The sequence below is a fragment of the Actinomadura opuntiae genome (assembly GCF_030283205.1).
GTDB lineage: Bacteria > Actinomycetota > Actinomycetes > Streptosporangiales > Streptosporangiaceae > Spirillospora.
Genome location: NZ_JASNWF010000039.1, coordinates 1 through 55,002 on the forward strand (window position 1 = coordinate 1; position 55,002 = coordinate 55,002).

Annotated in this window: 58 protein-coding genes (1 of these 58 only partly in view); 22 read left to right on the forward strand and 36 right to left on the reverse strand. The window is 75.5% G+C overall.

Features of this window, described 5'->3' with window-relative positions; genetic code table 11:
• Nucleotides 1–783, reverse strand: a 783-nt coding sequence (locus QP089_RS46365) for an MFS transporter (RefSeq protein ID WP_285920989.1), incomplete at its 3' end; no start/stop codon positions are given.
• 129 nt (nt 784–912) lie between these two features.
• On the opposite strand from QP089_RS46365, the gene QP089_RS46370 reads away from it, so the two are divergent.
• The gene (locus tag QP089_RS46370) at nt 913–1,467 is read left to right on the forward strand and encodes an isochorismatase family protein (protein WP_285920990.1); all 555 of its coding nucleotides are present in this window, start codon (nt 913–915) and stop codon (nt 1,465–1,467) included.
• 160 nt (nt 1,468–1,627) lie between these two features.
• Here QP089_RS46370 and QP089_RS46375 read toward each other — a convergent pair whose 3' ends face one another.
• Nucleotides 1,628–1,894: a hypothetical protein gene (locus QP089_RS46375; RefSeq protein WP_285920991.1), complete on the reverse strand. Its 267-nt coding sequence runs from the start codon at nt 1,892–1,894 to the stop codon at nt 1,628–1,630.
• Nucleotides 1,895–2,043: 149 nt separating this feature from the next.
• Nucleotides 2,044–2,751 carry a DUF72 domain-containing protein gene (locus QP089_RS46380; RefSeq protein ID WP_285920992.1) on the reverse strand — a complete coding sequence of 236 codons (708 nt, stop codon included), beginning with the start codon at nt 2,749–2,751 and terminating at the stop codon, nt 2,044–2,046.
• Between the two features lie 112 nt (nt 2,752–2,863).
• Here QP089_RS46380 and QP089_RS46385 point away from each other — a divergent pair, with 112 nt between their 5' ends.
• On the forward strand, nt 2,864–3,883 hold the full coding sequence (locus tag QP089_RS46385) for a tyrosine-type recombinase/integrase (RefSeq protein ID WP_285920993.1): 1,020 nt from the start codon (nt 2,864–2,866) through the stop codon (nt 3,881–3,883).
• Nucleotides 3,884–3,922: 39 nt separating this feature from the next.
• Here the strand turns inward: QP089_RS46385 and QP089_RS46390 are convergent, their stop codons facing one another.
• The 4 genes from QP089_RS46390 to QP089_RS46405 form a co-directional block, all read right to left on the reverse strand.
• Complete coding sequence (locus tag QP089_RS46390; protein ID WP_285920994.1) at nt 3,923–4,558, reverse strand: HAD family hydrolase; 636 nt, start codon at nt 4,556–4,558, stop codon at nt 3,923–3,925.
• 153 nt (nt 4,559–4,711) lie between these two features.
• The gene (locus tag QP089_RS46395; protein WP_285920995.1) at nt 4,712–5,620 is read right to left on the reverse strand and encodes an NmrA family NAD(P)-binding protein; all 909 of its coding nucleotides are present in this window, start codon (nt 5,618–5,620) and stop codon (nt 4,712–4,714) included.
• 13 nt (nt 5,621–5,633) lie between these two features.
• Entirely contained in the window at nt 5,634–6,083 is a 450-nt protein-coding gene (locus QP089_RS46400; RefSeq protein WP_285920996.1) for an MDR/zinc-dependent alcohol dehydrogenase-like family protein, read from the reverse strand.
• Nucleotides 6,084–6,359: 276 nt separating this feature from the next.
• Entirely contained in the window at nt 6,360–6,845 is a 486-nt protein-coding gene (locus QP089_RS46405; RefSeq protein ID WP_285920997.1) for a MarR family winged helix-turn-helix transcriptional regulator, read from the reverse strand.
• Between the two features lie 294 nt (nt 6,846–7,139).
• Between QP089_RS46405 and QP089_RS46410 the strand changes: the two genes are divergently transcribed.
• From QP089_RS46410 to QP089_RS46420, 3 genes are all read left to right on the forward strand, one after another.
• Nucleotides 7,140–7,979, forward strand: a complete 840-nt coding sequence (locus QP089_RS46410) for a phosphatase PAP2 family protein (RefSeq protein ID WP_285920998.1) — start codon at nt 7,140–7,142, stop codon at nt 7,977–7,979.
• 183 nt (nt 7,980–8,162) lie between these two features.
• Nucleotides 8,163–9,095 (forward strand): ATP-binding cassette domain-containing protein, encoded by a 933-nt coding sequence (locus QP089_RS46415; RefSeq protein ID WP_285920999.1) that lies wholly within the window; start codon nt 8,163–8,165, stop codon nt 9,093–9,095.
• Nucleotides 9,092–9,898: an ABC transporter permease gene (locus QP089_RS46420; RefSeq protein WP_285921000.1), complete on the forward strand. Its 807-nt coding sequence runs from the start codon at nt 9,092–9,094 to the stop codon at nt 9,896–9,898. Before QP089_RS46415 ends, QP089_RS46420 begins: the two co-directional genes overlap by 4 nt.
• Nucleotides 9,899–9,963: 65 nt before the next feature.
• Here the strand turns inward: QP089_RS46420 and QP089_RS46425 are convergent, their stop codons facing one another.
• Both QP089_RS46425 and QP089_RS46430 read right to left on the reverse strand, forming a co-directional pair.
• The gene (locus tag QP089_RS46425) at nt 9,964–10,626 is read right to left on the reverse strand and encodes a response regulator (protein ID WP_285921001.1); all 663 of its coding nucleotides are present in this window, start codon (nt 10,624–10,626) and stop codon (nt 9,964–9,966) included.
• The gene (locus QP089_RS46430; protein WP_285921002.1) at nt 10,623–12,404 is read right to left on the reverse strand and encodes a sensor histidine kinase; all 1,782 of its coding nucleotides are present in this window, start codon (nt 12,402–12,404) and stop codon (nt 10,623–10,625) included. The genes QP089_RS46425 and QP089_RS46430 overlap by 4 nt, the downstream gene beginning before the upstream one ends.
• Nucleotides 12,405–12,473: 69 nt before the next feature.
• Between QP089_RS46430 and QP089_RS46435 the strand changes: the two genes are divergently transcribed.
• The 6 genes from QP089_RS46435 to QP089_RS46460 all read left to right on the forward strand — a co-directional run bounded on the left by QP089_RS46435 (nt 12,474) and on the right by QP089_RS46460 (nt 17,699).
• On the forward strand, nt 12,474–13,898 hold the full coding sequence (locus QP089_RS46435; protein WP_285921003.1) for a sensor histidine kinase: 1,425 nt from the start codon (nt 12,474–12,476) through the stop codon (nt 13,896–13,898).
• Nucleotides 13,895–14,560, forward strand: a complete 666-nt coding sequence (locus QP089_RS46440; protein WP_285921004.1) for a response regulator — start codon at nt 13,895–13,897, stop codon at nt 14,558–14,560. The genes QP089_RS46435 and QP089_RS46440 overlap by 4 nt, the downstream gene beginning before the upstream one ends.
• Nucleotides 14,561–14,631: 71 nt before the next feature.
• Entirely contained in the window at nt 14,632–15,366 is a 735-nt protein-coding gene (locus QP089_RS46445; protein WP_285921005.1) for an RNA polymerase sigma factor, read from the forward strand.
• Entirely contained in the window at nt 15,363–16,169 is an 807-nt protein-coding gene (locus tag QP089_RS46450; RefSeq protein WP_285921006.1) for a methylated-DNA--[protein]-cysteine S-methyltransferase, read from the forward strand. Before QP089_RS46445 ends, QP089_RS46450 begins: the two co-directional genes overlap by 4 nt.
• A gap of 146 nt (nt 16,170–16,315) precedes the next feature.
• Nucleotides 16,316–17,386, forward strand: coding sequence for an NAD-dependent epimerase/dehydratase family protein (locus QP089_RS46455; RefSeq protein ID WP_285921007.1), 1,071 nt, complete (start codon nt 16,316–16,318; stop codon nt 17,384–17,386).
• A gap of 61 nt (nt 17,387–17,447) precedes the next feature.
• On the forward strand, nt 17,448–17,699 hold the full coding sequence (locus tag QP089_RS46460; protein WP_285921008.1) for a hypothetical protein: 252 nt from the start codon (nt 17,448–17,450) through the stop codon (nt 17,697–17,699).
• Nucleotides 17,700–17,725: 26 nt separating this feature from the next.
• On the opposite strand, the gene QP089_RS46465 is transcribed toward QP089_RS46460, so the two are convergent.
• Nucleotides 17,726–19,006 carry a carboxylate-amine ligase gene (locus tag QP089_RS46465; RefSeq protein ID WP_285921009.1) on the reverse strand — a complete coding sequence of 427 codons (1,281 nt, stop codon included), beginning with the start codon at nt 19,004–19,006 and terminating at the stop codon, nt 17,726–17,728.
• 197 nt (nt 19,007–19,203) lie between these two features.
• On the opposite strand from QP089_RS46465, the gene QP089_RS46470 reads away from it, so the two are divergent.
• Nucleotides 19,204–19,821, forward strand: a complete 618-nt coding sequence (locus tag QP089_RS46470; protein WP_285921010.1) for a cysteine hydrolase family protein — start codon at nt 19,204–19,206, stop codon at nt 19,819–19,821.
• A gap of 12 nt (nt 19,822–19,833) precedes the next feature.
• Nucleotides 19,834–20,820: a GlxA family transcriptional regulator gene (locus QP089_RS46475; protein ID WP_285921011.1), complete on the forward strand. Its 987-nt coding sequence runs from the start codon at nt 19,834–19,836 to the stop codon at nt 20,818–20,820.
• Between the two features lie 25 nt (nt 20,821–20,845).
• On the opposite strand, the gene QP089_RS46480 is transcribed toward QP089_RS46475, so the two are convergent.
• The 5 genes from QP089_RS46480 to QP089_RS46500 all read right to left on the reverse strand — a co-directional run bounded on the left by QP089_RS46480 (nt 20,846) and on the right by QP089_RS46500 (nt 25,185).
• Nucleotides 20,846–21,631, reverse strand: a complete 786-nt coding sequence (locus QP089_RS46480; protein WP_285921012.1) for a sulfite exporter TauE/SafE family protein — start codon at nt 21,629–21,631, stop codon at nt 20,846–20,848.
• A 91-nt stretch (nt 21,632–21,722) separates the two neighbouring features.
• Nucleotides 21,723–22,514 carry a GntR family transcriptional regulator gene (locus QP089_RS46485; protein ID WP_285921013.1) on the reverse strand — a complete coding sequence of 264 codons (792 nt, stop codon included), beginning with the start codon at nt 22,512–22,514 and terminating at the stop codon, nt 21,723–21,725.
• Nucleotides 22,515–22,693: 179 nt separating this feature from the next.
• Complete coding sequence (locus QP089_RS46490; RefSeq protein ID WP_285921014.1) at nt 22,694–23,314, reverse strand: IMPACT family protein; 621 nt, start codon at nt 23,312–23,314, stop codon at nt 22,694–22,696.
• Nucleotides 23,315–23,381: 67 nt separating this feature from the next.
• On the reverse strand, nt 23,382–24,323 hold the full coding sequence (locus tag QP089_RS46495; protein ID WP_285921015.1) for a DUF3152 domain-containing protein: 942 nt from the start codon (nt 24,321–24,323) through the stop codon (nt 23,382–23,384).
• A gap of 76 nt (nt 24,324–24,399) precedes the next feature.
• Nucleotides 24,400–25,185 carry an HAD-IIA family hydrolase gene (locus QP089_RS46500; RefSeq protein WP_285921016.1) on the reverse strand — a complete coding sequence of 262 codons (786 nt, stop codon included), beginning with the start codon at nt 25,183–25,185 and terminating at the stop codon, nt 24,400–24,402.
• Nucleotides 25,186–25,353: 168 nt separating this feature from the next.
• Between QP089_RS46500 and QP089_RS46505 the strand changes: the two genes are divergently transcribed.
• Together QP089_RS46505 and QP089_RS46510 are read left to right on the forward strand one after the other, a co-directional pair.
• A complete protein-coding gene (locus QP089_RS46505; RefSeq protein ID WP_285921018.1) occupies nt 25,354–27,075 on the forward strand; it encodes a class I adenylate-forming enzyme family protein in 1,722 nt (573 codons plus the stop codon).
• A 65-nt stretch (nt 27,076–27,140) separates the two neighbouring features.
• Nucleotides 27,141–27,566 (forward strand): RidA family protein, encoded by a 426-nt coding sequence (locus QP089_RS46510; RefSeq protein WP_285921019.1) that lies wholly within the window; start codon nt 27,141–27,143, stop codon nt 27,564–27,566.
• 93 nt (nt 27,567–27,659) lie between these two features.
• Here the strand turns inward: QP089_RS46510 and QP089_RS46515 are convergent, their stop codons facing one another.
• The 3 genes from QP089_RS46515 to QP089_RS46525 all read right to left on the reverse strand — a co-directional run bounded on the left by QP089_RS46515 (nt 27,660) and on the right by QP089_RS46525 (nt 31,466).
• Nucleotides 27,660–28,235, reverse strand: coding sequence for a TerD family protein (locus tag QP089_RS46515; protein WP_285921020.1), 576 nt, complete (start codon nt 28,233–28,235; stop codon nt 27,660–27,662).
• Nucleotides 28,236–28,418: 183 nt separating this feature from the next.
• A complete protein-coding gene (locus QP089_RS46520) occupies nt 28,419–30,224 on the reverse strand; it encodes an acyl-CoA dehydrogenase family protein (RefSeq protein ID WP_285921021.1) in 1,806 nt (601 codons plus the stop codon).
• Between the two features lie 123 nt (nt 30,225–30,347).
• Nucleotides 30,348–31,466, reverse strand: coding sequence for an ACP S-malonyltransferase (locus tag QP089_RS46525; RefSeq protein WP_285921022.1), 1,119 nt, complete (start codon nt 31,464–31,466; stop codon nt 30,348–30,350).
• A 216-nt stretch (nt 31,467–31,682) separates the two neighbouring features.
• Here QP089_RS46525 and QP089_RS46530 point away from each other — a divergent pair, with 216 nt between their 5' ends.
• On the forward strand, nt 31,683–32,705 hold the full coding sequence (locus QP089_RS46530; RefSeq protein WP_285921023.1) for a 3-oxoacyl-ACP synthase III family protein: 1,023 nt from the start codon (nt 31,683–31,685) through the stop codon (nt 32,703–32,705).
• A gap of 98 nt (nt 32,706–32,803) precedes the next feature.
• Here QP089_RS46530 and QP089_RS46535 read toward each other — a convergent pair whose 3' ends face one another.
• The gene (locus tag QP089_RS46535) at nt 32,804–33,271 is read right to left on the reverse strand and encodes a DoxX family protein (protein ID WP_285921024.1); all 468 of its coding nucleotides are present in this window, start codon (nt 33,269–33,271) and stop codon (nt 32,804–32,806) included.
• A gap of 116 nt (nt 33,272–33,387) precedes the next feature.
• A complete protein-coding gene (locus tag QP089_RS46540; RefSeq protein WP_285921025.1) occupies nt 33,388–34,281 on the reverse strand; it encodes a LysR family transcriptional regulator in 894 nt (297 codons plus the stop codon).
• A gap of 70 nt (nt 34,282–34,351) precedes the next feature.
• Here QP089_RS46540 and QP089_RS46545 point away from each other — a divergent pair, with 70 nt between their 5' ends.
• Entirely contained in the window at nt 34,352–35,113 is a 762-nt protein-coding gene (locus QP089_RS46545) for an SDR family oxidoreductase (RefSeq protein ID WP_285921026.1), read from the forward strand.
• A 27-nt stretch (nt 35,114–35,140) separates the two neighbouring features.
• On the opposite strand, the gene QP089_RS46550 is transcribed toward QP089_RS46545, so the two are convergent.
• From QP089_RS46550 to QP089_RS46585, 8 genes are all read right to left on the reverse strand, one after another.
• Nucleotides 35,141–36,517 carry a hypothetical protein gene (locus tag QP089_RS46550; RefSeq protein WP_285921027.1) on the reverse strand — a complete coding sequence of 459 codons (1,377 nt, stop codon included), beginning with the start codon at nt 36,515–36,517 and terminating at the stop codon, nt 35,141–35,143.
• The gene (locus tag QP089_RS46555) at nt 36,514–37,014 is read right to left on the reverse strand and encodes a hypothetical protein (protein WP_285921028.1); all 501 of its coding nucleotides are present in this window, start codon (nt 37,012–37,014) and stop codon (nt 36,514–36,516) included. The genes QP089_RS46550 and QP089_RS46555 overlap by 4 nt, the downstream gene beginning before the upstream one ends.
• On the reverse strand, nt 37,011–38,180 hold the full coding sequence (locus QP089_RS46560; RefSeq protein ID WP_285921029.1) for a molybdopterin-dependent oxidoreductase: 1,170 nt from the start codon (nt 38,178–38,180) through the stop codon (nt 37,011–37,013). The genes QP089_RS46555 and QP089_RS46560 overlap by 4 nt, the downstream gene beginning before the upstream one ends.
• Nucleotides 38,156–38,773: a methyltransferase domain-containing protein gene (locus QP089_RS46565; RefSeq protein ID WP_285921030.1), complete on the reverse strand. Its 618-nt coding sequence runs from the start codon at nt 38,771–38,773 to the stop codon at nt 38,156–38,158. The genes QP089_RS46560 and QP089_RS46565 overlap by 25 nt, the downstream gene beginning before the upstream one ends.
• Nucleotides 38,770–39,426 (reverse strand): TIGR04282 family arsenosugar biosynthesis glycosyltransferase, encoded by a 657-nt coding sequence (locus QP089_RS46570; RefSeq protein ID WP_285921031.1) that lies wholly within the window; start codon nt 39,424–39,426, stop codon nt 38,770–38,772. Before QP089_RS46570 ends, QP089_RS46565 begins: the two co-directional genes overlap by 4 nt.
• Nucleotides 39,423–40,091, reverse strand: coding sequence for a glycosyltransferase family 2 protein (locus QP089_RS46575; protein ID WP_285921032.1), 669 nt, complete (start codon nt 40,089–40,091; stop codon nt 39,423–39,425). The genes QP089_RS46570 and QP089_RS46575 overlap by 4 nt, the downstream gene beginning before the upstream one ends.
• Nucleotides 40,092–40,128: 37 nt before the next feature.
• Nucleotides 40,129–41,190: an NAD-dependent epimerase/dehydratase family protein gene (locus QP089_RS46580; protein ID WP_285921033.1), complete on the reverse strand. Its 1,062-nt coding sequence runs from the start codon at nt 41,188–41,190 to the stop codon at nt 40,129–40,131.
• Between the two features lie 108 nt (nt 41,191–41,298).
• Nucleotides 41,299–42,348 carry an aminotransferase class V-fold PLP-dependent enzyme gene (locus tag QP089_RS46585; RefSeq protein WP_285921034.1) on the reverse strand — a complete coding sequence of 350 codons (1,050 nt, stop codon included), beginning with the start codon at nt 42,346–42,348 and terminating at the stop codon, nt 41,299–41,301.
• Between the two features lie 83 nt (nt 42,349–42,431).
• Between QP089_RS46585 and QP089_RS46590 the strand changes: the two genes are divergently transcribed.
• Nucleotides 42,432–43,391, forward strand: a complete 960-nt coding sequence (locus tag QP089_RS46590; protein ID WP_285921035.1) for a LysR family transcriptional regulator — start codon at nt 42,432–42,434, stop codon at nt 43,389–43,391.
• Here the strand turns inward: QP089_RS46590 and QP089_RS46595 are convergent.
• Nucleotides 43,363–44,151 (reverse strand): IclR family transcriptional regulator, encoded by a 789-nt coding sequence (locus QP089_RS46595; protein ID WP_285921036.1) that lies wholly within the window; start codon nt 44,149–44,151, stop codon nt 43,363–43,365. The genes QP089_RS46590 and QP089_RS46595 overlap by 29 nt on opposite strands.
• On the reverse strand, nt 44,148–44,600 hold the full coding sequence (locus tag QP089_RS46600; RefSeq protein WP_285921037.1) for a cupin domain-containing protein: 453 nt from the start codon (nt 44,598–44,600) through the stop codon (nt 44,148–44,150). The genes QP089_RS46595 and QP089_RS46600 overlap by 4 nt, the downstream gene beginning before the upstream one ends.
• Nucleotides 44,601–44,677: 77 nt before the next feature.
• On the opposite strand from QP089_RS46600, the gene QP089_RS46605 reads away from it, so the two are divergent.
• The gene (locus tag QP089_RS46605) at nt 44,678–46,024 is read left to right on the forward strand and encodes a cytochrome P450 (RefSeq protein ID WP_285921038.1); all 1,347 of its coding nucleotides are present in this window, start codon (nt 44,678–44,680) and stop codon (nt 46,022–46,024) included.
• Nucleotides 46,025–46,039: 15 nt separating this feature from the next.
• Here QP089_RS46605 and QP089_RS46610 read toward each other — a convergent pair whose 3' ends face one another.
• Nucleotides 46,040–46,414: a VOC family protein gene (locus tag QP089_RS46610; RefSeq protein ID WP_285921039.1), complete on the reverse strand. Its 375-nt coding sequence runs from the start codon at nt 46,412–46,414 to the stop codon at nt 46,040–46,042.
• A 66-nt stretch (nt 46,415–46,480) separates the two neighbouring features.
• Nucleotides 46,481–47,458 carry a helix-turn-helix transcriptional regulator gene (locus QP089_RS46615; protein WP_285921040.1) on the reverse strand — a complete coding sequence of 326 codons (978 nt, stop codon included), beginning with the start codon at nt 47,456–47,458 and terminating at the stop codon, nt 46,481–46,483.
• A 62-nt stretch (nt 47,459–47,520) separates the two neighbouring features.
• Here QP089_RS46615 and QP089_RS46620 point away from each other — a divergent pair, with 62 nt between their 5' ends.
• Complete coding sequence (locus QP089_RS46620) at nt 47,521–49,821, forward strand: ATP-binding cassette domain-containing protein (protein ID WP_285921041.1); 2,301 nt, start codon at nt 47,521–47,523, stop codon at nt 49,819–49,821.
• Nucleotides 49,822–49,893: 72 nt separating this feature from the next.
• Here the strand turns inward: QP089_RS46620 and QP089_RS46625 are convergent, their stop codons facing one another.
• Nucleotides 49,894–50,364: a PPOX class F420-dependent oxidoreductase gene (locus QP089_RS46625; RefSeq protein WP_285921042.1), complete on the reverse strand. Its 471-nt coding sequence runs from the start codon at nt 50,362–50,364 to the stop codon at nt 49,894–49,896.
• Between the two features lie 151 nt (nt 50,365–50,515).
• Between QP089_RS46625 and QP089_RS46630 the strand changes: the two genes are divergently transcribed.
• On the forward strand, nt 50,516–51,352 hold the full coding sequence (locus QP089_RS46630) for a tyrosine-protein phosphatase (protein ID WP_285921043.1): 837 nt from the start codon (nt 50,516–50,518) through the stop codon (nt 51,350–51,352).
• Between the two features lie 48 nt (nt 51,353–51,400).
• Nucleotides 51,401–52,186: an SDR family NAD(P)-dependent oxidoreductase gene (locus QP089_RS46635; protein ID WP_285921044.1), complete on the forward strand. Its 786-nt coding sequence runs from the start codon at nt 51,401–51,403 to the stop codon at nt 52,184–52,186.
• Between the two features lie 19 nt (nt 52,187–52,205).
• Here QP089_RS46635 and QP089_RS46640 read toward each other — a convergent pair whose 3' ends face one another.
• From QP089_RS46640 to QP089_RS46650, 3 genes are all read right to left on the reverse strand, one after another.
• On the reverse strand, nt 52,206–52,679 hold the full coding sequence (locus QP089_RS46640) for a TIGR00725 family protein (RefSeq protein ID WP_285921045.1): 474 nt from the start codon (nt 52,677–52,679) through the stop codon (nt 52,206–52,208).
• Between the two features lie 13 nt (nt 52,680–52,692).
• Nucleotides 52,693–52,992, reverse strand: coding sequence for a 4a-hydroxytetrahydrobiopterin dehydratase (locus tag QP089_RS46645; RefSeq protein WP_285921046.1), 300 nt, complete (start codon nt 52,990–52,992; stop codon nt 52,693–52,695).
• An 80-nt stretch (nt 52,993–53,072) separates the two neighbouring features.
• A protein-coding gene (locus tag QP089_RS46650; RefSeq protein ID WP_285921047.1) for a glycosyltransferase family 39 protein crosses the window boundary here: on the reverse strand, nt 53,073–55,002 show its 3' portion. 161 nt of this gene lie beyond the right edge of the window; only the last 1,930 of its 2,091 coding nucleotides appear in the window; the start codon falls outside the window, past its right edge; it ends in the stop codon at nt 53,073–53,075.

A 55,002-nucleotide genomic window follows, 5' to 3' on the forward strand; every position in this document is an offset into this window, starting at 1 on the left:
CCGCCCCGCCACCCAACCGCCCACCGCGCCCCCCACCGTCACCACCAGCACCAGCACCGGAACCCACACCGCCGCCACCCCCGTCGACCGCACCAGCAACGGCACGTACTCGTCCAACGACGTCACGCCCGTCAGCACCGCGACCAGGACCAGCGCCCCCCGCACCGCCGGCACGCCCCGCACCTGAGCCACGCCCTCCCGCAGGACCCGCGCGAACGACGCCTCGCCCTCCGCCCGGCCCGCCCGCTCGTCCGGCAGGAACCACCCCGCCACCGCACACCCCGCGCACGCCACCACACTCGCCACCCCCAACGCCCGGTAACCGCCCACCGCCAGCACCGGCGACGCGACCGCGCTCGCCGCCACCACCCCCAGCAGCGCCACCGCCTCCGAACGCCCGATCAACCGCGCATACGCCTGCGTTTCACCCGACCGCTCGAGCGCCTCGTACACCAGCGCCTGCAGCGCACCCGACCGCAGCGCCGACCCCGCACCCCACAACACGAAACCCGCCGCGAACGCCGGATACGACGGGACGAACGCCCACAGCCCGAACCCAGCGCCGGCCAGCAGGGGAGCGGCCACCAGCAGCGACTGCCGCGAGACCACGTCCGCCCACAGCCCGGCGGGCAGCTCGACGACGAAGCCCGTCACCGACCAGACCACGAACAGCGACGAGATCGCCGCCGCCGACAACCCGGCCTCGGCGAACAACACCGAATAAACCGGATAAAGAAGGATGAAGTCCTCAAGGAACGCGTAGACGTACAGCCTGCGCGCCAACCCGGACCCGGGGGAGGAGCATCAACATCGCCACGTCATGCCGCGACCCTAAACTCCGCGCAACTGTCGGCGCCACCGCTTAACCTGCCCGCCAGAGCCCAGAGCCCAGAGCCGGCCCAGGGGAGACTCATGACCACGCTGCCAGACCGCCCCAACACCGCCCTCATCGTGATCGACGTGCAGAACGGCGTCATGGCTCACGCCCACCAGCGCGGCACCGTCATCACCAACATCGCCGCGCTCGTCGACAAAGCCCGCGCCGAGAACGTCCCCGTCATCTGGGTCCAGCACTCCGACGCCGAACTGCGGCAGGGGACCGACGCCTGGCGCTACGTCCCCGAACTGGCGCGCCGCGCACCGGAACCGCTCGTGCACAAGAACTACGGCGACGCCTTCGAAGGCACCGACCTGGAACACGTCCTGGCCGGCGCCGGGATCGGCCGCCTCGTCGTCACCGGCGCCGAGACCGACGCATGCATCCGCTCGACGATCCACGGCGCCTTCACGCGCGGCTACGACGTCACCCTCGTCGCCGACGCGCACACCGCACCCGACAACAGCGAATGGGGCGCCCCGCCGCCCGGCCAGGTCATCGCCCACACCAACCTCTACTGGCGCTACCACCGAGCACCCGGACGCACCGCCGCCGTCGCTTCGACCGACGAGGTCACCTTCGCCCAGTGAGCGCGACCCGGAAGCGGGGCGTTCCAGGTCTACTTAACATAATGCTCATTATCGACCATCTGTGAGACCAGCTGGAAGCGGGGCGAGCCGGGCAGTTCCGTCGGTGCGTCAGCGTGGAAGCTCGTTGGTGTCGGCGCGGCGGACGCCTGGGGCAAGGCGTTCATCGACCCGAAAGTCCGGCGGCGACCATCAATGCCTGTGCTTCGAGCGCCAAGGGCGCGAGCGCGACCTGATCTTCTAGGCGACGTACCGTGCTGGCATCGCCATCGCAGCCCAGATGCTGACAGCACATGGCCGTGACAAGTACGTCCAGGACGCACGTATGGCGCTGAAACCGCAGGTCAGAGGCAGTTTTCCTGCACGTCAGCGCGCCTGGCGCGTTCGCCGTCGGCGCGATCGGCTTCGCGAGCTCCTCCAGGGGCGCCATGCGGGAGCTGTAGGAGAAGCCTGTCCCCTGCGAGAAGTAACGGGTCGGTCGTACGGTGCCCCGTGGGTGCTCGTCGGGCTGCTTGGTCTAACCAGACAGAAGCTGAATTCTGTCTGGTTTGCGTAGTTTGTCGCTTGTGTTCCCCTGTGTCACGTTGAGGTGAGGTCGATGAAGCGCAGGGCGTTGCGGACGGCGGCTCCTCCGGGGTCGTTGTTGAAGTAGACGTAGGCGTCGTCGGCGCCGTGCAGGCGGTCGGCCCAGGCTTGCAGCGTTTCGTCGTCGTAGTGGGGCCAGGGGTCGGCGGCGCCTTCATGGAAGCGCAGGTAGAGCCAGTCGGCCGTCCGCCACAGAGGCGTCAGGGGGCGGCCGAGGCGGTCGGCCCAGCACAGCGCCGCGCTGTGGCGTTCCAGGACGCGGCGCACCTCGTCGGTCCACCAGGTGGGGTGGCGCGGCTCGACGGCGACGCGGACGCCGGCGGGGAATCGGCGCAGGCACGCGTCCAGCCGGTCGGGCTCGGCCTGCAGGGTGGGCGGGAGTTGCAGCAGGACGGGGCCGAGCTTTGCGCCGAGGCCGCCGGCGGCTTCCATGAGGCGGGCGACGGGTTCGGCGGGGTCGTTGAGGCGTTTCATGTGGGTGAGGTAGCGGCTGGCTTTGACGGCCATGACGAAGCCGGGCGGTGTGTTGTCGCGCCAGGCTTCGAAGGTGGTGCGTTTGGGGAGCCGGTAGAAGGCGTTGTTGTTCTCGACGGTGGCGAAGACCTCGCCGTAGCGTCGCAGCCAGGCGCGTTGCGGGACGCCGGTCGGGTACAGGACGTCGCGCCAGTCGGCGTACTGCCATCCGGATGTGCCGATCAGCACGGGCCACTCCCCTCCCCTGGGCACCGGGTGGGGTCGTCCTACCCGCCGCGCGGCGGTTCTGTCGGTGGCGGGTTGTAGCGTCCGGCGGGTGCGCCCTGCCGATGTTCAGCGAGTGACCGTTGCCGAGGCCGTGGACCGTTACGCGGAGATGGTCCGGGCGAAGACCTCCACGGGGGCTCTGGCGCCCGCGACGGCGGAGGTCTACGCGCGGGACGTGGTGACGTTCGCGGAGCTGGCGGGCGCCGATCGGGTGCTGGACGATCTGACGGGACAGGACGTCGATGAGGTGCTGCTGGGGTTCGCGCGCAAGCCGGACGGGCGGCGGCGCGCGGCCGGCGCGCCGGTGGGCGGAGGCGGGACGCAGAGCGCGTCGTCGCAGGCGCGGTTCCGGCGGTCGGTGTCGGCGTTCTTCAAGTACGCGGTGGTGGCGGGGTGGGTTCAGCTGGATCCGATGCGGGCGGTGACGGTGCGGCCGAAGCATCGGGGCGGGTTGCGTGCGGAGCGGCGGGCGTTGACGGCGGAGCAGGCGGAGGGGCTGCTGGGGGCGGCGCGGGGTCTGGCGGAGGAGGGTCCGGTGGTGCGGCGGCGGGTGGATCAGCGGACGGAGTTGCGGGACGGGTTGATCGTGTTGTTGCTGGCGGCGGTGGGGCCGCGGGTGTCGGAGCTGACGCGGGCGAATGCGGAGGATTTCTTCGTCAACGGCGGGACGCGGTATTGGCGGATCTTCGGTAAGGGCGGGCGGACGCGGGATGTGCCGCTCCCCCAGCCGGTGGTGGAGGTGCTGGACGCGTATCTGGCGCAGGGGCGCCGGTTGCTGGATCGCGGGGTGGAGTCGCGGGCGTTGCTGTTGTCGTGGCGGGGGCGGCGGTTGGCGCGGGGTGATGTGCAGGCGGTGATCGATCGGGTGCTGGAGGGGGTGGAGCCGGGTCGGCGGCGGAGTGTGACGCCGCATGGGTTGCGGCATACGACGGCGACGCATCTGCTGGCGGCGGCGACGGACATGGATGCGGTGCGGCGAGTGCTGGGGCATGCGGATCTGTCGACGCTGGGGCGGTATCGGGATGAGTTGCCGGGTGAGTTGGAGGCGGCGATGCGGGTGCATCCGCTGCTGGGTCCGGTGGAGCGGGGGTGAGCCGTGGGATGGGGTGCCGCTCCCCCGGCGCGGTGGTGGTCACAGGAGGGTGCGGGCGAGGGTGTAGGCGGCGGTGAGGTCGGTGCCGCGGTAGTCGAGGGTGGCGATGTCGGCGAGGTGGTGGTCGGCGTTGACGGCGATGGTGTTGGTGAGGTGGCGGAAGAGGGGTGCGTCGGACATGGAGTCGCCGTAGGCGAGGCATTGGTCGGTGGTGAGGCCGTGGCGGGTGCGGAGTTGTTCGGCGATGCGGACCTTGTCGTCGGGGGTGAGGATGCCGGTGGTGTCGAGGGGTGCGGTGGTGAACGGGAGCGGGGGGAAGCGGGAGGCGATGACGTGGTCGAAGCCGAGGTCGAGGAGGCGGTGGGCGAAGAAGTCGGGTGACATGGTGATGACGGCGGAGTGTTCGCCGCGTGCGCGGATGTCGGCGCAGACGTCGGCGATGCCGGTGAGCCAGGGGCTTGCGGTGTAGGCGGCGGCGATGTGGTCGGGGGTGAGGTGGTGCCAGAGGCGGTGGATTTCGGTGGAGAAGCCGCGGGTGTCGAGGGTGCCGGCGGCGAATCGGGCTTCGAGGGCGTGGAGTTCGGGGAGGGTGCCGAGGTGGCGGGCGAGTTCGAGGTTGGCGGTGGTGCCGTTGAGGAGGGTGCCGTCCATGTCGAAGATGTGCAGGTGTGTCACGTGATGTGAGTGTGGTGGATGGCGGTGGTGGCGGGCGAGCGGGTTTTGGCGTCGGGGTGTGTGGGGCTGCTCGCGGTGTTCGGTGTGGTGGGCCGGTACGCGGTCGTCCCCCGGTGGGTGGTGGCCGCGTACCGGCTTACCGGACGGTGTGCGTTAACGGGTGGGTGCGGTGCCGCGGACGAAGTCGGTCAGCGGCAGGGGTGTGATGTGCGGGTACCTGGTGTTGTCGAGGGTGTCGAACTTGGCTTTGCCGCTCACCATGCACCACTGGTACTGCAGGGCGACGTAGTCGAACGGGTTCTGCGTGGCCGCCGCTTGGCGGTTGATTTCTGCGCGGAGGTCGTCGGCGGTGCCGAGGTGGTGCAGTCGCAGGGTGCGGCCGGAGCCGCGTTGGACGGCGTCGTGGAACTGCCGCATGGAGATGACCTCGCCGGCGAAGCGCATGGTGCCGGTGGCGGCCGGGTCGAGGGCGACGGCGGCGGTGTAGGCGGCGGTGTCGGCGACCGAGGTGAGGTCGAGTGGCTGGTCGGGGTCTCCCCAGTGGGACAGGGTGCCCTGTTCCCAGTCGATGAGTCCCATGAAGCCGGTCATCACCTCGTAGAAGGCGCCGTTGAGGACGGAGACGACTTCGAGGCGGGTGCCGAAGTAGGCGGCGGTGGCCTGCCGGCGCCAGTCGATCATGAAGTTGTCGCCGTCGTCGAGCTTGGTCACGTCGACGGCGAAGTCGGACGGGACGAACCGGTGGGCGCCGGCCTTCTCCGCGGCGTGCACGAGGTTGACCTGGCCGTCGATGATCACGTCGGGGCCGCCCTGGACGGCCGAGATCACAGTTGTGGCGTCGCCGACGGCGTCGGCCAGTCGTTCGGCCGGGTCAGTGAGGTCGCCTTCGACGAGTTCCAGGCCGTGGGCCTGCCGGGCGGTCAGGGAAACCTTCTTCTCCTGGCTGGTGCCGGGGCGGACCAGGGCCCGCACGGGGGTGCCCTGGTCGAGGAGGGCTTGGACGATCTGGCCGCCGAGCAGTCCGGTGGCGCCGGCCACGAAGACCTTGGGGAAAGAGGACATGGTGTTGGGCTCCTTAGTGGAAATCAACGTGGATGTTCGCCTGCGGTCCCGCGGTGCGGGCCGGAGGACGTTTAGGGTTGGGTTCAGGGAATGAGCAGGGTTTTGGCGGCGTGCGCGTTGGCTGCCCGTTCCAGGGGAAACGTTGGCCGATCACCGGTGTGAGGTGTCCGGCGGCGGCCAGGTCGAGGACCCGGTCTCCAGCGGTCACGTGGGCCGCTCTGATCAGGCCTTGGGCGGTGACGCCGTACCTGTAGAGGGCGACGGCTTCGGGTAGGCCGATGCGGTCGTCGACCGGGATGAGGGTGGCGGTGGGGGCGTATCCGCCCAGGCCCGTGGTGCTGGCCAGGACGCGTGCGCCGGTCAGGGCGGTGTCGCCGGCGGGGCCGACCTCGGTGACCCGTCCGGCGATCTCCTTTGGGTCGGTGGTCCGAATTCGTGCAGCAGAACGGCACGCATGGGGCATCACTTCCTTGGTGGAGAAGCGGTGTTGGTGGGCGTGGCGGTGGAGGGCGTGCAGAGGGCCGCGCCGAGTTCGGGCGCGCGAGAACCAGGGCCGGGGGCTGCGGCGGCCTTGTGCGGGTCGGTAGAGATCCGAGGGTGCGGCGGCGTGTCGGGGATGGCGGGCGGGGCGTGGTGGCGGCACGCTGCCGCGCGCCGACGGGGGGTGGAGCGGCGCCGGGCTTCTAGGTGGCCGCGGTGCTATGTCTCGCCGCGGGCGGAGGGCAGAACCGTGCTGGGCTCATCGTCCTTTCTTGATCGCTTCGCTGAGGGCGCCGAGGCCGGCGGCCAGTTGTTCGATGTCGTCCGCTTCCCAGTCCGCGAGGAGGGCGGCGATGGCGGCGGTGCGCGCTTTCCAGAGCTTGCTGATGGCGAGTTTCCCGGCCCGTGTGACGCTGACCAGTTGTGCTCGGGCGTCGGCGGGGTCGGGCCGGCGTTCGATGAGTCCGCGTGATTCCAGGCGTTTGGCGGGGGGCGACAGGGTGGACTTGTCGACCTCCATCAGCTCGGCCAGGACCGACAGGCGTACCGGTGCGTGCAGCGACACCTGGGCCAGCAGGGTGTAGTCCCCCAGGGACAGTTCCAGCCCGGACGACGCCATGATCTTGCGGCGTGTGGCCGGGGAGAACATCCAGTTGCCCACGGTGGCCAGTGCCGCCGCCACTCCGTCGACGGCCTCGCGCTGCGGGCGGGAGGGGCCGTCCTTGCCGGCCGGTGCCCGTTCCATCCTCACACCCCCGAACAGTTGGTTGCGTCAAACCAACTATGTCGCATGAGCGAACTGGATGCAAGCGCATGCACCTTCGGCCTCGGAACACGCCGGGTCGTCCGCGCGGATGAGCGGCGGGGCTGTCTTTAGTTGGGTTCCGGGTCGCCTTGCGGAGGATGCGCGGCGTTTGCGGCGCGGGCCATCGTCGGTACATGCCAAGCTCTACGGGACGGTGAACGTGGGGTGAACTTCGGCGGCCGTTGCGGTGTCGGACGGGGTGCCGGGCGGGTCGTCTCGAGCGTGAGGGAGAGCATGCAAGCGCCAGATATCAGCGTCCAGCTGTACCGGGATGTGACCGAGTGGGCGTGGGGCACGCCGTCGTGGGTGCATTCGGTGGCGGACGTCGGCACGAACGCCGGGCTGCTGTTGTTCGCGGTGCTGTTCGTGGCGGGCTGGTGGCGGGCGCGGAGCCGGGACGCGCGGTCCATGGGGCTGGCGCTGGCGGCGCCGTTCGCGATGGTGGCGGCGTACCTGGTGAGCGAGGTGTCGAAGGACTTCCTTCGGGAGGAGCGGCCGTGCCGGGCGGTGGCGGGGGCGGTGCACATCGCGGCGTGCCCGTCGCCCGGGGACTGGTCGTTCCCGAGCAACCACGCGACGATCGCGGCGGCGTCGGCGGCGGTGCTGGTGGTGGTGTGGCGGGCGCTGGCTCCGCTGGTGCTGCCGCTGGCGGCGCTGATGGCGTTCTCGCGGGTGTTCGTCGGGGTGCATTACCCGCACGACGTGGCGGCGGGGTTCTGCGTGGGCGTGGTGGTGGCGCCGCTGGTGGCGCTGGTGGTGGTGCGGCTGGCCGAGCCGGTGGTGGACTTCCTGCGCGGTTTCCCGGCGGGCGCGGTGGTGCTGGGGGCGCGTCCGGCGGTGGCCGGTGCGCCGGCCGGTGGCCTGCGGGGCGTGGGCGCGGTGCGGGCGCAGGCGCCGGTCCCGGCGGGGGCGGCCGGTGTGACGCGGGTGGACGGCCGCCGCGTGCCGGACGCTGCGGTGACGATGCCGGACGTGATGGGCGGCGTCCGCGGTGTCGGCGGCGTCGGCGGTGGGCGCGGTGTCGGCGGTGGCGCCGGCGGCGCGGTGGGGCGGCATCACCGGCCGGGCACGTAGGCGTCAGGCGGGTGTCGGCGGGCCGTTCCGGTGTCGGAGCGGCCCGCTTCGCGTTGCGCGGGACGGGCGCCGGTTCCCTGCCGAAAGTGGGGGTCGGGGGGTGGCGTTCGGGCACTGCGGGGCCGCTCCCCCGCCGCCTAGGTTCTGGCCTGGACAGGGAATCGGAACCGAGGGGACGGTGTGATGATCGCTTTGCGTGGGCTGACGAAGCGGTTCGGGGACAAGGCGGCGGTCGACGGGCTGTCGCTGGAGGTGGCGGCGGGGAAGGTGACGGGGTTCCTGGGGCCGAACGGCGCCGGGAAGTCCACGACGATGCGGATGATCGTGGGGCTGGACCGTCCGAGCGCGGGGGCGGCGCTGGTGGCCGGACGCCGGTATGGGGAGTTCCGGCATCCGCTGCGCGAGGTGGGGGCGTTGCTGGAGGCCAGGGCGGTGCATCCGGGGCGGTCGGCGCGGCGGCACCTGCTGGCGATGGCGCGCAGCAACGGGATCGCCGCGGGCCGGGTGGAGGAGGTGCTCGGCCTGGTCGGCCTGGAGGCGGTGGCGGGCAGGCGGGCCGGGTCGTTCTCGCTGGGGATGGGGCAGCGGCTGGGGATCGCGGGTGCGCTGCTGGGCGACCCGGGGGTGCTGCTGTTCGACGAGCCGGTGAACGGGCTGGACCCGGACGGGGTGCTGTGGGTGCGGCGGCTGATGCGGTCGCTGGCGGCGGAGGGCCGGACGGTGTTCGTGTCGTCGCATCTGATGAGCGAGATGCAGCTGACGGCGGACCGGCTGGTGGTGATCGGGAAGGGGCGGCTGATCGCGGACGCGCCGGTCGCGGAGGTGATCGCGTCCAGTTCCCGCAACGCGGTGCGGGTGCGCAGCCCGCGGGCGGCGGACCTGGCCGCGCGGCTCGAGGCGGGCGGCGTCGACACGGTGGAGGTGGCGCGGGTGGCGGAGCAGGAGCTGCTGGTGTCGGGCCTGCCGCTGGAGCGGGTGGGCTGGGCGGCCTATGAGGCGGGGGTCCCGCTGCTGGAGCTGAGCGAGGTGAAGGCGTCGCTTGAGGAGGCGTACATGGAGTTGACGGGGACCAGCGTGGAGTACGGCGCCGGTGCGGCGGCCGGGGCGCAGGCGTGATGGCGGCGGTGGGCGCGCGGGCGGGCGGCGCGGAGCGGGCGGGCGGGGGCCTGCCCGGGGCGGTCGCGGCGGAGTGGACGAAGCTGTGGTCGGTGCGGTCGACGTGGTGGGGCCTTGCGGGCGCGGCCGCGTTGATGGGGCTGCTGTCGCTGATCCTGGCGTCCTCGACGGTGTCGAACAACACCAACGAGGTCGCCTCCGACGACCAGGGGGTGGTGTCGGTGAGCGGCGTCGCGGTCTCCTCGCTGGACATGGTGCAGTTCGTGGTCGTGGCGGTGGCGATCCTGGTGATCACCGGTGAGTACGCGACGGGCAGCATCCGCTCGACGCTGCAGTGGGTGCCGCGGCGGGGGCGGATGCTGGCCGCGAAGGCGGCGGTGCTGGCGGCGGTGATGCTGCCGGCGGGCGTGGTGCTGGGTGCGGTGGGGACGGCGGTGGCCGGTCCGGTGCTGGGCGAGTGGGGCCGGCTGCGGGCGGTGGTGGTCGTCGACGACGCGCTGCAGATGGGGGTGTATCTGGCGCTGGTGAGCCTGCTCGTGCTGGGGATCGGGGCGATGCTGCGCAGCACGGCGGGGACGCTGACGACGGCGTTCCTGTTCCTGCTGGTGGTGCCGATGGTGCTGGTGAACGCCGGTTCCAGCGCGGGCCGCCACGTGGCCGACGCGCTGCCGAGCACGGCGGGCCGGTACCTGATGACCGGGGACGGTCCGTACCCGGAGGTGGCCGGGGCGGCGATCCTGGGGGCGTGGACGGTGGCGGCGCTGTGGGGCGGGGTGCTGGTGCTGCGGCGCCGCGACGCCTGACCGGCAGAAACCAGGGGGCTGCCGCGTCCGGTGACCGGATGCGGCGGCCCCCTCTTCCGGGGGTGTCAGGAGGCGGGGTCGTGGACGAGGCCGGCCTCGTGGGCGAGGATCGCGGCCTGGACGCGGTTCCTGACGTCCAGCCGGGTGAGGATGGCGCTGACGTAGGCCTTGACGGTGCCCTCGACGACGTGGAGCCGGTCGGCGATCTCGGCGTTGGACAGGCCGGCGCCGAGCAGGGCGAGGACCTGGCGTTCGCGGGGGGTGAGCCCGGCGGTGCGGCGGCGGGCGGCGGCGCCGGCGGCCATGCGGCCGCCCGACAGCTCGGTGATGACGCGGTGGGCGACCTTGGGCGACAGGAACGCCGCGCCGGCGGCGACGGCGCGGACCCCGGCGATCAGCTCGTGCGGGTCGCCGGACTTGAGCAGGAAGCCGCTGGCGCCGCCGGACAGGGCGCGGGCGATGTAGTCGTCCTCGCCGAAGGTGGTCAGGACGGCGACGGCGGTGGCGGGGGCGACGCGGCGCAGCTCGTCGGCGGCGGCGAGGCCGTCCATGCGGGGCATGCGGATGTCCAGCAGCGCGACGTCGGGATGGTGGGCCAGGGTGAGGTCGACGGCCTCGCGGCCGTCGCCGGCCTCGGCGACGACGTCGATGCCGGGGTCGGCGGACAGGATGGCGCGGACGCCGGCGCGGATCATGGTCTCGTCGTCGGCGAGCAGGACGCGGATCACTCGTGGCCTTTCGCGGGGTCGGGGTCGGCGGTGCTGTAGGAGTCCTTGGCGACCAGGCGGCCGCCGGCGAAGCACAGCCGGTACAGGTGGCCGGTGCCCAGCAGGTCGGCGGTGGGCCGGTAGTAGCGGCAGCGGGCGCCGGGCGGCTCGGGGACGCGGGCGCGGACGCCGCCCGCCTCGGTGGCCTGCATGGGCGGCAGGACGTGCTGGACGTCGGCGCGGGCGTCGCCGACGCGCAGGGCGGCGTAGTCGGCGGGGCGCAGGACGGAGTTGAGGGTGGCGTAGGCGTAGTAGCCGAGCATGACGGCGCCGAGCGCCGCGATGAGGGCGGCGGGGACGGTGATGGCCGTGACCAGGCCCCGGCGGACCTGGCGGCGCTCGCGTTCCAGGTGCCGGGCAGATTCGGACGGCTCGCCGGGCGCGGCGGGGGCCGGGAGCGGGCCCGGCGGCGTCTCGGGGAGGGTGGCGCGCACGGCGAAGCCGCCGCCGCCGGTGGGCGCGGCGTGCAGGGTGCCGCCGGCGAGGCGGGCGCGTTCGGCCAGGCCGGTGAGGCCGTGGCCGCCGCCGGTCGGCAGCAGCGCGGGGCCTTCGGGCGGCGGGTCGTTGACGACGCTGACGGTGAGGGCGGGCGGTGCGGTGCGGCGGGTGAGGGTGACGGTGATCGGGGCGCCGGGGGCGTGTTTGGCGGCGTTGGTGATGGCCTCCTGGACGATGCGGTGCGCGGCGAGCGCGATCATCGGCGGGAGGTGCGAGGACTGTGCCGCGGCGGTGGGGCCGCCGGGGGCCAGGTGGACGGGGACGCCGGAGGCGCGGGCGCGTTCGACCAGGTCGTGGACGCTTTCGTGGACCGGCTGCACGGGCGCGTCCCCGTCGCCGGGGGCCGGGGCGGGGCTCTCCCCCGGTTCGGTGCGGCGGGCGGTGTCCTCGCGCAGGACGCCGATGATCTCGCGCAGGTGCTCGGTGGCGTCGGCGGCGCCGGCGCGCAGTTCGGCGGCGGCGGCGCGGTGCCGGTCGTCCAGGCCCGCGGCGACCTGCAGGGCGCCGGCGCGGACGGCGATGAGGGCGAGCTCGTGGCCGAGGGTGTCGTGCATGTCCTGGGCGATGCGGGCGCGTTCGCGCAACCGTTCGCGTTCGGCGATGAGGTGCTGCTCGCGTTCCAGACGGTCGGCGCGTTCCCACCCGGCGTGCAGCAGCTCGCGGTACTGGCGCCAGTAGCGGCCGGCGAGCCAGGGCAGCACACCGAGCAGCACCAGCCAGATCGTCAGCGGGAACCAGGTGGTGACGTCGATGCCGCGGACGATGTTGAGCAGGGTGCCGGCGGCGAACACGGCGGTGAAGCCCCACAGCACCGTGCGGGCGCGGGCGCTGCGCAGCCCGGCCAGGTAGGACATGACGGGCAGCGCGAAGGCGAAGTTGCCGTGCACGGCGATCAGGGCGGTGGCGGTGATGAGCGCGGTCGCCGGCCAGGTCCGGCCGACCGCGACGGCGGCGGCCAGGACACCGAGGCCGGCGATCTTCAGCCACCACGACGGCCGGGACGGCTCGAGCGGGGAGATCAGGTCGAACACCACGGGCAGTGCCAGCACCGCCCACAGCACGACGTCCTTGACCAGCAGCGCCCGGCTCGGGCGGCGCACGGCGGCGCGCACCCGGCCGCGGGCCGCGCGCAGGGCGTCCCGGACGCCGGTGCGGCCGGGCGGCGCCCCGGTGTCCCCGGCGGGCCGCAGGGCGGGCCGCTCCCCCGGGCGCGGCGGGACGGTGGTGGCCGGGTCGTTCACCCGGACCACGGTACAAGCCGGTGATCTGCGCTGATACTGCCGAAAGTCAGGGGCCGCTACGGTGGGCGGGTGACCGTGCCCTCGCCGCGCCCCGGGCGCCCGGGGCGGCCCGCGCCGCCCGGCCCGCCCGCGCGGCCGCGGGCGGCACTCCCCCGCCCATGGTGGGAGCGGTGGGGTTGGGGCCGGGCCGCCGAGGCGCTGCCGGCGGTGGCCGCCCTGGTGATCACGCTGGTGATGAGCGCGGTCGCCGGCAAACCCGGGGACCGCCCGCTGTGGCCGGGCGGGGCCGCGCTGATCGCGGTGACGACGCTGGCGCTGGCGTGGCGGCGCCGGCATCCGGTGGTGCTGCTGGCGGTGGCGACCGTGGTGCCGCCGCTGTACTACCCGCTGGGCTATCCGGACGGGCCGATCGCCTTCGTGTTCCTGGTGGCGCTGTTCAACGCGGCGGTGCAGTGCCGGCTCGCGGTCCCGCTGGGCGCGGTGATCGTGGTGAACGCCGGGTTCCTGACCACCTCGGCGGTGCGGGGCGGCGGGGACGGCGGCGATCCCGACGCGGTGGCCGACGCCCGCGGCGTGGCGTCGCTGACGCTGGCGCTGCTGCTGACGGTCGGGGTCGGGCAGTACGTGCGGGGGCGGCGGTACCGGGTCGAGGAGGCCGAGCGGCGCGCCGCCGAGGCCGAACGCAGCCGGGAGGAGGAGGCGCTGCGGCGCGCGGCGCAGGAGCGGCTGCGGATCGCGCGGGAGCTGCACGACGTCCTCGCGCACCAGATCTCGCTGATCAACGTGCAGGCGGGTGCGGCGCTGCACCGCCGCGACGACCCCGCGCGGGCGTACGCGGCGCTGGAGGCGATCAAGGCGGCGAGCCGGCAGACGTTGCGGGAGCTGCGCGGGGTGCTGGGCGTGCTGCGGCAGGTCGACGAGGCCGGCGCGCCCGGGGACGGCGGCGGGGCGGGGCCGGTGGAGCCGGTGCCGTCGCTGGCGCGGGTCGGTGAGCTGCTGGAGCGGACGTCGGCCACGGGCCTGCGGGTGGTGCGGGCCGGCGACCTCACCGACGACGCCACCGATGCCGGGGACGGGGAGGGCGGCGGGCCGCTGGCGGCGGTGCCCGCGCCGGTGGGACTGGCCGGATACCGGATCGTGCAGGAGGCACTGACCAACGTCGTCCGCCACGCCGGCGCCCGGGAGGTGACGGTGGAGGTGCGGTGCACCGCGGACGCGGTGATCGTCCGGATCGACGATGATGGGTCGGGCCCACCCACCGGGGCGGACGGGGCGGCGGACGGGCCGGCGCGCGGGAACGGGCTGCGCGGCATGCGCGAGCGCGCCGCGGCGGTCGGCGGGGAGCTGACCGCGGGGCCGGCGCCCGGCGGCGGGTTCCGGGTGCGGGCGCGGCTGCCGCTGGACGCCCCGCCCGGCCGGGAGGCGCACGACGACGAGGCGGGAGAACAGGTGGCGGACGCGAAACCGCGGCGGGCGATGTGGGAGGACTCGTGATCGGGGTGGTGCTGGCCGACGACCAGACGCTGGTGCGGGCCGGGTTCCGCTCGATCCTGGAGGGCGAGGACGACCTGGAGATCCTCGCCGAGGCCGGGGACGGCGAGCGGGCGGTGCGGCTGGCGCGCGAGCTGCGCCCCGACGTGGTGCTGATGGACGTGCGGATGCCGGTGCTGGACGGGCTGGAGGCGACCCGCCGGATCGTGTCCGACCCCGCCCTGGCCGGCGTCAAGGTGGTGATCCTGACCACGTTCGACCTGGACGAGTACGTGTACGGGGCGATCAAGGCGGGGGCGAGCGGGTTCCTGGTGAAGGACACCGAGCCGCCCGAGCTGATCCACGGGGTGCGGGTGGTGGCGCGCGGCGACGCGCTGCTGGCGCCGGCGGTGACCCGCCGGCTGATCGCCGAGTTCGCCTCCCGGATCACCGCGCCGCCGCCCACCGTCCGGCTGGACGCGCTGACCGCGCGGGAGCGGGAGGTCCTGGAGCTGGTCGCGCAGGGCCTGTCGAACGAGGAGATCGCCGAGCGGCTGGTGCTGTCCCCGGCGACCGCCAAGACCCACGTCAGCCGCATCCTGGCCAAGCTCGGCGCGCGGGACCGGGCGCAGCTGGTGGTGCTGGCCTACGAGTCGGGAATGATCCGTCCCGGCTGGCTCGGCTGACCTCGCCCCGGCACACCGGACGCGGTGCGCGGGGCTGCAACGGGCCGGGCCGCGGCGGTGTTGAACAGGACGTGACGGTAACCGAGGAGGTCGTGATCCGGCCCGCAGCCCCTTCCGCCACCGGCGACGCCGCAGACGGCGCCGCGGACGGCGCCGCGGACGGCGACGACGGCGGCCGCGGCGCCGACCCGGCGTGCGCGCACGTCGTCGCGGCGCTGTCGGGCGACCTGGACGCCGGGTTCGCCGTGCTGTACGAGGCGTACCGGGGCCCGGTGTTCTCCACCGCGCTGCGGCTGTGCGGGCGTTGGGCGGAGGCCGAGGACCTGGCCGCCGAGGCGTTCCTGCGCGCCTACCGGGCGCTATGCGGATACGGGCCCGAGCGGATCGCCGAGCTGCGGCCGCGGGCGTGGCTGCTGACGATCCTGACCAACGTGTGGCGCAACGGGCTGCGGACCGCGGCCCGCAAACCGCCGCCGGGACCGCTGGAGGACGCGCCCGACCCGCCCGACCCCGCCGAGGGCGTGGAGGACGCGGCGGCGCGCCGCGAGACCGGGCGCGAGCTGGCGGGGCTGCTGGCCGAGCTGCCCGCCGCGCAGCGCGCCGCGGTGGTGCTGCGGCACGTCACCGACCTTCCGGTGGCGGAGATCGCCGAGGTGATGGGGGTGCCGGAGGGCACCGTGAAGTCGCACGTGTCGCGCGGCCTGGCCCGGCTGCGCCGCCTGCACGCCGAGGCCGATCCGCCCGGCCGGCGGGCGCGGCGCGGCGGAGCCGGGCATGATGACCTGGAGCAAGGGGGGACCCGATGAGCGGCACCGATTCCACGTCCGACGCGCTGTCGGCGATGGAGCCCACCGACCGGATGCTGGCGAACCTGGCCGGGCTGACCGCCGACGCCCCGCCCGCGCTGCTGGACAGGATCGTCGCGCGCCGCGTCCAGGTCGACGGGCCGCTGGAGGACCTGCAGGTGGCCTTCACCGACCGGGGCGTAACGTTCGTACGGGCCGGGATGGACCCCGAGAAGTTCGCCTGGGAGTTCCGGCTGCGGTTCGCGCGGCCGCTGCTGCCCGCCGACGCGCCGCCCGCCGGGCTGGTCCCGGCACTGCGGACCGGGCGGCTCGGCGACCTGCCCCTGGACCTGCGCGGCCTGAGCACCTTCGAGGCGGCGGTGCTGCGCGCCGCGGCGGCGATCCCGCGCGGGCAGACCCGCCCGTACGCGTGGGTGGCGCGGCGCGCGGGCCGCCCCAAGGCGGTGCGGGCCGTCGGGTCGGCGCTGGGCCGCAACCCGGTGCCGCTGCTGATCCCCTGCCACCGGGTGACGCGGTCGGACGGATCGCTGGGCGAGTACGTGTTCGGGGCGGCGGCCAAGGAGCGGCTGCTGCGCGCCGAGGACGTCGACGTCGAGGAGGTCACCGAGCTCGCGCGGCGCGGGGTGCGGCTGGTCGGCAGCGACACCACGCGGATCGTGTGCTTCCCGACCTGCGCCGACGCCCGCCGGATCACCCCGCCGCACCGCCGCGGCTTCCGGGACCTGGCCGCCGCCGAGACCGCCGGGTACCGGCCGTGCCGGCACTGCCGCCCGGACGGCCGCCCCGAGCTGTCGCTCGTCTGACCCCCTCCCCTCTCCCCCGGACCCGCCCCGCCGAGCCGCCCGTGGAGGCGCGGCCGGGGGCCCTGCGTGGCCGCGCGCGGCGCGTGTAGAGCGGCGCGTGGCGGGAATGGGGCGTCCACCTGCAGGGACGACTGGGGGGAGACACCATGCGGGTCGTCGTCACCGGAGCCACCGGCAACATCGGCACCAGCACCGTCGAGGCGCTCACCGCCGACCCCCGCCTCACCTCCCTGGTCGGGGTGTCGCGCCGCGGACCCGGCCCGCACGCCGGCACCGCCGCCCGCGGCGGCGACCGCGTCGAATGGGCGAAGGCCGACGTCACCGACTCCGACCTGGTCCCCCTGCTGCGCGGCGCCGACGCGGTGATCCACCTGGCGTGGCTGTTCCAGCCCACCCACCGCCCCGCCGTCACCTGGGACTCCAACGTCGTCGGCACCACCCGCGTGCTGGACGCCGTCGCCGCCGCCGGCGTGCCCGCCCTGGTCGTGGCGTCCTCGGTCGGCGCCTACTCCCCCGGCCCCAAGGACCGCGCCGTCGACGAGTCCTGGCCCACCCACGGCTGGCCCGGCGCCGCCTACAGTCGCGAGAAGGCCTACGTCGAACGGCTCCTGGACGCCTTCGAGGCCCGCCGCCCCGAAACCCGCGTCGTGCGGATCCGCCCCGGGTTCATCTTCGAACGCCAGAGCGCCGCCCAGCAGCGCCGCCTGTTCGCCGGGCCGCTGCTGCCCGGCCGGCTCGCCCGCCCCGGCCTGGTCCCGGTCGTCCCCGACCTGCCCGGCCTGCGCTTCCAGGCCCTGCACTCCGCCGATGCCGGACAGGCGTTCGCGCTCGCCGCGCTCGGCGACGCCCGCGGCGCCTTCAACATCGCCGCCGACCCCGTCGTCGACCCCCGCGCACTCGCCGGCCTGCTCGGCGCCCGCACCGTCCGGGTGCCCGCCCGCGCCGTGCGCGCCGCGCTGTCCGCCGCGTGGAACCTGCACCTGGTCCCCGCCTCGCCCGGCCTGTTCGACCTGGCCCTGCAAGTACCGATCATGGACACCGCGCGCGCCCGCGGCGAACTCGGCTGGACGCCCCGGCACACCTCCCTGGACGCGATGGCCGCGTTCCTGGAGGGACTGCGCACCGGCGCCGGACGCGACACCCCGCCGCTGTCGCCGGACACCGGCGGCCCGGCCCGCGTCCACGAGATCACCACCGGCGTCGGCCGCAACCCCTAGCCCTCTGCCCCCGCGTACCGTCCCCGCGTACCGTCCCGATCACCCCACTGGAGGTCACCCGATGCCGACGATCACACCGGACCACCTGCACGAGCTGCTGGCCTCCGCCGACCGCGACGCCGCGCTCGTCGTCGTCGGCGGGCAGGCCGCCGTCGTACCGTCCACGCCCGCCGGACGCGACGACGCCGACGGCGCCCTGGTGATCACCACGCGAGACGCCGTCATCGCCGAACTCGACACCGGCGCCAACGACGAGCAGCTCGAACGCCTCGCCCAGCGCCTCGACACCGCCCTCGACAGCCTCGGCGGATAGCCGCCCCGAGGCCAGCGGCGGTCGGGTCAGGGCTCGTCGGGCGCCACACTGCCGCGCTCCGGGACCGGCACCACCCCTTCGTCACCCGCGACGTCGCCCGCATCGTTGCCCGCGTCGTCGTCGTGCGGGACCGGGGGCAGGGCGGCGCAGGTCTGGTCGGCGAGCATGTTCACCACCGCCCGCGCCCCGCCAGCCCCGCCAGCGGCGCGGCGCTGCCGGTCGGCGCCCGTGCCCGCCCGCCGCACCCGCTCCACCAGCGCGAGCACCCGGCCCAGGTCCCCGGCCTCCTCCAGCGCCGGCGCGATCCGCGCGACCAGGTCGTCCACCAGCCGCCACGGCGCCGCCGTGGTGCCGGTCGCCGCGTCCATCGCCGGGCCCGCCATCGCGTTGCGCGCCGCCGCCCACAGCGCCGCCGCGCACACCTGCGCGTCCACCGGCGGCGCCTCGCGGCCCGCCGACAGGTCCGCCAGCGCGGTGGCGACCAGGCCCCGCACCAGCGCCGCGTGCAGCAGCGCCTCCCCCGCCGTCGCCGCCGCGTCCGCCACCCGCACCTCCACCGTCGGCCACCGCGGCGACGGCCGCGCCAGCCAGAACGTCATCGCCTCGTCCACCAGCACCCCCGCCTCCACCAGCGTCGCCACCCGCCGGTCGTACTCGGCCGCCGACGCCGACCACGGCGGTGTCCCCGCGCCGGGGAACCGTCCGATCGCCAGCATCCGGCGGCTGGCGAACCCCGGCCCGCCGCGACCGCCACCGGCACGGGTGCCGGTCGTGTCGAACGGCGAGTTCGCCGACAGCGCCAGCAGCACCGGCAGCCAGGGCCGCAGGTGGTTCACCACCGCGACCGCCGTGTCCCGATCGGGCACGCCCACGTGGACGTGGCAGCCGCACGCCTGGTAGTCCTCGACCACGTCCCCGTAGGCGCGCAGGATCCGCTCGAACCGCTCACCGGGCGCGGGCGGCGGCGGAGCCCCGCACAGCAGGGGCGTCCCCGAGGCCACCAGCCGGGCCCCCGCCGCCCGCGCCGCGTCCGCCAGGCGCTCGCGCCCGTACCGCAGCTGCGTGTCCAGCCCGTCCAGGTCGCGGCAGACCCCCGTGGCCGCCTCCACCTGCGAGGACAGCATCTCGGGCTGGAACGAGCCCCCCGAGTGCCGGAAACGGTGCACCCCCGCCCCCGCCAGCACCGGGCCCGCCGCGGGGACGCACTCGCCCGACACCGCGTCCACCAGCAGGAACTCCTCCTCCACCCCGACGCTCACCCCCGGCACGCACGCCATCGCACCGGCCGCCTCCGCCGTGGCGGGCACGCCGGGCTCCGGGATCTCCCCCGGAGCATCTCCCCCCATCCGGTTCCCCCCCTCGTCCTGTCCGGGCACGTCACCCCGGCAATGCCCCGACAACGCCGTCCCTCCCGCCCCGGCGCCGGTCTCCCTGACCGGATCGTTCCGCATCCCGCCGCGATCATGCCTGCCCGGCCGCCCGGACGGCCGCCAGACTCGAGGGCATGAACCGAGCCCTTCTCGTCATCGACGTCCAGGAGTCCTTCCGCGTGCGCGCCAACTGGGAGGCGGTGTCGGCGCCCGACATCGCCGCCCGCGCCGCCCGCCTGGCCGCCGCCGCGCGCGCCGCCGGGGACCTGGTGGTGTGGGTCCTGCACGCCGAACCCGGCACCGGCACCGCCTTCGACCCCGCCCTCGGCCACGTCCGCCTCATGGACGGCCTTCTCCCCCGCGACGGCGAACCGGTCGTCACCAAGACCTCCCGCAACGCCTTCACCACCACCAACCTGCAGCAACTGCTCACCGCCCACGGCGTCGGCGAGGTCGTGATCTGCGGTATCCAGACCGAGCAGTGCTGCGAGACCACCGCGCGGCTGGCCGCCGACCTCGGCTACCGGGTCACCTTCGTCACCGACGCCACCGCCACCTTCCCCATCGCCCACCGCGACGCCCCGCCCGGCCGCACCCACGCCGAGATCCTCGCCGACCCCGCCACCCTCACCACCGCCGACATCATCGCCCGCACCGAGTACGCCCTCGCCGGCCGCTTCGCCGCCATCGCCGCACTCGACGACCTCGCCCCGGCCACCGCCGCGGCCATCAGCGCAGCTGAAGGCCGGTAGGCTGACCGGATCGTGACCCAGATCGCCTTCCTGCTCGTCCCCGGCGTCCACCTGCTCGACCTGGCCGGGCCCGCCCAGGTGTTCTCCGCCGCCGACGACCTGCTCGCCGGCGGCACAGGCGGCGCAAATGGCCCAGGCGGCGTTGCACCGCACCGGTACCGGCTCACCTACGTCGCCGAGCAGGACACGATCACCACCGCCCAGGGCCTCACCCTGCGGGCCGCCACCGCCTGGCCCGCCCTGCGGCCCGCCGACATCCTCGTCGTCCCGGGCTGGCGGTGGCGCGCCGGCGCCCTGCACGCCCCGCCCGTCGCCGCCGCCACCGCCCGGCGGCTCGCCGCCCACCACGCCCGCGGCGGCCTGGTCGCCAGCGTCTGCGCCGGCGCGTTCGCCCTCGGCCACGCCGGGCTGCTGGACGGCCGCCGCTGCACCACCCACCACGAGATCCAGGACGACCTGGCCCGCCGCCACCCCCGCGCCACCATCGTCCCCGACGTGCTGTACGTCACCGACGGCCGCGTCGTCACCTCCGCCGGGATCGCCAGCGGCATCGACCTCGCCCTGCACCTGGTCGCCGCCCGCCACGGCCCCGGCACCGCCGCCCGCGTCGCCCGCTCCATGGTCGTCTACGCCCGCCGCAACGGCGACGAACCGCAGGTCGGCGCGATGCTGCGGCACCGCGCGCACCTCAGCGACACCGTCCACCGCGCCCAGGACCTCATCGACGCCCGCTACACCGCGCCGCTGCCGCTGGCCGGCCTCGCCGCCGCCACCGGCGTCAGCGAACGCACCCTCACCCGCCGCTTCACCGCCGCGACCGGCCTCACCCCGCTGCGCTACCAGCAGGAACTGCGCCTGGAACACGCCGAGCACCTCATCGGGCAGGGCGCCACCACCGACGCCGCCGCCCGCGCCGTCGGATTCACCGACGCCCGCATGCTCCGCCGCCTGCGCGCTCAGCCCCGCCCCACCGCGGGCCTGCGGTCACCGTCCGGATGACGAACCCGGCGTCCCGCGGAGGCGGTCAGCCGTGCAGGGCCAGGTAGGGGGCGAGCGCGAACAGGCTGACGATCAACGCGCCCGTCAGCGCGCCCGCCGGCACCGCGCGGGCGATGACCCAGCCCGCCAGCACCCCGGCAAGTTCCGGCACGCCCGTCAGCGCCGCCAGCGGCCAGTCCACCGCGCCCACCGCCACGTAACCCGCCGTCCCCACCGCCGCGATCACCACCGACTGCGCCTGCGCCGCCGCCAGCGCCGACAGCACCGGCGCGCCCAGCGCCACCAGCAGCGGCACGCTCAGCATCGGACCGCCGATCCCGAACACTCCGCTGGCCACCGCCACCGCGAACCCGACCGCCGCCACCAGCGGCGTCCCCGGCCCGCCCACCGGCCCGCCGCCCAGCCCGGCGGACGTAGCGGCGCGGCGGCCCGTCCGGTGCCACACCAGCACCGCCACCAGCGCCACGAACACCCCCAGAAGTATCCCGAACACACGCCCGGACACCGCGCTGTTGACCAGCACCCCCAGCGGCGTTCCGGCCACCCCCGCGGCCGCCAGCACCGCCGCGGTGCGGCGCGTGCCGCGCTCGCGCAGCTGCCCCGAGCGGGTGTAGGCGGCGGTCGCCAGCGCCCCGGTCGCCACGTGCGTGACGATCGCCGTCCCCGCCACCTGCGCCGGCGACAGCCCGGTCAGCGCGAACAGCCCGACCGTCACCAGCACCCCGCCCGGCCCGACCGCCGTGATCCCGACCCCGGCGACCAGCCCGAACAGCACCAGCCCCAGCAGCACCGGCATCCCGAGACCGCCCACGGCCCCTCCTCCCGCAAAGCACACGACGACACGGCCAAGAGCGGCGCGCTCCTCGCCCAGGTCAGAGCGAACGGCCAGGACGGCCAGGACGTCAGGCGCCGGGCGGCGCCGGGGCCCGGTGCAGGGTGGCGCGCAGCGTCAACCGGTCCGCGCGGATGTGCAGCGCCTCGCTGTCGACCGGCCGCCCGTCGGCCAGATGCGCGAGCCGGTCGATCGAGAAGATCGCCGCGCCCGCCGGGACACCGAGCAGCGCCGCCGTCGCCGGCGCGGCCGCCACCGCGTGCACCTGCACCTCCGCCCGGCCCAGCGGCTGCCCGGCGACCTCCTCGACCAGCCCGAACAGGTCCCGCTCGGCCAGCTCCCGCCCGAGCTCGGGCCGGCCCAGCAGCCCCTCGCCGATGTCGCCGGGAAGGTAGGTGGTGTCCAGCGACAGCGGCTCGCCCTCCAGCCGCCGCAGCCGCTCGATCCGCACCGCGCCCGCGCCGGGCGCCAGCCCCAGCCGCGCCGCCACCGCCGGCGGCGGCACCGGGACCCGGCCGATCTCGCGGACCTCGTTGGTGACCGTGCCGTGCCCGGTCAGCGCCTCGGCGAGCCCGGCGAGCCGGTCCAGCCCGTGCCCGTGCTTGGCCGCCACCACCGTGGTGCCCACGCCCCGCCGCCGCGTGACCAGCCCCTCGGCGCGCAGCAGCGCCAGCGCCTCGCGGACGGCGTTGCGGGACGCGCCGAGCCGCTCGCCCAGCTCCCGCTCGTCCGGGAGCGTCCCGCCGGGGAACGCGCCGCCGGTGATCTGCTGGCGCAGCACGTCGGCGGCCTGCCGGGCCCGCTCGGCCCGCGGCCGCGATGACACCCACTCCTCCCGGCGCGCCCGCGGCGTCCCGTCCATCCCGTCCCCCTTCCGCGGGCCCGCCGTCCCGGCGCGGCCCGCCACCTCCCACGATGCCGCACCCACATTACGCCACTGTTACGCCACCCGAGGTGACCTGGAAAGACGCCCGACCAGCGGCATCGCGGCAACCGCGGAGAGTTCGGCCACGCACCCCGGGCCTGCGGCCGTGCCGCGGCTCAGATCGGGACCTCGACGTGCCCGGGGGCGCCGCGGGCCACGGCGGCGCGGCCCGCGGTGACCTGCGCCGCCCACGCCTCGAACGCCTCCACCTCCGCCGCCGGCACCGCCACGTCCGCCTCCACCGCCGCCCCGTAGCGGACGTCGGACGGCTGGACGCCGCGGCCGTGCAGATCCCCCAGGAACCGTCCCGCCAGCGCGTGCTCCACCCGGACCGTCAGCGTCAGCACCGGCCGCAGCTCCACCACCCCGACCGCGTCGACCGTCTCCGACACCGCCTGCCCGTAGGCGCGCGCCAGCCCGCCCGCGCCCAGCTTCACCCCGCCGAAGTAGCGGGTGACCACCGCGACCGTGCCGGTCAGCCCGCGGCGCACCAGGACCTCCAGCATCGGGATCCCCGCCGTGCCGGCCGGCTCGCCGTCGTCGCTGCTCCTGGTGATCTCGCCGTGCTCGCCGACCACGTACGCCGAGCAGTTGTGGGTGGCGTCGCGGTGCGCGCGGCGGTGCGCGGCCAGGAACTCCACGGCCGCGGCCTCGTCGGCGGCGCGCGCCAGCGTGCACACGAACCGGGACCGGCGGATCTCCAGCTCGCGGGAGCCCCCGCCCTTGATCATGGGCATGCCGTCCCCGAGTCTAGGCGCCGCGCCGCCTCCCACACCGACGGCCTGGCCCCCCAACCGTCTGGTGTCAGCCCTTGGGGAACGGCCACGGGTTCGGCGCGCACCCGTACAGCGACTTGGTCTGCTGCACCATCACCGGCGCGGGACGCCCCTTGCCCGGGCACTGGCGGTGGTCGTGGCCGAGCGCGTGCCCGACCTCGTGGTTGATCACGTACTCGCGGTAGGAGGCCAGGTCGCGGCCGTAGGACGCGGCGCCCTCGCCGTAGCGCAGGGCGTTGATGACCGAGCGCTCCCCGTGCCGGCACGACAGCTCCCCGCCGGTGACCAGCGGCGCGCACATCCGGTCGGTCATCGCCGGGCTCGACAGCGCCACCCGGAACCGCACCGGCCCGCGGGCGACCCGCTCGAACCGCAGGGTGCCGCCGTGGCCCCAGCTGCGCGGGTCGTTCAGGACGCGCTGCACCTCGGCCGCGAAGTCCGCGCCGGTGATCGGCAGGCCCCGCTCGACCTCCACCATGTACCGCACGAGGGTGCCGCGCGACCCCGCCGGCGGCTTCGCCCGGCCCGGCACCACGGCGTAGCGGCCGCCCGCCGACGCGGGGATCTTCACCCGGGGCGGCTGGCGGCGGCCGTTCACCACCGGGCCCTGCACCACGGTGGTGCCGGTCTTCCCGGCGGACCGCCTCGACGGCGCCGGTGACGCCGGTGACGTGGCCGGGGCCGGATCCGCCTTCTGGCGGGCCGGGGCGTCGTCATGGCCGACGGTCAGCAGGGCGGCGACGGCGCCCGCGCCCAGCGCGGCGACGGCGCCGGTCGCGGCCCAGACCGTCCGGCGGCGCGGCCGCTTCGGCGGGCGCGGCTGAGGCGACGCGGCGGGGTCGTCCTGGAGATCGTGCACGGTGCTCCGCTCGGCGAGGGCGCCGGAGCCGCCCGGCCGCCGGGCGCGCCGGACGGCGCGCGCGGCCCGCCCCGCGATTCCCCGTCCGTCCCCCGACCTGCGCGGACGCACCCCGGCACATGTCGTTGATCTTGCGTTGATCGTATCGGGACGGGCCGGCGGCGGCCGCGGGTGGGTCAGGCGTCGATCAGGCGTCGACCAGGTCGATCAGGTCGGCGATGGAGGGCACCACCCGGTGCGGGCGGAACGGGAAGCGGCCCACCTCGTCCTTGCGGGTCACCCCGGTCAGCACCAGGATCGTCTCCAGGCCCGCCTCCACGCCGGCGACGATGTCGGTGTCCATCCGGTCGCCGACCATCGCGGTCTGCTCGCTGTGCCCGCCGACCACGTTCAGCGCGGTCCGCATCATCAGCGGGTTCGGCTTGCCGACGAAGTACGGCTCCACCCCCGTCGCCCGGGTGATCATGGCGGCGACCGCGCCGCAGGCGGGCAGCGACCCCTCCTGGGACGGGCCGACCGGGTCGGGGTTGGTCGCCACGAACCGGGCGCCGCCCTCGATCAGCCGGATCGCCTGGGTGATCTGGGAGAAGCTGTAGGTGCGGGTCTCGCCCAGCACCACGTAGTCGGGGCTGATGTCGGTCAGGACGTAGTCGGCCTCGTGCAGCGCCGTGGTCAGCCCCGCCTCGCCGATCACGTACGCCGACCCCTCGGGCCGCTGGTCGGCCAGGAACCGGGCGGTGGCCAGCGCGGAGGTCCAGATGAACTCGGCCGGGACCTGCAGCCCGAGCGCGGCCAGCCGGGCCGACAGGTCGCGGCGGGTGTAGATCGAGTTGTTGGTCAGCACCAGGAACGGCTTGCCGGAGGCGGCGAGCCTGCGGATGAACTCGTCGGCACCGGGGACGGGGTGGCCCTCGTGCACCAGCACGCCGTCCATGTCCGACAGCCAGTACTCGATCGGCTTGCGCTCGGTCATGTCCCCATTGTCGCAGGTGGAGATCTTCGGCTGGAACGGTCCGCGCGATGCGCCCGGGCCGTTGACCGGCGCGTGAGACAAATCATAGATTTGCCCCACGGCGCGCCGAACCGTGTTCGGTGACCGGGCCGCGCGGCGGCGCGCCGATGTGGTCCGCGGGAGGCGCGCGTGCAGAGCCGCGAGGTGAACAGCCCCGAGCTGAGGAGCATCGCCGAGGTCAGGGCCGAGATGACGGCCCCCGGGCAGCTGTTCGAGATGGACGAGGTCGACGTCCGCGGCGTGCGGACCCGCGTCTGGAAGAACGCCCCCACCACCCTGCGCGAGATCCTGGAGATCTCCCGCGGGCACGGCGACGCCCCGTTCCTGGTCTACGAGGACGACCGGCTGAGCTTCGCCGAGCACCACCGGCGCGCCGCGGCGTTCGGCCGGCTGCTGGCCGGGGCCTACGGGGTCGCCAAGGGCGACCGGGTCGCGATCGCGATGCGCAACTACCCCGAATGGTCGGTGGCGTTCTTCGGCGCCGCCGTCGCCGGCGCGGTCGTCGTCCCGCTCAACGCCTGGTGGAGCGCCGACGAGCTGGAGTACGGGCTGCGCGACAGCGGCGCCCGGGTGCTGATCGCCGACGCCGAGCGCGCCGAGCGCCTCGCCGGGGTCCTGCCGGGACTGGACGTGGCGGTGCTGGTCGCCCGCCCCGGCGGCGCGCCGCCCGCGGGCGCCGAGTCCTTCGACGCCGCCCTGGAGCGGGCGCTGGCCGACGGCGGCGAGGGGCTGCCGGACGTGGCGATCGGCCCCGAGGACGACGCGACGATCTTCTACACCTCCGGCACCACCGGACGGTCCAAGGGCGCCCTCGGCACCCACCGCAACATCACCACCAACCCCGTCAGCCTCGCCTACGGGCTGCTGTCGGCCGGCGTGCGCGCCGGCGGCAGCGTCGAGCAGCTCACCCGGCCGCAGCCCCGCGTCACCCTGCTGAGCGTCCCGTTCTTCCACGCCACCGGCTGCCACTCGGTGCTGGTGTCCAGCGCCATGCAGGGCGGCACCGTGGTGCTGATGTACAAGTGGGACGTCACCCAGGCGCTGGAGCTGATCGAACGCGAGCGCGTCACCGGGTTCGGCGGCGTGCCGACCATGGCCTGGCAGGTGCTGACCTCCCCCGACTTCGACAAGTACGACACCTCCAGCCTCACCGGCGTCAGCTACGGCGGCGCGCCCGCCGCGCCCGCCCTCGTCGAAAAGATCACCGAGCGGCTGCCCGAGCGGGTCCCCGGCAACGGCTACGGCCTGACCGAGACCTCCTCGGTCACCACCTACAACGGCGGGGTGAACTACCTGGAGCACCCCGACAGCGTCGGCCCGCCCGTCGCGGTCTGCGACGTCAGGGTCGTCGACCCCGCCACCGGCGAGGACCTGCCGACCGGCGAGGTCGGCGAGCTGCTCATCGCCGGGCCCAACGTCATCAAGGGGTACTGGAACAAGCCGGAGGCGACCGCGCAGGCGTTCGTCGACGGCTGGTTCCACAGCGGCGACCTGGCCCGCGTCGACGCCGACGGGTTCGTCTACATCGTCGACCGCGCCAAGGACATGCTGATCCGCGGCGGCGAGAACATCTACTGCGCCGAGGTCGAGGCGGCCCTGTACGAGCACCCCGCCGTCGCCGACTGCGCGGTCATCGGCGTCCCCCACCAGGTGCTCGGCGAGGAGGTCGGCGCCGTCGTGGTCCCCCGCCCCGGCACCGCGCCCGCGCCCGAGGAGATCCAGGCGTTCCTGCGCGAGCGGATCGCCGCGTTCAAGGTGCCCGTCCACTTCTGGTTCCGCGCCGAGGGACTGCCCCGCAACCCCGGCGGGAAGATCCTCAAGACCCGGCTGCGCAGCGAGCTGCTCGGCTGACCCGCCGCCTTCACCGCGCCCCGGCGCGCCCGCCCCACCCCCGGGCGCGCCGGTACCGTGATCACGTGAGCGAACAGCCCTCAGGAAACGCGATCCGTCAGATCAACGCGCCGGACCTGGCGCCCGGCCCCGGCTACAGCCACGTGGTCTCGGTCGACGTCCCCGGACGCCTGCTGGTGCTCAGCGGCCAGATCGCCCTGGACGCCGACGGCAACCTCGTCGGCGCCGGCGACCTGGAGGCCCAGACCCGCCAGGTGTTCACCAACCTGCAGGCCGCGCTGGCGGCCGCCGGCGCCCGCTGGGAGCACGTGATCCGGCTCGGCTACTTCCTACGGGACGCCACCCAGGCCGGCGTGGTGCGGGCGGTGCGCACCGAGATGCTGCCCGACGGCGTCGACCCCGCCGCATCCCTGATCCAGGTGTCCGGCCTGGTCCGCGACGACCTGCTCATCGAGGTCGAGGCCCTCGCGGTCGTCCCCGCCGGGCACTGACCCCGGACGCGTCGCGAGGGGCGGGACGCCCGGCGTCCCGCCCCTCGCGACGCGTCCGGCGCGGGAGGCCCGCGCCGGTCAGCGGCCCGACGGTCAGACGTTCACGCCGAAGTCGGCGGCGATGCCCGACAGCCCCGAGGCGTACCCCTGGCCGACCGCGCGGAACTTCCACTCCGCGCCGTTGCGGTACAGCTCGCCGAACACCATCGCGGTCTCGGTCGAGGCGTCCTCCGACAGGTCGTAGCGGGCGATCTCGCCGCCGCCGGCCTGGTTCACCACCCGGATGAAGGCGTTGCGGACCTGGCCGAAGCTCTGCTGCCGGCCGTCGGCGTCGTAGATCGACACCGGGAACACGATCTTGGAGACCTCGGCCGGGACGTTCTGCAGGTCCACCTTGATCTGCTCGTCGTCGCCCTCGCCCTCGCCGGTGAGGTTGTCGCCGGTGTGCTCCACCGACCCGTCGGGGCTCTTGAGGTTGTTGAAGAACACGAAGTGCTGGTCCGACAGCACCTTGTTCTCCGCCGAGCACAGCAGCGCGCTGGCGTCCAGGTCGAAGTCGGATCCCGTCGTCGTCCGCACGTCCCAGCCCAGACCCACCACGACCGCGGTCAGTCCGGGAGCCTCCTTGGTCAACGAGACGTTGCCGCCCTTGCTCAGACTGACTCCCACTGTGCCTACCTCCGTATCGGACCGGCGGATGACGGTCACCCGCGGCCTGTCTAAGCAGAACGGTAGCCACTCCCCGCCGGTTCCCCCGGCTGATTCCCCCATTCCCGCGTGGCGTGCCGCTTCGGCGGCCGGCGCGCCCGCACCGCGCCCCGTCCGGCCCGATGGCGGCGGGCCTCGGCGGGGTCAGCCGCCGGTGAGGAACGCGGTCGGCGCGGTGACCACCGGGGGCAGCTCGAACGCCGCCGCCAGCTCCGCGGCGCGCGGCGCCAGCTCGTCGCAGGTCCGCCGCCGCGCGGCGTGCACCTCCTCCAGCCAGCCGGGCGGCACCACCCCCTCGTCCAGCAGCGCGGCGGCGCGGCGGTCCATCCAGTTCAGGGCGTGCAGCCGCAGCACCGGGCCCAGCGCGGGCGGCCCGGACCGCGCGGCGTCGTCGCAGATCTCCAGCGTGAGGCGGTCGGCGCAGGCGGTCGCGGTGCGCGCGGCCAGCATCAGGTTGTCGTTCCAGGCGGTGAACGGGTCGGCGCCCGCGCCGGCGGCGTCCCCGACCCGTTCGGCGAGGCGGTCGCGCATCCGCCGCTCGGCCTCGCGCGCCAGGAACAGCCACACCCGCGGGGAGTCCAGGTCGCCGTCGTCGGGCGGGCCGGGCACCGCCTCGGGCGGGGTGTAGCGGTCCAGGTCGGCCATCGCCCGCGCCGTGTCGTACAGGATCAGCTCGTTGTCGCCGCCGGCGTTCATGTAGGCGTGGGTGAGGCCCCGGTAGGCGTTGAGGCGCTCGACGGCGGCGAACCCGGGCGCGCCCGAGTGCACCCGGCACATCGACACCGTCTCCTGGGCGGCGACGGTGGCGGCCGCCTTCAGCAGTGCCAGGTCCCGGTCGACGGCCGACCACGGCGCCCACGCGGTCCGCGGCCCGCCGGCCGGGGCGTCGGCGGAGGTGTGGCGGGCCTTGACGTGGGAGGCGACGGCGGTCAGCGCGTACGCCGACGCCAGCGCGCCCAGCACCGCCTCCTGCTGGTTGCGGTAGTCGGTCAGCGGGCGGCGCGGCGCCAGGCGGCCGAGGGTGGAGCGGCCCGCCGAGTGCGCCAGCAGCATCCCGGCGGACGCGCGGGTGATCGCCGCCGACGCCGAGATCACCGCCCGCCACACCGCCGGCGCGATGCCCATCGAGCGGGTCAGCCGCGCCGCCGGCGACCCGGCCGGGTCGTGGAAGGAGCCGTCGGGGTCGATGCGGGCGCCGTCGCTCAGCCACGCCTCGTGGGGGACGTGCAGGTCCTCCAGCAGCACGGCCGCGTAGTCGACCTGCAGCCCGGTGGTCTCCGGCGCCGGGACGATCCGCACGCCGGGCGGGGCGGCGCCGTCCGGGCCGCGCACCGGCACCGCGAACACGAACACCCCGCGCTCCTCGCCGCCGTGCACCAGGGTGGCGTACACGCAGGCGGTCTTGGGGACCGACGGGTGGGCGGTGCTGGTGGGGAACTTGGCGGCCTGCACGTCGGGGGTGCGCAGCACGAACCCGCCGGTGGCCGGGTCGTGGACGGCGGTGGTGCGCGGCGACAGGTGGCTGTTGCTGCGGCCGACCTCGGTCATCAGCAGCGCCCCGAACGAGTCCATCGACTCCAGCGATTCGCGGGCGGCGCGCGCGCCGTCCCGGCCGGTGCCGAACCGGATGATCGGGCCGAGCGCCAGGGTGTAGTGCAGCATCATCGTGTGGAACAGCGCGGGGTCGGCGATCGCGGCGCGTTCCAGCAGCGCGCACAGCGCCGGCGGGTCCTCCAGCAGCTCGGAGCCGGGCGGCGCGGCGAGCCCGGCGCGCCGCAGCCGGGCGTAGGTGAGGGCCTGGTGGTCGCGGGCGGTCAGGTCGCCGGGGTAGGTGAAGAACTCCTCGGGGACGGCGTCGGCGAGCCGTTCCCGCAGCTTGGGGCCGGGGGACGCGCCGCGCACGAAACCGGCGAGGTCGCCATCGGGGGAGGTGCCCATGGACATGCCCATCGCGCTGCTCTCCTGTCGGGACGGAGTGGTCGGGGCTGAGGGGGGCGGGCTCGCGGGCGGGGACGGGGCTCGCGGGGTTCGGGCCTGCCGGTTTCGGGCCCGCCGGTTTCGGGCCCGCGGGGTTCAGGCCTGCGGGTCGGGGGTGATGCCGGGCGCGGACTTGCCGACCGGCGGCTCGTCCTCCCCGGCCGCCGCGGGGACGCCGGGGCCGGTGACGTCGGGCGCGGTCTCGGTGGTGCGGGGCCGCGGCACGCCCTGGCGGGGCCGGTCGCGCAGCGGCACCAGGAAGGTGTGCGCGTCCGGGACGCTGAGGCGGGCGCACTGGCACAGCGCGTTCCCGGCGCCGGCCTCGGCGAACACCGTCGCGCCGGCGGCGTGCACGGCCCGCAGCGTCTCCGGCAGCCGGACGGGTTTGACGATGCAGTCGGCCAGCGCCCGGTGCAGGTCGTCGTCGTCGCGGTAGGCGCGGCCGCGCACGGGTGAGTGCACCGGCACCTCCAGCGGCCGCTGCGGGAACGCGCGGATCATCGCGTACCACTCGTCGTCGGCGCCGGCCATCGCGGGATGGTGCGACAGGTAGGGCACCGCGAGGCGGACGGCCCGCACCCCGGCGCCGCGGGCGGCGTCCAGCACCGCCTGCAGCGGCGCGTCGGGGCCCGAGACGACGGTGACCGACGGGGCGTTCAGGCACGCCACGACGACCTCGGGGGCGCCGGCGGCGTCGATGCAGGCGCGGGCGCCGTCCTCGCCGGCCTCCAGCAGCGCCATGCCGCCGCCGGCGCCGCGGCGGGCCAGGACGTCGACGAGGCCGACGGCCATGCGGGCGCCGTCGGCGATGGCGAACACGCCCGCGCACACCATCGCGGCGATCTCCCCGAAGCTCTGCCCGACCGCGAAGCCCGGCTGCACGCCCATGGCGCGCAGCGCCCGGTCGACCGCGACCGAGGAGGCGTAGCCGGCCAGCTGGGCGACGCCGGGCGCGCGGGCCGCCGCGCGGTAGCGGGCGGGGTCCTCCAGCAGGATCGCGCGCAGCGAGGGCCACCCGTCCGGCAGGCCCTCCTGGACGGCGTCCAGGACGTCGGCGGCGGCGCGTGCGGCGGCCGGCCCGGACCGCGCCAGCGAGGGCAGGTCGGGCACGCCCGCCGAGCCGGTCCCGGCGAACAGGAACGCGCAGACGTCATCGGGCTTGAGCTCCCCGGCGGGGTCGAAGGGGCCGTCCGGCTGGAAAGAGGAGTGGGACACGCGAGGTCTCCTTACCTGGAAGGAAGGCTCTCTTTTCTTTTCGGATAAAGGCCGCTTAACGAGGAGTTATGGAACACAAATCCTGAAATGGGATTATTCACTCATGGAATCGGCCTGGCAACCATCGGTGCAACGGACGGACCGCAGCGCGGCCGGCCGCCCGCGCCGGGCCCGGCCACGACCGCCGGCCTCGCCGCCGGTTGGGGGGAGCGACGCATGACCTGGAACGGCCCACAGCCCGCGCACACCCGGTGGGCGATCCGCGGCACCGGTTCCCACCTGCCCGAACGCCGGATCCCCAGCACCGAGGTGTCGCGCTCGCTCGGCCTGGAGCCGGGCTGGATCGAGCGCCGCACCGGCATCCGCAACCGGCACGCGGCCGCGCCCGGGCAGGCCGCCTCCGACCTCGCCGCCGCCGCCGCGCACGAGGCGCTGGACGCGGCCGGTCTGCGGCCCGGCGACATCGGGCTGATCGTGCTGGGCACCTCCACCCCCGACGAGCTCGGCCCCTCCACCGCCTGCCGCGTCCAGGCCCTCATCGGCGCCCGCGCCGCCGCGGCCCTCGACGTCGCCGCCGCCTGCAGCGGCTTTGTGTTCGGGCTGCAGGTCGCGCTCGGCTGGCTCGCCGCCCAGCGCGGCGCCGCCCCGTACGCGCTGGTCATCGGGGTCGAGGTGTACTCGCGGTTCCTCGATCCCGCCGACCGCGGCACCGCCGCGCTGTTCGGCGACGGCGCCGCCGCCGCGGTCGTCGGGCCCGTCCCCGCCCCCTACGGGATCGGCCCGGTCACCCTCGGCTCGGACGGCACCCGCGCCGGCGACGTCCTGATCCCCGCCGGCGGCTCGCGCCGCCCCGCCAGCGCCGCGACGCTGGCCGATCTTGGCCACGCCATCCACATGGACGGCCGCGCCGTCCGCGACTTCATCACCGCGATCCTCCCCCGGCTCGTCACCGAGGCCTGCGAGGACGCCGCGGTCAAACCCGCCGACCTGGCCCTGGTGGTCCCGCACCAGCCCAACCCGCGGCTGGTGGCCTCCCTGGCCGGGCACGCCGGCCTCGACCCGGCCCAGCTGATGATCGCCGGGCAGGACGTCGGCAACATCGGCGCCGCCAGCCTGCCCTACGCGCTGGACCGCGCCGTGCGCACCGGCCGCATCGCCCGCGGTGACCTGGTGCTGCTCGCCGGGTTCGGCGCCGGCCTGACCTGGGGCCGCACCCTCATCACCTGGCCGGACGCCTGACGCCGCGCCCTCGCGGCGGCCGGGACGCGGACAGGCCGCGCGGGGCGGACCCGCGCGGCCTGGCGAGGTGGGCGCTCGCCCCGGGCCCCCGGCACCGGTCACCGGCGCAGCAGGCCGGTGAGCGAGCGCAGCAGGGCGGCGGTCTCGGCGCGGCGGTCCCACGCGATCACCGCGCACACCGCGGCCAGCGCGGCGGGGAACAGCGCCCACGCGGCGTCCAGCACCAGCAGGTGGGTGGCGACCGCGCCGGCCAGCAGGCCGATCAGCGCGGTCGCGGCGAACCCGGCCAGCCGCGGCACCACCAGCCCGATCGCGCCGGCGGCCTCGACGGCGCCGGTCACGTACCGGAACCACTGGCCCCAGCCGATCCGGGTGAAGGTCTCGACCGCGTCGGCCTGCCCGGCGAACTTCGGCATCGCCGAGGCGAAGAACAGGAACGCGGCGATGAGGATCTGCGCGCCCCACAGCACCCGGCGCAGGACGCGGCGGCGGCCCCGGACGGTGCCGGTCGCGGTGCCGGTCGAGGAGGCGGTGGCGGGGGCGGCGAGGATCTGGGTGACGGTCATGGCGGTGTCCTTCCGTGCGGTGCGCTCGTTTCGTGCCTTCACTGACGCGTCGCACGGGCCGGCGCCGGATCGACACCGCGCCGGACTTTTTCCCAGAATTTTTTTCGCGGGCCCCGTCAGCCCAGGTCAGGGACGGCCCGCAGGACCGGCTCGCCGGCGTCCGGGCGGGCGTTGTGGCGGGCGGCGACCGCGGCGGTGACGCGGACGAACGCCGCCAGCGCCCGCGAGCGGGACTGCTCGGGCCACGCCAGCACCAGCGTCGTCGGCGGCGCGTCGGGCACCGGCACCGCCGTCAGGTCCTCGCGCAGCAGCCGCCGGTAGGAGCGCGGCAGCACCGCCACGATCCGGCCGAGCGCGATCAGCTGCATCACCTGGCCGCCGTCGGTCACCAGCGGGCCGTCGCCCTCCTCGGGCCGGTGCGGCAGCCGCGGCAGCCGCTCGCCCGCCAGGTCGGCCATCGACACGCTGTCACGTCCGGCCAGCCGGTGGGTGCGGGGCAGGACGACGTCCTGCGGCTCCACCATCAGCTCCTCCACGGCCAGGCCGGTGAGGTCGGCGCGCGGCGCGTACAGCAGCGCGGCGTCGGCGGTCCCGTCGTCGAGCGACTGGCGCGCCCCGTAGCCGAACACCATCTCCACCGGCAGCGCGTCCGGTTCCCGCTCGTACTCGGCGAGCATCTCCGGCAGCAGCCCGCCGCCGTCCCCGCCCGGCTTCATCGCCAGCACCAGCCGGGCCCGCTCCTGCCCGGCGCGGCGGGTGCGCCGCACCGCGGCCTGCACCGCCGCCAGCGCCGCCTCGCCCTCGGCCAGCAGCGTCTCGCCCGCCGCGGTGAGCGTCACCCGGCGGCTGGTGCGCTCCAGCAGCCGGACGCCGAGCCGCCGCTCCAGCCGCGCGACCGCCCGCGACAGCGGCGGCTGCGCGATCCCGAGCCGCTCGGCGGCCCGCCCGAAGTGCAGCTCCCGCGCGACCTCCAGGAAGTAGGCCAGCTCCCGCGTCTCCACCACATCCATACCTCCAGGGTATCGATCGGAGTGCGATCGGTGTTGGAGTCCGGCGGGGCCGCGGTGGTGGGGTGGGGGCATGAGCGAACGACCCATGAACGACAAGGTCGCCCTGGTCACCGGGGCGAACAAGGGCATCGGGCACGCCGTGGCGGCGGGGCTGGCCGCGCGCGGCATGACCGTCCTGCTGGCCGCCCGCAACCCCGATCTCGGCGAGAAGGCCGCCGCGCAGCTGCGCGACGCGGGGCACGACGTCCGGTTCGTGCAGCTGGACGTCACCGACGACGCGAGCGTGCGGGCCGCCGCCGACGCCGTGACCGCCTCCCCGGGACGCCTGGACGTCCTGGTCAACAACGCCGGCATCTCCGGCGGCCCCGGCGACCTGCCGTCCGAGGCCGACCTGGACGGCACCCGGCAGGTGTTCGAGACCAACCTGTTCGGCGTGATGCGGGTGACCAACGCGCTGCTGCCGCTGCTGCGCCGCTCCCCCGCCGCGCGGATCGTCAACGTCTCCAGCGGCACCGGGTCGCTGACCCACATGACCGACCCGGACCACTACTTCTGGAACCTGGGCGCCGTGGCGTCCTACCCCGAGTCCAAGGCCGCGCTGAACATGCTGACCGTCCAGTACGCCAAGCAGCTTCGCGACACCGGAATCCTGGTCAACGCCGTCGCCCCCGGCCCCTGCGCCACCGACTTCGCGACCGAGCACATCCGCGCGGGCCGCACCATCACCCGCACCGCCGAGCAGGGCGCCGCGATCGCGATCCGGATGGCGACCCTGCCGGGCGACGGCCCGACCGGCGGGTTCTTCGACGACGACGGCCCCGTCCCCTGGTGACCTCGGCGCGCGGTCACCGGGCCGCATTCACCAGGCCGACAGCACCAGGGCCTGGACGGCGAGCGCGGTGACGGCCTGCGCGGCCAGCCACCCGCGCGCCGCCGTCCCCCGCACGGACGCGGCCACCACCAGCCAGGCGGCGAACGGCACCCAGATCCGCTCGACCTCGCCCTTGGTCACCCCGGACAGGTCCAGGACGACCACGCCCACCAGCGCCGCGCCCGCCGTCAGCGCCACCACCGCCGCAGGGGGCAGCGTCCGCGTCCGCGCCGCCGCCCGCAGCACACTCGCCGCGCTCGGCAGCGCATAGGCGACCGCGGGTCCCGTCAGCAGCCCCAGTACCGCCAGGTCACCGAACAGGAAGTAGGTGTAGGGCCGCTGCGCGGACCCGCGGCTGATCAGGTAGGTGTCCAGGGTGGCGCGTACGCCGTCCGGCCACCAGAAGCCCAACAAGGTGAACGCGGTCGGAACCACCACCAGCCCCGCGCCGAGCCCCGCCGGCACCCACCAGCGGGGCCGCGTCACCAGCAGCACCACCAGCGGCACCGCGAACAGTGGCAGCAGCCCGTACGACAGGTAGGGCAGGCTGCCCAGCAGCAACCCGCCCCCGACCGCGGCGGCGACCGCCGGGCCGAGGCGCGCGCGGCGCGCCGCGACCGCTGTCAGCGCCGTCCCCCACGCCCCGACGGCCAGGAAGAACGCGTCCATCGCCGTCGCGATCCACAGCGCCAGCGGCGCCAGCGCCAGGAACGGCACCGCCGCCCGCGCCGCCCGCTCCCCCGCCGCGCACCGCAGCGTCACCGCGATCGCCACGACCGCCGACGTCCCCGAGGCGATGACGAACGCCGCCGCCCACCCGGTGCCGGGCAGCCCCGCCTTCTCCAGCGCCCACAGCAGCAGCGTCGGCAGCGGCGGATGCCCCCGCACGTGCGTGGTGTAGCCGCCGAGGCGTTCGGTGAAGGTGCGCAGCCACTCCAGCGGGTCGGGGCGCACCTGCGCCAGCCCCGCCGGGTACTCGGTCGGCGCGTTCAGCGGCCCGGCGAGGGCGTCCCACCCGTCGGCGACCGCGAGCGCGACCGCCCACAGCGCCGCGCCCGCCCACGCCAGCGCCATCAGCGCCGGCCACCGCAGCCGCGCCGCCGCCCGCGGCAGCGCCGCCACCAGCACCGCCGCGACCGCGACGGCCGGCGTCAGCTGCCAGGTCAGCGGCGCCTCCCGCGCCCGCGCGTGCAGCGGGGGCAGCAGGTCCTCGGTCTCCAGCCCGGCGCGGCGCAGGTACCAGCCGGCGGCGAACACCGCCGCGATCCCCGCCGCCCACACCGCCACGGCGATCCATCCCGGCCGGCTCGTGCTGCGCGCGTCCGGGGCGCTGGTGCTGGGCGTCCGTGTGTCGGTGGCGGTCATCGGTCCCGCTTCCTCTCCTCCGGCAGGACGGCGCGGTGCGCTCCGCCGCCCGCACCGCCCGCACCGTCCGCGCTGCCCGCGCCGTCCCGCCGGCGGCGTCCGGTGACCATCTGCACCGCCAGCACCGCGACCGCCACGGAACCGATCGCGCCGACGACGATCGCCAGGTTGCGGCCGTAGGGCAGTGGCAGCTGCGACGGGACGTCCGGGCGCCGCCCGTACCCCAGGACGAGCGGGAGCGCCACCGCCGTCACGCACGCCGCCACCAGCAGCGCGCCCCGCAGCACCCGCCGGTAGGCGACCGGGATCCAGCCCGTCACCACCCCCGCCACCAGCACGGCCGGGACCAGCACACCGTCGTGCAGGACGGCCGCCCCGACGAACCAGGTCGCCCAGCCCCGCACCGGGACGTCCGCGACCACCCCCCGCAGCCCGAACCCGATGAGCGCCAGCCCCGCCGCGTACGCCGCCACGTGGGCGAGCCTGCGCGCGTTCATGCGACCACCAGCCGTCCGACCCACTTGGTCTGCATGACGCCGGGACGGTTCGGCGCGATGAGCCGGCACGGGTAGCCGTGGTCGAGGTCGAGGGGCTCGCCGTTGACCCGCAGCGCCAGCAGCGTCAGCGGGTCGTGCCAGTGCGGCGGCTGCACCATCGAGGTGCGGTACAGGCCGTAGCGTTCCAGCGACTCGACGCGGACGTGGGCGTCGTCGTCGACGCCGGCCATGCGCAGCAGGTCGCGCAGCCGCACGCCCTCCCAGGTCGCCTCGGCGCTCCAGCCCTCCACGCACGCGATCGGCAGCCGCGCCGTCCGCGCCGGCATCGCCTGCAGCTGCGCCAGTGACAGGCTCAGCTCGCGGTCGACGCGTCCGGTGACCGTCAGCCGCCACCGAGGGTCGCGGGCCAGTGCGGTGACTCCGGACGCGGCGGCGGACTTGTTGACCGGCAGGTCCTGCGACCCGATCCCGGGACGGCGCGGAGCGAGCACCGCCAGCCGCGCCAGCGGCGAGACCGCCTCCCCCACCGTGGTCGCGACGACCACGCCGCTCGCCCCGAAGACCGTCAGCAGGAACGTGCGCCGCTTCAGGCCGTCCTGCGGGCGGGTCATCACCGTCCGGCGCGTCTTGGCCCACTCGTTGGCGACGTGGATCACCAGCGCGCCGATGACGATGTAGGCGGTCCAGTAGTGCGCGGTGGTGAAGAAGAACCCGAACGCGTACCAGTAGTCGATGTTCATCACGCCGGTGACCAGCTGGAACAGCGACCCGCCGACCAGGACGAACACCAGCAGCCGCTCGACCGCGTGCAGGACGGAGCGGGCCGGCGGCCACTGCAGCAGCCGGGGGTAGACCGTCCACAGCTTGGCCAGCAGCAGCGGCACCGCCGCCAGCCCGGTCATGACGTGCAGGCCCTGGGTGACCCGGTACAGGTTCACCGGGCGCGACGGCCACACCATCCACCCCGCCGGGTGCTGCATGAAGTGGCTGACCAGCCCGGTCACGAACGCGACCAGGAAGCAGGTGCCGAGGGCGATGCCCAGCCAGGCGGCGACGCGTTCGTCGTGCAGGCGGCTGGTGAAGCGCTCGGGCAGCGTCGTCAGCGCCGCCGGCGGCACCGGGCGCCGGAACGCGGGCCTGTTCAGGGACGCAGGGCGACGAACCACCGGCCGGCCTCCTCCCACAGTTCGGTGACGGTCGCCGCGCACGCGGCGGCCAGGGCGGCGGCGCCGTCGGCGGACACGTGCGCCCAGGGGAACCATTCGCCGACCGCGCGGTCCGACCGCAGCCGCAGCGGCTCGGTCCGCGACTCCGCGCCCGGCGGGTCCACCTCCATCAGCACCCGCCCGCCGGGGCCCAGCAGCGCCAGGACGCGGCGCAGCAGCCGGGCGGGGTCGCCGCCGATGCCGATGTTGCCGTCGGCCAGCAGCACCGTGCTCCACCGCCCGGTACCCGGCACCCGCCCGAACACGTCGCGGCACAGCGCCGGGGCGCCCGCCGCGACGGTCAGCGCGACCGCGCGGGGCGCCACGTCGATGCCCAGCACCGGGATCCCGCGCCGGGCCAGCGCGACCGTCAGCCGGCCGGGTCCCGATCCGACGTCCAGGGTGGCGCCCTCGCAGCGGTCCAGCAGGCCGGCGTCGCCGCCGCGCAGCGCCAGCCAGTCCCGCAGCGGCAGCGGGCGGCGGCGGCCGTCGGCGTGCTCGATCTCCACCGCCGCGCGGCCCCGCAGCGCCTCCTCGTACAGTTCGCCGATCATGCCGGGACGCTCCTGGTCCCCAGGTCCCGCACGGCGGCGGCGAACCGGCTGCCGGGCGCCTGCGCGGCGACCGCCTCGGCGTCGGGCGGGGTGTCCACGTCGGTCAGCTCCGGCATCCGCGCCACCCGCAGCCCGGCGGCGTGCAGCCGGGCGAGCTGGAGCGTTCCGGTGTCGGGCCGCGACATCGGGACGCCCAGCAGCAGCCGCTCGTCGGGGCGGCGCAGCCCGAGCAGCCAGAAGCCGCCGTCGCGGGCCGGGCCGAACACCGCGTCGTGCCCGCGCAGGGCCCGGCCGGCGCGGTCCAGCAGCGCGGGCGTGACCTGCGGGGTGTCCATCCCGACCAGCACCAGCGGGCGGCCGTCGTAGGCGTCGGCGAAGGCGTGCGCGAGGCGCTCGTCCAGGCCGCCGCCGCGCTGGGCGAGGACGGTGAACCCGTCGGGCAGCCACGGGCCGGGCGTTCCGGCCAGCGCCAGGACGCGGCGCCGCGCCGGGGCGGCGGCGACCGCCGCGAGGGTGTCGTGCAGGGCGGCCGCGGCCAGCGCGGCCGCCTCGTCGGGCGTGTAGGCGCTGGTCAGCCGGGTCTTCACCCGGCCGGGCAGCGGCTGCTTGGCGATGACCAGCAGGTCGGCGGCGGCGCCGTCCGGCGCGCTCACGGGGCCACCTCCGCCAGGACGCGGCGCATGTCGCGGACGGCGCGGACCGTCCCGCCGACCGTCCCGGTCACCTTCGACCGGCCGGTGCGCGGCAGGTAGGCCACCTCCAGCTCGCCGATCCGCCAGCCCGCGCGGGCGGCGCGCAGCACCATCTCCAGCGGGTAGCCGAACCGGCGGTCGGCCAGGCCGAGGGCGAGCAGGTCGGCGCGCGGCGCGGCGCGCATCGGGCCGAGGTCGTGCAGCCGGGTGCCGGCGCGCCGGTTCAGCGACCGGGCCAGCACGGCGTTGCCGAGCCGCGCGTGCGGCGGCCAGGCGCCGCGCGCGGCCGGACGGCGCCGGCCGAGCACCAGCGCCGGTGCGCCGCCGGCGCCGAGCCGGTGGAGTTCGGCGACCATGCGGGGCAGTTCGGCGGGGTCCAGGGAGGCGTCGGCGTCCATGACGCACACCGTCTCGGCGGTGGCGGCCAGCAGCCCGGCATGGCAGGCGGCGCCGAACCCGCGGGTCGCGGCGGGCACCACGTCGGCGCCGTGGTCCGCGGCCACGCGCGCGGATCCGTCGGTTGAGGCGTTGTCGACCACCAGGGGCCGGAAGCCCGCGGGCATCCGGGACAGCACCCACGGCAGTGCCTCGGCCTCGTTGAGGCACGGGAGAATCACGTCGATCACGGCTCTGACGCTACTTTCGGTGACGGGGCGGCGACCCTTACGAAGTGGTGACGGGCAGCCGGGCGGGGCCGGCCCCGTCCCGGGCGAACTCGGCGATGCCCTCGCCGAACGGCACGGACGGGAAGAATCCGAGCTCGCGGCGGGCGCGGTCGGGGCGGGCGACGATGTGGCGGACGTCGCCGAGCCGGTGACCGCCCGTGACGCGCGGCGGCGGGCCGTCGAGCGCGCCGGCGAGCGCGGCGGCCATGTCGCCGATGGTGCGGGGCTCGCCGCTGGCGATGTTGTAGGCGCGCAGCGCGCCCCGCGCGGCCGGGTCCGCCGCGGCCCGCTCCAGGGCCAGGACGTTGGCGCGGGCGACGTCGCGGACGTGCACGAAGTCGCGGCGCTGCGCGCCGTCCTCGAAGACCAGCGGTTCCTGGCCGTTCAGCAGCCGCGACCGGAAGATCGCGGCGACGCCCGCGTAGGGGGTGTCGCGCGGCATCCGCGGCCCGTAGACGTTGTGGTAGCGCAGCGCGGCGACCGAGCCGCCGGTCGTGCGCGCCCACGACGCCGCCAGGTGCTCCTGGGCGAGTTTGGTGTCGGCGTAGACGTTGCGGGGGTCCAGCGCGGCGTCCTCGGCGACGGCGCCGGGCGCCAGGGGCCGCCCGCATTCGGGGCAGTCCGGTTCGAACCGCCCGGCCCGCAGCGCCTCCTCCGGGCGCGGCGCCGGGCGCACGGGCCCGTGCACCTGGCAGGCGTAGGCGCCCTCCCCGTAGACGACCATCGAGGACGCCAGCACCAGCGTGCCGACCCCGGCGCGGGCCATCTCCGCCAGCAGCACCGCGGTGCCGTGCACGTTCACCGACGCGTAGTCGGGAAGGTCGGAGACGTCCACGCCGAGGCCGACCTTGGCGGCCTGGTGGCAGACGGCGTCGATGCCGTCCAGCCGCTCGGCGACGGCCGCGGAGTCGCGGACGTCGGCGGTGCCGGACGGGCCGCCGGAGGGGTCCAGGCCGTCGGGCCGCAGGTCCAGCCCGCGGACCCGGTGGCCCGCGGCGGTGAGGGCCTCGGCGATGTGCGAACCGATGAAACCGGCCGACCCGGTGAGCAGTACGTTCATGCCGTCGAACGGTAGGGCGCGGCGGCGGCCGGGACGGGCCCGAAGGCGCCGGTCAAGGTACCTTGTTCGAGATTTGTAAGATCTGCGGTCCTGCGCGCCGGCCGCCGTTCAGGCGGCGACGCGGGAGGCCAGCAGCCCGGCGGCCTTGTCGACGTCGGCCTCGGTGGTGGACAGGTGGAACGCGCACCGCAGCCGCCCGGCCCGCACCGAGGCGATCACCCCGTTCGCGTGCAGCAGGTCGGCGGTGCCGTCCGTGACCGGGACCGACACGATCGCCGAGTCGCCGGGCTCCAGCCCGAGCGCGGCCTGGAAGCGGCGCGCCAGCGCGACGTCGTGCTCGTGGATCGCCGCGACGCCGACCCGCTCGATGAGTTCCAGGGCGGGCGCGTGCCCGGCCCAGCACTGCCAGGCCGGGGACAGGTCCAGGCGGCGCGCGTCGGACGCCAGCCGCAGCGGCGTGCCGTAGATGGAGTCCCAGACGTCGGCGCCGGCGTACCAGCCCGCGCCGATCGGCGGCAGCGCGGCCAGCGCCTCCTCGGTGCCGGCCAGGAAGCAGGTCCCGCGCGGGCCGAGCAGCCACTTGTAGCCCGAGCACACCAGCCAGTCGACGCCGGCGGCGGGCAGCGGCAGCCATCCGGCGGCCTGCGTGGCGTCCAGCAGGACGCGGGCGCCGGCGGCGTGCGCGGCGGCGATCAGCTCGTCCATGGGGGCGATGCGCCCGTCGGCCGACTGCACCGCCGACACCGCGACCAGATCCACCTCGCCGGCCTCCTCGGCGATCCGCTCCAGCGGCACCGCCCGGACGGCCAGGTCGGGACGGGCCAGGAACGGGAACAGCAGCGAGGTGAAGTCGCCCTCGGCGACCAGCACGCGGGCGCCGGCGGGCAGCGACGCCGCGACCAGCCCGGCGAAGTAGGAGGCGTGCGAGCCGACGGCGACGCGGTTCGCGGGCAGGCCGAGCAGCCGCGCGAACGCCGCGCGGGACCGGGTGACGGCCTGGTCGAGGTCGGCCGGCACCAGCAGCCCGGCCGCCCGGTCCCGCTCGGACGCCAGCATCGCCTCGTGCGCGGCGCGCGGCGGCAGGCCGTAGGTGGCGGTGTCGAGGTAGGCGGCGCCGGCGGCGAACTCCCGCTGCGCCTCCCGCACGGAAAGGATCATGCCCCCAGGGTGGTACACCACCGGCCATAGGACAAAGTACGGTTTTCTGCATGACCCATCAGCGCGGTTGATACCTTGGGCTCATGCTGGACCTGCATCGCGGGCGGATCCTGCGGGAGGTCGCCCGGCTCGGCTCGATGACGGCCGCCGCGCGGTCCCTGGCCTACACCCAGCCGGCGGTGTCGCACCACATCGCCCGGCTGGAGGCCGAGGTCGGGACCCCGCTGGTGGTGCGGCACGGCCGCGGCGTCCGCCTCACCGAGGCCGGGCGGATCCTGGTCGAGCACGTCGAGGACGTCCTGGCGCGGATGGACGACGCCGAGGAGCGGATCGCCGCGATCGCCGGGCTGCGCGCCGGGCGGGTGCGGATCGCGGTGTTCCCCACCGCGGCGGCGTCGTTGCTGCCCGCCGCCCTTGCCGGGCTGCGCGACCGCGCGCCCGGCGTCACCGTCACGCTGATGGACGCCGAGCCGCCGCAGGCGCTGGCGGCGCTGCGGGCCGGTGAGGTCGACGTGGCGGTGGTGTTCAACCACGAGTACCTGCCGTCCGACACCGATGCGCGGTTCCGGGAGGTGGTGCTGTGCCAGGACCCGATCCGGATCGCGCTGCCCGCCGCGCACCCGCTGGCCGCCGGGCCCGTCGGGCTGGCGGACCTGGCGGAGGAGACGTGGGTGTCGGGCTGCGCGCGCTGCCGCGACCACCTGCGGTGGGCGTGCGGGCGCGCCGGGTTCGTGCCGCGGATCGCGTTCGCCACCGACGACCACGTCGCGGTCCAGCGGCTGGTCGCGCACGGGCTCGCGGTGACCGCGCTGCCGGGCCTGGCGCTCGGGCTGCATTCGGAGCCGGGCGTGACCGTCCCGGCCGCGCCCGACCTGGGCAAGCGCCGCGTCGTCGCGCTGGTGCCGGCCGGTCCCCGCCCGCCCGCGGTCGCCGCGCTGCTGGACGAGCTCGCCGCCGCGTCCGCCACCGGCGCCCCAGTCGTCGGTCCGGCCGCCGGGCCGGGCGAGGGGGCGGTCAGGACAGGTGGCGGTGCAGGTCGGTGAGGCGGGTCGCCGCGTCCAGCACCGCCTCGCTCAGCTCCGGCATCCGGTCGTCGCCGAACCGCACCGCCGGGCCCTGCAGCGCGACCGCGGCGAACGCGCGGCCCGCGCCGTCGCGGACCGGCGCCGCGACCGCGCGGACGCCGGCGAGGCGCTCCTCGTCGTTGACCGAGTAGCCGCGCTCGCGGATCCGCGCCAGCTCGGCCGCCAGTTCGGCGCGCGTGGTGAGCGTGGAGGGGGTGTAGCGGCGGTAGGGCTCGCGCATCGCGACGTGGTCGTCCTCGAAGGCCAGCAGCGCCTTGCCCATCGCGCAGGTGTGGATGGGGTTGCGGTCGCCGGGCGGCTGGTCGTAGCGCAGCGGGTGGGTGGAGGGCAGGTGCAGCAGCACCGCGACCTCGTCGCCGGCCCGCACGCCGAGGCTGACCGCCTCGCCGGTGCCGTCGCGCAGCGCGGTCAGCTCCGGCTGCAGCAGCGTGGAGCCCATCCGCTCCAGCGCCAGCCGCCCGAGGATCGCGGTAGTGGGGCCGAGGAAGTACCGCTCGGTCTGCGGGTCGCGGCCGAGCATGCCGGTGGCGTGCAGCGCGTGCACGATCCGGTGCGCGGTGCTCACCGACAGCCCGAGCCGGTGGGCGATCTCGGTGGGGGTCTGGCGGCCGGCGTCCTCGAAGGTGCGCAGCACCGCGACCGCCCGGTCGACGGTCTGGGTCCCCGGTTTGGGCCGGTGCCCGTCCGGGTCGCCGGGTCCGGCGGGCACCGCGCTCACCCGTCCTGCGGGCGGGGCGCCCGCAGGCTCGGCAGGTTGACCACGATGCCCTCCTGCGTGCTGCGCGCGATCACCACGACCGCCTCCTCCTCGCCGGACGGGTTCTCCTCGCGGTGCGGGACGTAGGGCGGCACGAACACGTAGTCGCCGGGCCCGGTCGCCACCCGCACCTCCCGCTCTCCCTCGGCGAACACGAACACCGGGTGCCCCGACACCACGTAGATCGCCGTCTCGGCCTCGCCGTGGTGGTGGTCGCCCGAACTGGTCGCCGGCGGGACGTGGGTGCGGCCCATCCACAGCCGCTCCGATCCCACGGTGGCGCCGGAGATCGCCTCGAACCGCCGCATCCCGGATGTCTGGGCGGTGTCGGAACGCAGCCGCGTCCCCCGGACCAGCTCGATCCTGCCGTGCCAGGCCGCCGTTCCCCGCGCCTCGGTCTCGTCGGTCACGCGTCCCATCCTCGCACCGGGCCGGGACCCGGGACGACCGGGGGCGCCCGCCCGCGGGGGCGTGCGAGGATGGGCGGGTGGGATCCGCGACGATGACCCCGGCCGCACCGCTGTCCCCCTCCCCGGCGGTGACCGCCCGGCACGGCATCGGGTTCGCGATGAACCCGTGCGCGAGCCTGCTGCGGCTGTACGCCGAGCACGGCCCGGTCGTGGCCGTCGGGACGCGCCGCCGGCCGTTCGTGCACCTGTTCGGCCCGGACGCCAACGCGTTCGTGTTCGCCAACTCCGGGCTGTTCCGCTGGCGGGAGGCGTTCGACCTGCTGGTGCCGGTGAACGGGGAGACCGCGCTGATCGTCAGCGACGGCCCCGACCACCGGCGCCGCCGCCGGCTGGTGCAGCCGGCGTTCCACCACCGCCGCGTCGAGGGGTACGTCGCCCGGATCGCCGCCAACACGGGCGCGGCGCTGGCGTCCTGGACGCCCGGCCGAACGCTGGACGCCTACGCCGAGCTGCGCGGCGTGATCCGCCGCAGCACCGTGGAGGTGCTGTTCGGCGACCGGCTCGCCGCCGACGCCGAGGTCATCGGTCGCGGCCTGCAGGTCGCGCTGGCCGGGATCGACCGCAACTTCGTGGCGCAGATGATGCTGCGCGCCCTGCCCAACCCGTACTGGCGGCGCGTCACCGCCTCCCGCGCGGCGGTCGCCCGGCGGGTGGACGAGGAGATCGAGCGGCGCCGCCGCGAGGGCGGCGGGCACGACGACGTGCTCGGCATGCTGATGGCGGCCCGCGACGAGGACGGCTCGGGCCTGACCCGCCAGGAGCTGCAGGACCAGGTGATCAGCCTGATCTCGGCCGGGTACGACACCACCAGCGCGGCGATGGCGTGGGCGGTGTACGCGCTGCTGGTGCATCCCGAGGCGGCCGAGCGGGCGCGCCGGGAGGTCGCCGGCGTCCTCGGCGGCCGGCCGCCGGAGGCGGCCGACCTGCCGAAGCTGACCTACCTGGACGGGGTGGTGCAGGAGACGCTGCGGCTGTTCCCGCCGGCGGTGCTGAGCGCGCGGGTGCCGGTGGAGGACTTCGTGTACGCCGGGCACCGGGTCCCGGCGGGCGCGATGGTGCTGTACTCCCCCTACGTCACGCACCGGATGCCGGAGGTGTGGCCGCAGGCGGGGCGGTTCCGGCCCGAGCGGTGGGATCCCGCATCGGAGCTGTACCGCCCCACCGGCGCCGCGACGTTCCTGCCGTTCGGCGGCGGGCCGCACCGCTGCATCGGCTCTACGCTGGCGACCGTCGAGCTGAAGACGATGCTGGCCTGCCTGCTGCGCGGCCCGCGGCTGGCGCTGGTGTCGTCCGCGGTGACGCCGACCAGCGTCACCGCGATGCGTCCCCGGGGCGGCCTGCCGGTGCGCGTCCTGCCGGACTGACCGGCTACTGACCGGCTACTGGCCGCTGCGCAGGCAGACGCAGAACGGGTGGCCGGCGGGGTCGGTCAGCACGCGCCAGCGGTCGCCGCCGGGCTGGAAGTCGGGCTTGGCGCCGCCCAGCTCGGTGACCTGCGCCTCGGCCTTGTCGAGGTCGTCGACGTAGAAGTCGAGGTGGTACTGCTGGGGGCGCTCCCCGGTCGGCCAGGTCGGCGCCTGGTGGTCGGGGACGCCCTGGAAGTAGAGGTTCTGCCCGCCGGGCAGGGCGACGGCGGAGGCCTCGGGGGTGTCGAAGGTGACCTCACCGCCGGTCAGCGCCGCGTAGAACGCCGCGAGCTTCGGCGGTTCCGGGCAGTCGATGTTGACGGCGATGAACTCGGCGATACCGGTCATGTATGTACTCCCTGGTCGTTCAAGGTCGATGTGGCACAGTCTTCCAGGAGAGACTGACATCTTCTGTCAGGTACGCCGGGAGGGATCGTCCGCCGTGGTGGCGCGGGTGAGGCGGGCGCCGACGGCGGCGAGCCGCTCGACCAGCTCGGGCGGTTCGACGACCTCGAAGTCCAGGTCGAGGTAGGCGATGCGCAGCGCGGTGTACTCCAGGGAGTCGGGGGCGGTGCGCAGCACGCAGGTGCGCTCGTCGACCGGTTCGACCTCGGCGCCGGTGACGCGGAACCGGTCGATGAGCTCCTCGGCGGAGGCGTGCACGGTCAGCACCGCCTGCCGCAGCGGCCGCGAGCGGGCCAGCGACCGGGTGACGAACGCGGCGGCGTCGGCGGCGGGCAGGTCGCGGGGCGGGCAGCGCACGCCGGTGGGGTGCGGGCGGGACACGCGGTCGACGCGGAAGGTCCGCCAGTCGTCGCGTCCGGTGTCGAAGGCGACCAGGTACCAGCGGCGCCCGGCGGTCACCAGGCCGTGCGGGTCGGCCAGGCGGGAGGTCTCGGCGCCGCCGGTGTCGCGGTAGGCGAAGCGGACCCGTTCGCGGTCGCGGCTGGCGGCGGCCAGCACGGTGAGGGTCTCGGGGTCCACGGCGGGCCCGGCGGGCGGCCCGGTCAGCGGGGTGGTGGCGGTGTGCAGGGCGCCGACGCGGCGGCGCAGCCGGGCGGGCAGGATCTGCTCCAGCTTGGCCAGCGCCCGCACCGACGCCTCGCCGATCCCCTCGACCGCTCCCCCGGCGGCGCCGCGCAGCCCGACCGCGATCGCGACGGCCTCCTCGTCGTCCAGCAGCAGCGGCGGCAGCGCCGCGCCGGCCTCCAGCCGGTACCCGCCGACCTTCCCGAGGGTGGCGTGCACGGGGTAGCCGAGGTCGCGGAGGCGTTCGACGTCGCGGCGGACGGTGCGGACCGTCACGCCGAGCCGCTCGCCCAGCTCCGGGCCCGTCCACTCGCGGCGGGTCTGCAGGAGGGACAGCAGTTGCAGCAGGCGCGCCGAGGACATGCCGCCAGTATGCCCGCCAATGAGGACCGTTCCTGACCTGTTTGCTTCGTAGCGTGGGCGGCATGCACGGGGACGACATCATCATCAGCAGGGCACGGGAGAACAACCTCAAGGACGTCTCGCTGCGCATCCCCAAGGGGCGCCTGGTGGTGTTCACCGGGGTGTTGGGGTCGGGCAAGTCGTCGCTGGTGTTCGGGACGGTCGCGGTGGAGGCGCGGCGGCAGCTCGCCGAGACCTTCAGCTGGTTCGTCCGTGACCGGATGCCCAAGCACGAGCGGCCCGACGCCGACGCGATCGAGAACCTGGCGCCCGCCGTGGTGGTCGACCAGCGGCCCATCGGCGGCGGCGCCCGCTCCACCGTCGGGACGGCGTCGGAGATCAACCCGGTGCTGCGGGTGCTGTTCTCCCGCCACGGCGTCCCGAGCGCCGGGGAGGCCTCGGTGTACTCCTTCAACGACCCGCGCGGCATGTGCCCCGGATGCGACGGGCTCGGCCGCGTCACCCGCGTCGACCTGGACCGCTTCCTGGACACCTCCAAGACCCTCAACGAGGGCGCGGTGAACTTCCCGCCGTTCGGCGTCGGCACGTTCGTGTGGCAGCTGTACGCCGAGTCGGGGCTGTTCGACCCCGACAAGCCGCTGCGCGACTTCACCGCCGATGAGCGGGACCTGCTGCTGTACGGCAAGGGGTTCCGGGTGAGGCGGCGCAACCGGACGGGGTCGCTCGGCAGCAACGCCTACGAGGGCCTCGTCGAGCGGTTCGACCGCCTCTATATCAAACGGGACATCGACACCCTCAAGGGGACGGTGCGGGAGGCGGCGCGGCGGGTCGTGCGCGAGGACGCCTGCCCCGAGTGCGGCGGCGCCCGGCTGAACGCGGCGGCGCGCGCGTCGAAGATCGCCGACCGGTCCCTCCCCGAGTTGTGCGCGCTGGAGATCGGCGACCTGATCGGGATGCTGGAGGACGTCACCGACCCCGTCGCCGCGTCCGTCGCGGGGGCGGCGCTGGCGCGGCTGCGTCGTCTGGAGGAGATCGGCCTGGGCTACCTCAGCCTGGACCGCGAGACCCGCACCCTGTCGGGCGGGGAGGCGCAGCGGCTGAAGGTCGTCCGGCACCTGGGGTCGAGCCTGACCGGGATGACGTACGTGTTCGACGAGCCGAGCGCCGGGCTGCACCCGCGCGACGTGGACCGGCTGGTCGCGCTGCTGCGGCGGTTGCGCGACAAGGGCAACACCGTGCTGGTGGTCGAGCACGACCCGGCCGTCATCGCCGCCGCCGACCACGTCGTGGACATGGGGCCGGGCGCGGGCGCGCGCGGCGGCGAGGTGGTGTTCACCGGGACCGCCGCCCGGCTGGCCGGCGCCGCCACCCCCACGGGGCGGTCGCTGCGCCGGGTCACGCCCGTCAAGCAGGCGTTCCGCACGCCGTCGCAGTGGCTGACGGTGACCGGTGCGAACGCCCGCAACCTCGCCGACGTCACGGTGCGGTTCCCGGCCGGCGCGCTGACGGTGGTGACGGGCGTGGCGGGGTCGGGCAAGACCAGCCTGGTGATGGAGGAGTTCGCGGCGCGCCACCCGCACGCGGTGGTGGTGGACCAGTCGGCGATCACCGCGTCGCGTCGCTCCAGCCCCGCCACGTTCCTCGGCGCGATGGACCCGCTGCGCCGCCTGTTCGCCAAGGCCAACGGTGTGGACGCCGCGCTGTTCAGCCACAACTCCGCGGGCGCCTGCCCCGGGTGCGACGGCGCCGGAGTCATCCGCACCGACCTTGCGTTCATGGACCCGGTCACGGTGCGGTGCGAGGCGTGCGGCGGGCGCCGCTACCGCCCCGAGGTGCTGGCCCACACGCTGCGCGGCCGGTCCATCGCCGACGTGCTGGAGACCCCCGCCGCGCAGGCGCTGGCGCTGTTCACCGGCGACGACCCGGCCGAACGGGCGATCGCCGCGCGGCTGCGCGCCCTCGCCGACGTCGGCCTGGGCCACATGCCGCTCGGCCGCCCGCTGTCGTCGCTGTCGGGCGGCGAGCGGCAGCGCGTCAAGCTCGCGGCGCGGCTGCACCGCACCGGTCAGCTGTACCTGCTGGACGAGCCGACGACGGGCCTGCACGCCGACGACGTCGCCGCGCTGCTGGCGCTGCTGGACCGGCTCGTGGACGGCGGCAACACCGTCATCGTCGTCGAGCACGACCTGGCGGTGGTCAAGCACGCCGACTGGGTGGTGGACCTCGGCCCCGGCGGCGGCCGCGCCGGCGGCCGCGTGGTGTTCGAGGGCACCCCGGCCGACCTGGTGCACGCGCAGGAGTCGGTCACCGCCGACTTCCTACGCCGCTCCCTCACCGCCCAGGCCGAAGCAGCCGCAAGCTGACCTGCCCCGCCCGACCAAGGCGGGGCAGGCCGCCGATTCCGGGCGGCCGGCCCGGGGGTCAGTCGGTGGGGGTCAGTCGGTGGGGGTCAGGCGGGCGGGGAAGCCGCCGGTGGCGATGGGGCCCCAGCGGTCGATGGTGATGCGGATGAGGGACTTGTCCTGGCGGCGCATCGCCTCGCGGTACTCGTCCCAGTCGGGGTGCTCGCCGGCGATGCAGCGGTAGTAGTCGACCAGGGCGTCGGCGGCCTCGGGCATGTCGATGACCTCGGCGGTCCCGTCGACCTGCACGTAGGGGCCGTTCCAGTCGTCGGACATCACGCACAGCGACACCCGGGCGTCGCGGCGGGCGTTGCGGGCCTTGACGCGCTCGGGGTAGGTGGACACCACGATGCGGCCCTCGGGGTCGACGCCGCAGGTGACCGGGGACAGTTGCGGGCGGCCGTCGGAGCGGGTGGTGGCGATCAGGGCGCGGTGGCGGGGGCGCAGGAACTCCAGCAGTTCGGAGCGTTCGACGCGGTTCGCGGTGGCGATCGAAGGAGCCATGCCTCCACCTTAGGGAGGGGCCCGAGGCCGCCCGTTGTCGCCCCGCACAATGATCGCCGGGAAGTTTTGAGGGCTCACCAGTTCATCGCCGTCCGGGCGGGCTGCATCATGACGGGCGTCCCCTCTCCCCCGCCGCCCGATGAGGTCCGCCATGCGCCCCGCCCGTACGTCCGGAGTCCTGCTCGGTACCGCGCTGCTGGCCGGCGCGCTGATCGCGCCGCCCGCCCTCGCCGACGCCCCGGCGCAGGCGCCCTCCGCGACCTCGGCCCTGGCCGCGGCGCCGCGGCTGGCCACGGCCGCCAACTTCCGCGACCTCGGCGGGTACGCGACCGCCGACGGCCGTCACGTCCGCACCGGTGTGGTGTACCGGTCGAACTCGCTGGCGGACCTGTCGGCGGCCGACCAGCAGACGCTGCTGGGCCTGGGGATCACTCTGGACGTGGACCTGCGCAACGTCCAGGAGCGCTCCGACGACCCGGACCGGCTGCCCGCCGGCATCGCCTACAAGGTCGCCGACGTGGAGGACCTGTCACACGGCATCTCCTTCGCCGACCCGGCGCTGGGCAGCCTGCTGTACGGGTTCCTGATGGGGCTGATCACCGGGTCGTCCAACCTCGGGCAGTCCATCGCCTACCCGTTCATGGTCGACTACAGCGGCGCGAGCCGCGCCTACCGCGACCTGCTCACCTCGATCGCCGCCAACCCGGGCGCGACGGTGTTCCACTGCACCGCCGGCAAGGACCGCACCGGGTGGGGCGCGGCGGTGCTGCTGCCGCTGCTGGGCGTCCCGAAGGCGACGGTGTACCAGGACTACCTGGCCAGCAACACCTACCTCGGCCGGTCCGACGCGGTGGAGTCCTCCTGGTTGGACGAGGCGTTCCACGAGGTCGACCAGGTCTACGGCGGCTTCGACAACTACGTGCACCAGGGCCTGGGCCTCAGCGACGCGACCATCGCGGCGCTGCGCGCCCGGCTGCTGACCTCCTGACCCCTGGGCGGCGTGCCGGGCGGGGCCGGGCCCGTAGGCTGCCGTTCCATGATCGATCAGACGTCGGCGTACCTGTCCGGGCTGTTCTCGCTGGAGGGCCGGACGGCGGTGGTGACGGGCGGCAGCTCGGGGATCGGGCGCGCCATCGCCGGGGCGCTGGCGCGGGCGGGCGCGTCGGTGGTGGTCGTCGCACGCCGCGAACGCGAACTCGCCGGCACGGTCGCGGACCTGGAGTCCCGCGGCTGCCGCGCCGCGTGGGTCAGCGCGGACCTCGGGACGCGGGACGGGGTGGCCGACGCGGCGCGCCGCGCCGCCGACCCGTTCGGCGAACCCGACATCGTGGTGAACGCGGCGGGGATCAACCTGCGGCCGCCGATGGAGGAGCTCGGCGAGCAGGTCTGGGACGCCACGATGGTGGTGAACCTGGACGCGCCGTTCCTGCTCGGGCAGCGGTTCGGGCCGGGGATGGCCGAGCGGGGGTACGGGCGGCTGATCCACATCGCCTCGCAGCAGGCGTTCCGGGCGTTCGTCACCAGCGGCGCCTACGGGGTGTCCAAGGCGGGGCTGGTGGCGCTGGCGCGGTCGCAGGCCGAGGCGTGGTCGGCGCGCGGCGTCACCGCCAACGCCCTGGTCCCGGGGTTCGTGCTGACGCCGCTGAACGCGCGGCTGCAGGCCGACCCGGACCGGGTGGAGCAGCTGGCGGCGCGGACGATGACCGGCCGCAACGGCGTCGCCGAGGACTTCGCGGGCGCGGCGGTGTTCCTGGCCTCGCCGTCGTCGTCCTACGTCACCGGGCAGGCGATCTTCGTCGACGGCGGCTTCTCCGTCCACTGACCCCGGGGCCGGGGCGGGGTCAGTCCCACAGGCCGGTGGCGCGGACGGCGTCGGCGGGGCCGGTGGCGTGCACGATCCCGGCGACGGGACGGCCGTCCTCGTCGTGGACGAGCCAGCCGCCGAGCTGCACGACCGGGACGCGTCCGGCGCGCATCGCCAGCGCCAGCTCCGACAGCGTCCCCCAGGACCCGCCGATGACGATGACGGCGTCGGCGGCGTTGACGATCACGTTGTTGCGGGCCTGGCCGAGCCCGGTCGGCAGCGCGACGCTCAGGTCGGGGCCGGCGGCGGACCGGTCGGCGGCCGGCAGCACCCCGACCACGGTCCCGCCGGCGGAGCGGGCGCCGGCGGCGACGGCCGCCATGACGCCGCCGTGCCCGCCGCAGAGCACCACGGCGCCGCGGGCGGCCAGCAGCCGCCCGGTCTCGTGGGCGCGGTCCCAGTCGCGTTCGGTGCACTCGGCGGGCCCGCACACCGCGACCTGCACGGCCATCGGGCGGCCCCGCCTACTGCGCGCCGTGCCGTTCGGCGATCCGGTCGATCACCGCGGCGAGGTCGAAGTCCTTGCCGGTCAGCCCGCCGGCGCTGTGGGTGGACAGCGCGAAGGTCAGGGTCCGCCACCGGATGTCGATGTCGGGGTGGTGGTCGGCGTCCTCGGCGGCGCGGGCGACCTCCTCCACCACCGCGATCCCCTCCAGGAACGACGGCGCCTTCACCTCCCGGCGGATCTCCTTACCGGTCCTGCTCCAGGCGGGCAGGGCGCGCAGGCGGTCGGCGACGGCGGTGTCGTCGAGCGTGTCGGCCATCGGTGATCACTCCCGGTCGTCGGGTCGCTGCGGTCTCCTTCCGAGTACATCATGGGCGCCGCCGCGGCCTGTGACGCGGGTCACCCCGCACCGGAGGACAGGTCGTACAGGGTGGTGCCGCCGACGGAGGCGGCCGTGAAGGTCGCCGCGACCCACGCGCCGATCCGCTGGGCTTCGTCGCTGCCGCTGCCGCTGCCGTTGCCGCCGGCGCGGCCCATCATCGTCCCGCCGCCGCCGACGAAGTAGTGGATCCTCCCTTGCCGGACGAGCCGCTGGAACTGCGCGAGGGTGGGGGCGGGGTCGGTGCCGTTGAACCCGCCGACCGCCATGACCGGCGCGCCGGTGGCCAGCTGGTAGCCGGCGGCGGTGTTGGACCCGATCGCGGCGGCGGCCCAGGTGTAGGACGAGGCGTTCGCCTTGAGCGCGGCGGTGACCTGCGCGCTCGGCGTCCCGGCGTTCAGGAGCCCGCCGGCGCCACCGGGCCCGCCTCCGGGGCCGCCGCCTCCGGGACGTCCGCCGCCGAACCCGCCCTGACCGTTGCGGAAGCCGGGAAGGCCACGGCCGGGACCGGTGGCTCCGGGCTGCCCGCCACCGGTCTGCGGGGGCGCGAATCCCTGCCCGCGGTTGGTGCCGCCGGGGCCGCGTCCGCCGCCCGGCCCGCCCCGTCCGGGGCCGAAGCCCGCGGAGGTGCGGGGACCGGCGGTGACGATGGAACCGGTGTGGGGCGTAGCGGCGGTGTCGACCGCGTACGCGGCGGGCCCGGCGAGCGACGCCGCGGCCGCCAGCACCAGAACTGCGGCCAGCAGCCGGCCGCGCAGCAGCCGCACGCCCGCCAGCGCCGCGGCGGCCGGCAGCCCGGCGGCGACGATGACGGGGCCGAGCCAGGGGTGCCAGCCGGGGTTGCGGCCCAGCAGCAGGTAGGCCCACACGGCGGTGACGGCGACCGACACCGACAGGAACGCCGCGCCCTCGGTGGTGCGCCGCCGCTCCCACAGGATCGCGGCGCCGATGCCGACGAGGGCGGCAATGGCGGGCGCGAGCGCGACGGTGTAGTACTCGTGGAAGATCCCCTGCATCTCGCTGAAGACCGCGCCGGTGAGCAGCAGCCAGCCGCCCCACACCAGCAGCGCGGCGCGGGCGGGGTCGGTGCGGGGCGCGCGGCGGGTGGCCCACAGCCCGGCGGCCAGCAGGATCAGCGCGGCGGGCAGCAGCCAGGAGATCTGCCCGCCGATCGCGGCGCCGAACAGCCGGCCGGCGCCGGCGTCCTGGTTGAGGTTGCCCAGGCCGCCGGTCTCCTCGCCGTTGAGGCGGCCGAGGCCGTTGTAGCCGAGCGCCAGTTCCAGGACCGAGTTGTGCTGGGATCCGCCGATGTAGGGGCGGGATGAGGCGGGCACCAGCGCGACGGCCAGCACCCACCATCCGGCCGCCGCGGTGAACGCGGCGCCGGCCAGCAGCAGCTGCCACAGCCGCCGCCGCACCGGGGTCGGCGCGGTGACCAGGTACACCAGCGCGAACACCGGGACGACCAGGAACGCCTGCAGCATCTTGGCCAGGAACCCGGTGCCGACGCAGGCGGCGGCGACCAGCAGCCAGCGGGTGCTCGCGTTCTCCTGCGCGCGCAGGGCGGCGTAGGCGCCGGCGGTCAGCAGCAGAACCAGCAGCGCGTCGGGGTTGTTGAACCGGAACATCAGCGCGGCGACCGGGGTGAGGGCGAGCGCCGCACCGGCCAGCAGCCCCGCCCAGGCGGGGAACCGGCGCCGCACGGCCGCGTACAGCAGCGCGACGGTCGCCACGCCCATCAGCGCCTGCGGGACCAGGACGCTCCAGGAGTTCACCCCGAAGATCCGCGCGGTGAGCTCCATGGGCCACAGCGCGCCGGGCGTCTTGTCGACGGTGATGGCGTTCGCGGCGTCGGAGGAGCCGAAGAAGAACGCCTTCCAGCTGGTCGCGCCGGCCTGGACGGCGGCGGAGTAGAACGCGTTGCCCCAGCCGGACGCGCCCAGGCCCCAC

Excerpts from the sequence above, each read along its gene's own strand:
- QP089_RS46370 (WP_285920990.1), top strand. The coding sequence starts at position 913 with ATGACCACGCTGCCAGACCGCCCCAACACCGCCCTCATCGTGATCGAC.
- QP089_RS46375 (WP_285920991.1), bottom strand. The coding sequence starts at position 1,894 with ATGGCGCCCCTGGAGGAGCTCGCGAAGCCGATCGCGCCGACGGCGAAC.
- QP089_RS46395 (WP_285920995.1), bottom strand. The coding sequence starts at position 5,620 with ATGTCCTCTTTCCCCAAGGTCTTCGTGGCCGGCGCCACCGGACTGCTC.
- QP089_RS46400 (WP_285920996.1), bottom strand. The coding sequence starts at position 6,083 with ATGCCCCATGCGTGCCGTTCTGCTGCACGAATTCGGACCACCGACCCA.
- QP089_RS46405 (WP_285920997.1), bottom strand. The coding sequence starts at position 6,845 with ATGGAACGGGCACCGGCCGGCAAGGACGGCCCCTCCCGCCCGCAGCGC.
- QP089_RS46410 (WP_285920998.1), top strand. The coding sequence starts at position 7,140 with ATGCAAGCGCCAGATATCAGCGTCCAGCTGTACCGGGATGTGACCGAG.
- QP089_RS46415 (WP_285920999.1), top strand. The coding sequence starts at position 8,163 with ATGATCGCTTTGCGTGGGCTGACGAAGCGGTTCGGGGACAAGGCGGCG.
- QP089_RS46450 (WP_285921006.1), top strand. The coding sequence starts at position 15,363 with ATGAGCGGCACCGATTCCACGTCCGACGCGCTGTCGGCGATGGAGCCC.
- QP089_RS46455 (WP_285921007.1), top strand. The coding sequence starts at position 16,316 with ATGCGGGTCGTCGTCACCGGAGCCACCGGCAACATCGGCACCAGCACC.
- QP089_RS46460 (WP_285921008.1), top strand. The coding sequence starts at position 17,448 with ATGCCGACGATCACACCGGACCACCTGCACGAGCTGCTGGCCTCCGCC.
- QP089_RS46470 (WP_285921010.1), top strand. The coding sequence starts at position 19,204 with ATGAACCGAGCCCTTCTCGTCATCGACGTCCAGGAGTCCTTCCGCGTG.
- QP089_RS46485 (WP_285921013.1), bottom strand. The coding sequence starts at position 22,514 with ATGGACGGGACGCCGCGGGCGCGCCGGGAGGAGTGGGTGTCATCGCGG.
- QP089_RS46490 (WP_285921014.1), bottom strand. The coding sequence starts at position 23,314 with ATGCCCATGATCAAGGGCGGGGGCTCCCGCGAGCTGGAGATCCGCCGG.
- QP089_RS46500 (WP_285921016.1), bottom strand. The coding sequence starts at position 25,185 with ATGACCGAGCGCAAGCCGATCGAGTACTGGCTGTCGGACATGGACGGC.
- QP089_RS46520 (WP_285921021.1), bottom strand. The coding sequence starts at position 30,224 with ATGGGCATGTCCATGGGCACCTCCCCCGATGGCGACCTCGCCGGTTTC.
- QP089_RS46530 (WP_285921023.1), top strand. The coding sequence starts at position 31,683 with ATGACCTGGAACGGCCCACAGCCCGCGCACACCCGGTGGGCGATCCGC.
- QP089_RS46535 (WP_285921024.1), bottom strand. The coding sequence starts at position 33,271 with ATGACCGTCACCCAGATCCTCGCCGCCCCCGCCACCGCCTCCTCGACC.
- QP089_RS46540 (WP_285921025.1), bottom strand. The coding sequence starts at position 34,281 with ATGGATGTGGTGGAGACGCGGGAGCTGGCCTACTTCCTGGAGGTCGCG.
- QP089_RS46545 (WP_285921026.1), top strand. The coding sequence starts at position 34,352 with ATGAGCGAACGACCCATGAACGACAAGGTCGCCCTGGTCACCGGGGCG.
- QP089_RS46550 (WP_285921027.1), bottom strand. The coding sequence starts at position 36,517 with ATGACCGCCACCGACACACGGACGCCCAGCACCAGCGCCCCGGACGCG.
- QP089_RS46555 (WP_285921028.1), bottom strand. The coding sequence starts at position 37,014 with ATGAACGCGCGCAGGCTCGCCCACGTGGCGGCGTACGCGGCGGGGCTG.
- QP089_RS46565 (WP_285921030.1), bottom strand. The coding sequence starts at position 38,773 with ATGATCGGCGAACTGTACGAGGAGGCGCTGCGGGGCCGCGCGGCGGTG.
- QP089_RS46580 (WP_285921033.1), bottom strand. The coding sequence starts at position 41,190 with ATGAACGTACTGCTCACCGGGTCGGCCGGTTTCATCGGTTCGCACATC.
- QP089_RS46585 (WP_285921034.1), bottom strand. The coding sequence starts at position 42,348 with ATGATCCTTTCCGTGCGGGAGGCGCAGCGGGAGTTCGCCGCCGGCGCC.
- QP089_RS46590 (WP_285921035.1), top strand. The coding sequence starts at position 42,432 with ATGCTGGACCTGCATCGCGGGCGGATCCTGCGGGAGGTCGCCCGGCTC.
- QP089_RS46610 (WP_285921039.1), bottom strand. The coding sequence starts at position 46,414 with ATGACCGGTATCGCCGAGTTCATCGCCGTCAACATCGACTGCCCGGAA.
- QP089_RS46615 (WP_285921040.1), bottom strand. The coding sequence starts at position 47,458 with ATGTCCTCGGCGCGCCTGCTGCAACTGCTGTCCCTCCTGCAGACCCGC.
- QP089_RS46620 (WP_285921041.1), top strand. The coding sequence starts at position 47,521 with ATGCACGGGGACGACATCATCATCAGCAGGGCACGGGAGAACAACCTC.
- QP089_RS46625 (WP_285921042.1), bottom strand. The coding sequence starts at position 50,364 with ATGGCTCCTTCGATCGCCACCGCGAACCGCGTCGAACGCTCCGAACTG.
- QP089_RS46630 (WP_285921043.1), top strand. The coding sequence starts at position 50,516 with ATGCGCCCCGCCCGTACGTCCGGAGTCCTGCTCGGTACCGCGCTGCTG.
- QP089_RS46635 (WP_285921044.1), top strand. The coding sequence starts at position 51,401 with ATGATCGATCAGACGTCGGCGTACCTGTCCGGGCTGTTCTCGCTGGAG.
- QP089_RS46640 (WP_285921045.1), bottom strand. The coding sequence starts at position 52,679 with ATGGCCGTGCAGGTCGCGGTGTGCGGGCCCGCCGAGTGCACCGAACGC.
- QP089_RS46645 (WP_285921046.1), bottom strand. The coding sequence starts at position 52,992 with ATGGCCGACACGCTCGACGACACCGCCGTCGCCGACCGCCTGCGCGCC.